The sequence below is a fragment of the Streptomyces siamensis genome, from assembly GCF_039543605.1.
In the GTDB taxonomy this organism is placed as follows: domain Bacteria; phylum Actinomycetota; class Actinomycetes; order Streptomycetales; family Streptomycetaceae; genus Streptomyces; species Streptomyces siamensis.
Genome location: NZ_BAABKB010000010.1, coordinates 1 through 57,237 on the forward strand (window position 1 = coordinate 1; position 57,237 = coordinate 57,237).

Annotated in this window: 46 protein-coding genes, 1 tRNA gene, 3 pseudogenes and 2 riboswitches; of the genes and pseudogenes, 20 read left to right on the plus strand and 30 right to left on the minus strand. The window is 71.8% G+C overall.

What is annotated here, in order from left to right:
- The 3 genes and pseudogenes from ABEB03_RS16600 to ABEB03_RS16610 form a co-directional block, all read left to right on the plus strand.
- A pseudogene (locus tag ABEB03_RS16600) lies at positions 1-505 on the plus strand (glucose-6-phosphate isomerase); the annotation flags it as partial.
- A gap of 6 nt (positions 506-511) precedes the next feature.
- On the plus strand, positions 512-1,390 hold the full coding sequence (gene gnd, locus ABEB03_RS16605; RefSeq protein ID WP_345648756.1) for a phosphogluconate dehydrogenase (NAD(+)-dependent, decarboxylating): 879 nt from the start codon (positions 512-514) through the stop codon (positions 1,388-1,390).
- A 7-nt stretch (positions 1,391-1,397) separates the two neighbouring features.
- Positions 1,398-2,009 carry a histidine phosphatase family protein gene (locus ABEB03_RS16610; protein WP_345648761.1) on the plus strand — a complete coding sequence of 204 codons (612 nt, stop codon included), beginning with the start codon at positions 1,398-1,400 and terminating at the stop codon, positions 2,007-2,009.
- A 97-nt stretch (positions 2,010-2,106) separates the two neighbouring features.
- Here ABEB03_RS16610 and ABEB03_RS16615 read toward each other — a convergent pair whose 3' ends face one another.
- Positions 2,107-3,069, minus strand: a complete 963-nt coding sequence (locus ABEB03_RS16615; RefSeq protein ID WP_345648765.1) for a hypothetical protein — start codon at positions 3,067-3,069, stop codon at positions 2,107-2,109.
- Between the two features lie 10 nt (positions 3,070-3,079).
- Complete coding sequence (locus ABEB03_RS16620) at positions 3,080-4,561, minus strand: APC family permease (protein ID WP_345648768.1); 1,482 nt, start codon at positions 4,559-4,561, stop codon at positions 3,080-3,082.
- Between the two features lie 468 nt (positions 4,562-5,029).
- On the opposite strand from ABEB03_RS16620, the gene ABEB03_RS16625 reads away from it, so the two are divergent.
- Positions 5,030-7,648, plus strand: a complete 2,619-nt coding sequence (locus ABEB03_RS16625; protein WP_345648770.1) for a glycoside hydrolase family 31 protein — start codon at positions 5,030-5,032, stop codon at positions 7,646-7,648.
- Between the two features lie 50 nt (positions 7,649-7,698).
- Here the strand turns inward: ABEB03_RS16625 and ABEB03_RS16630 are convergent, their stop codons facing one another.
- Together ABEB03_RS16630 and ABEB03_RS16635 are read right to left on the minus strand one after the other, a co-directional pair.
- A complete protein-coding gene (locus ABEB03_RS16630; RefSeq protein ID WP_345648772.1) occupies positions 7,699-9,519 on the minus strand; it encodes a bifunctional sugar phosphate isomerase/epimerase/4-hydroxyphenylpyruvate dioxygenase family protein in 1,821 nt (606 codons plus the stop codon).
- A gap of 229 nt (positions 9,520-9,748) precedes the next feature.
- Entirely contained in the window at positions 9,749-10,624 is an 876-nt protein-coding gene (locus ABEB03_RS16635; protein ID WP_345648775.1) for a shikimate dehydrogenase, read from the minus strand.
- Between the two features lie 226 nt (positions 10,625-10,850).
- Here ABEB03_RS16635 and ABEB03_RS16640 point away from each other — a divergent pair, with 226 nt between their 5' ends.
- Both ABEB03_RS16640 and ABEB03_RS16645 read left to right on the plus strand, forming a co-directional pair.
- Positions 10,851-11,516, plus strand: a complete 666-nt coding sequence (locus tag ABEB03_RS16640; protein ID WP_095937744.1) for a TetR/AcrR family transcriptional regulator — start codon at positions 10,851-10,853, stop codon at positions 11,514-11,516.
- Positions 11,517-11,821: 305 nt separating this feature from the next.
- Positions 11,822-13,117, plus strand: coding sequence for an MFS transporter (locus tag ABEB03_RS16645; protein ID WP_345649502.1), 1,296 nt, complete (start codon positions 11,822-11,824; stop codon positions 13,115-13,117).
- Positions 13,118-13,521: 404 nt separating this feature from the next.
- On the opposite strand, the gene ABEB03_RS16650 is transcribed toward ABEB03_RS16645, so the two are convergent.
- Positions 13,522-13,962, minus strand: a complete 441-nt coding sequence (locus tag ABEB03_RS16650) for a PPOX class F420-dependent oxidoreductase (RefSeq protein WP_095937742.1) — start codon at positions 13,960-13,962, stop codon at positions 13,522-13,524.
- 168 nt (positions 13,963-14,130) lie between these two features.
- Between ABEB03_RS16650 and ABEB03_RS16655 the strand changes: the two are divergent.
- The 3 genes and pseudogenes from ABEB03_RS16655 to ABEB03_RS16665 form a co-directional block, all read left to right on the plus strand.
- Positions 14,131-14,721 (plus strand): annotated as a pseudogene (locus tag ABEB03_RS16655) (TetR/AcrR family transcriptional regulator); the annotation flags it as partial.
- Positions 14,722-14,834: 113 nt separating this feature from the next.
- On the plus strand, positions 14,835-16,253 hold the full coding sequence (locus ABEB03_RS16660; RefSeq protein WP_345648787.1) for an MFS transporter: 1,419 nt from the start codon (positions 14,835-14,837) through the stop codon (positions 16,251-16,253).
- Between the two features lie 30 nt (positions 16,254-16,283).
- Positions 16,284-17,510 (plus strand): serine hydrolase domain-containing protein, encoded by a 1,227-nt coding sequence (locus ABEB03_RS16665; RefSeq protein ID WP_345648790.1) that lies wholly within the window; start codon positions 16,284-16,286, stop codon positions 17,508-17,510.
- Between the two features lie 45 nt (positions 17,511-17,555).
- On the opposite strand, the gene ABEB03_RS16670 is transcribed toward ABEB03_RS16665, so the two are convergent.
- From ABEB03_RS16670 to ribA, 3 genes are read right to left on the minus strand one after another with little or no spacing between them, the layout of a single operon-like run.
- A complete protein-coding gene (locus ABEB03_RS16670; protein WP_345648793.1) occupies positions 17,556-18,701 on the minus strand; it encodes an NAD(P)/FAD-dependent oxidoreductase in 1,146 nt (381 codons plus the stop codon).
- The gene (locus tag ABEB03_RS16675; protein ID WP_345648796.1) at positions 18,698-19,702 is read right to left on the minus strand and encodes an ornithine cyclodeaminase family protein; all 1,005 of its coding nucleotides are present in this window, start codon (positions 19,700-19,702) and stop codon (positions 18,698-18,700) included. The genes ABEB03_RS16670 and ABEB03_RS16675 overlap by 4 nt, the downstream gene beginning before the upstream one ends.
- Entirely contained in the window at positions 19,699-20,406 is a 708-nt protein-coding gene (ribA, locus tag ABEB03_RS16680; protein ID WP_095937737.1) for a GTP cyclohydrolase II, read from the minus strand. The genes ABEB03_RS16675 and ribA overlap by 4 nt, the downstream gene beginning before the upstream one ends.
- Before the next feature lie 39 nt (positions 20,407-20,445).
- Here ribA and ABEB03_RS16685 point away from each other — a divergent pair, with 39 nt between their 5' ends.
- A complete protein-coding gene (locus tag ABEB03_RS16685; protein WP_345648802.1) occupies positions 20,446-21,255 on the plus strand; it encodes a creatininase family protein in 810 nt (269 codons plus the stop codon).
- A gap of 161 nt (positions 21,256-21,416) precedes the next feature.
- On the opposite strand, the pseudogene ABEB03_RS16690 reads toward ABEB03_RS16685, so the two are convergent.
- The 5 genes and pseudogenes from ABEB03_RS16690 to ABEB03_RS16710 all read right to left on the minus strand — a co-directional run.
- Positions 21,417-22,478 (minus strand): annotated as a pseudogene (locus ABEB03_RS16690) (lysylphosphatidylglycerol synthase transmembrane domain-containing protein); the annotation flags it as partial.
- A complete protein-coding gene (locus ABEB03_RS16695; RefSeq protein ID WP_345648805.1) occupies positions 22,475-23,416 on the minus strand; it encodes an SAM-dependent methyltransferase in 942 nt (313 codons plus the stop codon). The pseudogene ABEB03_RS16690 and the gene ABEB03_RS16695, both read right to left, overlap by 4 nt.
- Entirely contained in the window at positions 23,413-24,636 is a 1,224-nt protein-coding gene (locus ABEB03_RS16700) for a glycosyltransferase family 4 protein (RefSeq protein WP_425589250.1), read from the minus strand. The genes ABEB03_RS16695 and ABEB03_RS16700 overlap by 4 nt, the downstream gene beginning before the upstream one ends.
- The gene (locus ABEB03_RS16705) at positions 24,633-25,031 is read right to left on the minus strand and encodes a 6-pyruvoyl trahydropterin synthase family protein (RefSeq protein WP_028805644.1); all 399 of its coding nucleotides are present in this window, start codon (positions 25,029-25,031) and stop codon (positions 24,633-24,635) included. The genes ABEB03_RS16700 and ABEB03_RS16705 overlap by 4 nt, the downstream gene beginning before the upstream one ends.
- Before the next feature lie 136 nt (positions 25,032-25,167).
- Positions 25,168-26,148, minus strand: a complete 981-nt coding sequence (locus ABEB03_RS16710; protein WP_345648809.1) for a zinc-dependent alcohol dehydrogenase — start codon at positions 26,146-26,148, stop codon at positions 25,168-25,170.
- 106 nt (positions 26,149-26,254) lie between these two features.
- On the opposite strand from ABEB03_RS16710, the gene ABEB03_RS16715 reads away from it, so the two are divergent.
- Positions 26,255-27,106 carry a CDP-alcohol phosphatidyltransferase family protein gene (locus ABEB03_RS16715; protein ID WP_345648811.1) on the plus strand — a complete coding sequence of 284 codons (852 nt, stop codon included), beginning with the start codon at positions 26,255-26,257 and terminating at the stop codon, positions 27,104-27,106.
- Here the strand turns inward: ABEB03_RS16715 and ABEB03_RS16720 are convergent.
- The 9 genes from ABEB03_RS16720 to ABEB03_RS16755 all read right to left on the minus strand — a co-directional run bounded on the left by ABEB03_RS16720 (position 27,063) and on the right by ABEB03_RS16755 (position 38,395).
- Positions 27,063-27,518: a COG4315 family predicted lipoprotein gene (locus ABEB03_RS16720; protein WP_345648814.1), complete on the minus strand. Its 456-nt coding sequence runs from the start codon at positions 27,516-27,518 to the stop codon at positions 27,063-27,065. The genes ABEB03_RS16715 and ABEB03_RS16720 overlap by 44 nt on opposite strands.
- An 80-nt stretch (positions 27,519-27,598) precedes the next feature.
- The gene (locus tag ABEB03_RS16725; RefSeq protein WP_345648819.1) at positions 27,599-31,438 is read right to left on the minus strand and encodes a choice-of-anchor D domain-containing protein; all 3,840 of its coding nucleotides are present in this window, start codon (positions 31,436-31,438) and stop codon (positions 27,599-27,601) included.
- A 164-nt stretch (positions 31,439-31,602) separates the two neighbouring features.
- Entirely contained in the window at positions 31,603-32,355 is a 753-nt protein-coding gene (locus tag ABEB03_RS16730) for an alpha/beta hydrolase family protein (protein WP_345648822.1), read from the minus strand.
- Positions 32,356-32,503: 148 nt separating this feature from the next.
- On the minus strand, positions 32,504-33,880 hold the full coding sequence (locus ABEB03_RS16735) for an NtaA/DmoA family FMN-dependent monooxygenase (RefSeq protein ID WP_345648825.1): 1,377 nt from the start codon (positions 33,878-33,880) through the stop codon (positions 32,504-32,506).
- A 20-nt stretch (positions 33,881-33,900) separates the two neighbouring features.
- Complete coding sequence (locus tag ABEB03_RS16740) at positions 33,901-35,097, minus strand: LLM class flavin-dependent oxidoreductase (RefSeq protein WP_345649508.1); 1,197 nt, start codon at positions 35,095-35,097, stop codon at positions 33,901-33,903.
- Positions 35,098-35,257: 160 nt separating this feature from the next.
- Positions 35,258-35,425 (minus strand): putative leader peptide, encoded by a 168-nt coding sequence (locus tag ABEB03_RS45345; protein ID WP_425589258.1) that lies wholly within the window; start codon positions 35,423-35,425, stop codon positions 35,258-35,260.
- Between the two features lie 63 nt (positions 35,426-35,488).
- Positions 35,489-36,508 (minus strand): ABC transporter substrate-binding protein, encoded by a 1,020-nt coding sequence (locus ABEB03_RS16745; protein ID WP_345648828.1) that lies wholly within the window; start codon positions 36,506-36,508, stop codon positions 35,489-35,491.
- Positions 36,509-36,629: 121 nt separating this feature from the next.
- Positions 36,630-37,418: an amino acid ABC transporter ATP-binding protein gene (locus tag ABEB03_RS16750; protein WP_345648831.1), complete on the minus strand. Its 789-nt coding sequence runs from the start codon at positions 37,416-37,418 to the stop codon at positions 36,630-36,632.
- Entirely contained in the window at positions 37,415-38,395 is a 981-nt protein-coding gene (locus ABEB03_RS16755) for an amino acid ABC transporter permease (RefSeq protein WP_345648836.1), read from the minus strand. Before ABEB03_RS16755 ends, ABEB03_RS16750 begins: the two co-directional genes overlap by 4 nt.
- A 334-nt stretch (positions 38,396-38,729) precedes the next feature.
- Positions 38,730-38,838: riboswitch (SAM riboswitch) on the minus strand.
- A gap of 128 nt (positions 38,839-38,966) precedes the next feature.
- Positions 38,967-39,112, plus strand: a riboswitch (SAM riboswitch).
- Between the two features lie 36 nt (positions 39,113-39,148).
- On the opposite strand from ABEB03_RS16755, the gene ABEB03_RS45350 reads away from it, so the two are divergent.
- The 5 genes from ABEB03_RS45350 to ABEB03_RS16775 all read left to right on the plus strand — a co-directional run bounded on the left by ABEB03_RS45350 (position 39,149) and on the right by ABEB03_RS16775 (position 42,848).
- The gene (locus ABEB03_RS45350; protein ID WP_425589259.1) at positions 39,149-39,214 is read left to right on the plus strand and encodes a putative leader peptide; all 66 of its coding nucleotides are present in this window, start codon (positions 39,149-39,151) and stop codon (positions 39,212-39,214) included.
- A 234-nt stretch (positions 39,215-39,448) separates the two neighbouring features.
- A complete protein-coding gene (locus ABEB03_RS16760) occupies positions 39,449-40,201 on the plus strand; it encodes a glutathione S-transferase family protein (RefSeq protein WP_345648841.1) in 753 nt (250 codons plus the stop codon).
- A gap of 132 nt (positions 40,202-40,333) precedes the next feature.
- Positions 40,334-41,473 carry an ABC transporter ATP-binding protein gene (locus tag ABEB03_RS16765; protein WP_345648844.1) on the plus strand — a complete coding sequence of 380 codons (1,140 nt, stop codon included), beginning with the start codon at positions 40,334-40,336 and terminating at the stop codon, positions 41,471-41,473.
- Complete coding sequence (locus ABEB03_RS16770; RefSeq protein WP_345648847.1) at positions 41,470-42,177, plus strand: ABC transporter permease; 708 nt, start codon at positions 41,470-41,472, stop codon at positions 42,175-42,177. Before ABEB03_RS16765 ends, ABEB03_RS16770 begins: the two co-directional genes overlap by 4 nt.
- Positions 42,174-42,848 (plus strand): ABC transporter permease, encoded by a 675-nt coding sequence (locus ABEB03_RS16775; protein WP_345648850.1) that lies wholly within the window; start codon positions 42,174-42,176, stop codon positions 42,846-42,848. The genes ABEB03_RS16770 and ABEB03_RS16775 overlap by 4 nt, the downstream gene beginning before the upstream one ends.
- A gap of 118 nt (positions 42,849-42,966) precedes the next feature.
- Here the strand turns inward: ABEB03_RS16775 and ABEB03_RS16780 are convergent, their stop codons facing one another.
- The 4 genes from ABEB03_RS16780 to ABEB03_RS16795 are packed head-to-tail and all read right to left on the minus strand — an operon-like array spanning position 42,967 to position 47,319.
- A complete protein-coding gene (locus ABEB03_RS16780; protein WP_078629515.1) occupies positions 42,967-43,578 on the minus strand; it encodes a GTP-binding protein in 612 nt (203 codons plus the stop codon).
- Positions 43,529-43,957 (minus strand): DUF742 domain-containing protein, encoded by a 429-nt coding sequence (locus tag ABEB03_RS16785; RefSeq protein WP_345648853.1) that lies wholly within the window; start codon positions 43,955-43,957, stop codon positions 43,529-43,531. The genes ABEB03_RS16780 and ABEB03_RS16785 overlap by 50 nt, the downstream gene beginning before the upstream one ends.
- Positions 43,958-44,017: 60 nt before the next feature.
- The gene (locus ABEB03_RS16790; protein WP_051371572.1) at positions 44,018-44,491 is read right to left on the minus strand and encodes a roadblock/LC7 domain-containing protein; all 474 of its coding nucleotides are present in this window, start codon (positions 44,489-44,491) and stop codon (positions 44,018-44,020) included.
- 2 nt (positions 44,492-44,493) lie between these two features.
- Positions 44,494-47,319, minus strand: a complete 2,826-nt coding sequence (locus ABEB03_RS16795; RefSeq protein ID WP_345648858.1) for an ATP-binding protein — start codon at positions 47,317-47,319, stop codon at positions 44,494-44,496.
- A 343-nt stretch (positions 47,320-47,662) separates the two neighbouring features.
- Here ABEB03_RS16795 and ABEB03_RS16800 point away from each other — a divergent pair, with 343 nt between their 5' ends.
- Entirely contained in the window at positions 47,663-48,622 is a 960-nt protein-coding gene (locus ABEB03_RS16800; protein WP_345648861.1) for an ABC transporter substrate-binding protein, read from the plus strand.
- Positions 48,623-48,778: 156 nt separating this feature from the next.
- On the opposite strand, the gene ABEB03_RS16805 is transcribed toward ABEB03_RS16800, so the two are convergent.
- The gene (locus ABEB03_RS16805; RefSeq protein WP_345648866.1) at positions 48,779-50,230 is read right to left on the minus strand and encodes an MFS transporter; all 1,452 of its coding nucleotides are present in this window, start codon (positions 50,228-50,230) and stop codon (positions 48,779-48,781) included.
- Between the two features lie 351 nt (positions 50,231-50,581).
- On the opposite strand from ABEB03_RS16805, the gene ABEB03_RS16810 reads away from it, so the two are divergent.
- Positions 50,582-51,160 carry a TetR/AcrR family transcriptional regulator gene (locus ABEB03_RS16810; protein WP_345648869.1) on the plus strand — a complete coding sequence of 193 codons (579 nt, stop codon included), beginning with the start codon at positions 50,582-50,584 and terminating at the stop codon, positions 51,158-51,160.
- Between the two features lie 3 nt (positions 51,161-51,163).
- Here the strand turns inward: ABEB03_RS16810 and ABEB03_RS16815 are convergent, their stop codons facing one another.
- Positions 51,164-52,006, minus strand: a complete 843-nt coding sequence (locus tag ABEB03_RS16815; RefSeq protein ID WP_345648872.1) for a DUF429 domain-containing protein — start codon at positions 52,004-52,006, stop codon at positions 51,164-51,166.
- A gap of 262 nt (positions 52,007-52,268) precedes the next feature.
- Here ABEB03_RS16815 and ABEB03_RS16820 point away from each other — a divergent pair, with 262 nt between their 5' ends.
- Positions 52,269-53,483, plus strand: coding sequence for a chitinase (locus ABEB03_RS16820; protein WP_345648877.1), 1,215 nt, complete (start codon positions 52,269-52,271; stop codon positions 53,481-53,483).
- A 233-nt stretch (positions 53,484-53,716) separates the two neighbouring features.
- Here ABEB03_RS16820 and ABEB03_RS16825 read toward each other — a convergent pair whose 3' ends face one another.
- Positions 53,717-55,162 carry a gamma-aminobutyraldehyde dehydrogenase gene (locus tag ABEB03_RS16825; RefSeq protein WP_345648881.1) on the minus strand — a complete coding sequence of 482 codons (1,446 nt, stop codon included), beginning with the start codon at positions 55,160-55,162 and terminating at the stop codon, positions 53,717-53,719.
- A gap of 363 nt (positions 55,163-55,525) precedes the next feature.
- On the opposite strand from ABEB03_RS16825, the gene ABEB03_RS16830 reads away from it, so the two are divergent.
- Positions 55,526-56,737, plus strand: a complete 1,212-nt coding sequence (locus ABEB03_RS16830; protein ID WP_345648884.1) for a L,D-transpeptidase — start codon at positions 55,526-55,528, stop codon at positions 56,735-56,737.
- 183 nt (positions 56,738-56,920) lie between these two features.
- Here the strand turns inward: ABEB03_RS16830 and ABEB03_RS16835 are convergent.
- Positions 56,921-57,005: transfer RNA gene (locus ABEB03_RS16835), tRNA-Leu, on the minus strand.
- Between the last annotated feature and the right edge of the window lie 232 nt (positions 57,006-57,237).

Genomic DNA, 57,237 nt, shown 5'->3' on the forward strand with positions numbered 1-57,237 from the left:
CCCCGGCACCAACGGCCAGCACGCCTACTACCAGCTCATCCACCAGGGCACCAAGCTCATCCCCGCCGACTTCATCGGCTTCGTCAACCCCGTCGGCGAACTGGGCGACGAACTCGCCTCCCAGCACGACCTGTTGATGGCGAACTTCTTCGCGCAGACCCAGGCGCTCGCCTTCGGCAAGACCCCCGACGAGGTCCGCGCCGAGGGCGTGCCCGAGGAGTTGGTGCCGCACAAGACGTTCCGCGGCAACCACCCCACCACCACCATCCTCGCGCGGGAACTCACCCCCTCCGTCCTGGGCCAGTTGATCGCCCTCTACGAACACAAGGTGTTCGTCCAGGGCGCCGTCTGGAACATCGACTCCTTCGACCAGTGGGGCGTCGAACTCGGCAAGGTCCTCGCCAAGAGGATCGAACCCGCCCTGACCGAAGGCGCCGACGTCCCCGGTCTCGACCCCTCCACCGCCGCCCTCGTGGCCGCATACCGCACTCTCCGGAAGAAGTGAACTGACATGCAGCTCGGACTCATCGGCCTCGGCAAGATGGGCGGCAACATGCGCGAGCGGATACGCCGCGCGGGCCACACGGTCGTCGGGTACGACCGCAACCCCGACCTGGCCGACGTGAGCAGCCTCGCGGAACTCGTCGGCAAGCTCGAAGGCCCGCGCGTGGTCTGGGTGATGGTGCCCGCGGGTGCACCCACCCAGTCCGTCGTCGACGAACTCGGCGATCTCCTGGAGCCCGGCGACACCGTCGTCGACGGCGGCAACTCCCGTTGGACGGACGACGAGAAGCACGCCGAGGAGCTGGCCGCCAAGGGCATCGGCTTCGTCGACGCGGGTGTCTCCGGCGGTGTGTGGGGCCTGCAGAACGGCTACGCGCTGATGGTGGGCGGCGAGGCCGAGCACATCGCGAAGGTCCAGCCGGTCTTCGACGCGCTCAAGCCCGAGGGCGACTTCGGCTTCGTGCACGCCGGCAAGGTCGGTGCGGGCCACTTCTCGAAGATGGTCCACAACGGCATCGAGTACGCCATGATGCAGGCCTACGCCGAGGGCTGGGAGCTGCTGGAGAAGGTCGACTCCGTCACGGACGTGCGCGAGGTCTTCCGCTCCTGGCAGGAGGGCACCGTCATCCGCTCCTGGCTGCTCGACCTCGCGGTCAACGCCCTGGACGACGACGAGCACCTGGACAAGCTGCGCGGCTACGCGGAGGACTCCGGCGAGGGCCGCTGGACGGTCGAGGCGGCCATCGACAACGCGGTGCCGCTGCCGGCGATCACCGCGTCGCTGTTCGCGCGCTTCGCGTCACGGCAGGACGACTCGCCGCAGATGAAGATGATCGCGGCGCTGCGCAACCAGTTCGGCGGCCACGCCGTCGAGTCGGCGAAGTAGGACCGCCATGGGCGACCTCATACTGGTCCGCCATGGGGAGACCGAGTGGAGTCTGACGGGCCGGCACACCAGCTGGACCGATCTTCCGCTCACCCCGCACGGCGAGGAACAGGCCAAGTCCCTGGCACCGTTCTTCGCCGGGCAGTCCTTCGCCCGTGTACTGACCAGCCCTCTCGGCCGTGCCGTGCGCACGGCCGAACTCGCGGGCCTGACCGGGGCGGTGACCGACCCGGACCTGCACGAGTGGGACTACGGCGGCTACGAGGGCATCACCACCCGTGAGATCCATGGGACCCGGCCGGACTGGGTGCTGTGGACCGATGGGGTGACGCCGGGGCCGGAGGAGCATCCCGGCGAGTCGCCGCGGGAGATCGCAGAGCGCGCCGACCGTGTGCTCACCCGGGTGGACGCGGCGCTCGCCGAGGGTCCGGGTGACGTGGTGCTGGTCGCGCACGCCCACTTCCTACGGGTGCTGACGGCCCGTCGGCTGGGCCTGCCGGCGGAGTCCGGGCGGCTCTTCCAGCTCGCGACCGCGACCGTGAGCCGGCTCTCCACGGAGCACGGCACCCCGGTGATCGCCACCTGGAACCAGCCGGGGGCCTCGCCCGCGGCGTACTAGGTCCCGGACCGCGCTGGCTCCGACGGGGGCCGGCCCGCCCATCAGGGCGGGCCGGCCCCCGTCCGCGTACGCGTTCCGTCCCGCGGTCCCCGGCGGGTCACGCCCCGCGCGACGGCCGCTCGCGCCACCGCACGAACTCCCTCTCCGGGTCGCCGGTGCAGGACCACGGCATACGGCTGGCGCGGCGCCCGATCATCCCGAACAGCGCCTCCGCGATGTCCGCCGCCCCCGCGTAACAGGCGGCGTGCGTCAGATGGTTGAGGTCTCGGACCTCCTCCGGGGCGACCGGTCCGTCCGGGCGTGCCGTGATCCAGCGCTCCCAGGTGCGCCGTACGTCGTTCACGGCGGCGTCGTGGTTCCAGTGCTGGCCGAGCCCCACGACGGCGTCGCGCTGTCCCTTCGCTCCGTCGAGAACGTAGCGGTACTCCTCGACGCGGGCGAACTGCACCAGGACGGGCAGGGCGCAGCCGGGCGGCGCCACACCGGCCGCGTCCCGCGCGAAGTCGTACATCAGACCGTGGGTGCCGTGCCAGCGCGAGGAGTAGTAGTGGAGGATCTGCAGATGCCCCTCCATGCTGTGCGGGTCGCGGGTGTGCAACTCGTCCCACCAGCGCCCCAGTTCGCGGCGGCGCACACCGGCCGGATAGAGGCGGGCGACCGAGATGAGGGAGATCCAGGGTGTGGGGTCCTCCGGGTAGGCCTCGGCGGCCTGGAGGCAGGCGAGCACGGCCCGGTCGATGCGCTGCGGGTCGATGGGCACGCCGCGGCCCGCCGCGATGGCCACGTTGAAGGCCCTGGCCACGTCGGTCGCGGCCCGCAGCACCAGCGCGTCGGCGCTGCGCGGTTCCGCGGCCAGCCAGGACTCCACGGTCGAGTTGCCCGCGCAGGCCGGTGCGAGCAGCCGGACGCGGTGGCCGCGCACGGCCCAGTCGGGGCCGGTGGCCCGCAGGAGCTCCCGCAGTCCCTGCCACCGGCCGATCACGATGTCCTGGCGGGCGGAGGTGAGCGGGGCGTCCCCGAAATCGGGGTCGAAGTCGGGGGTGAAGCGGTCTCCCGCCATCGGGTCCCTCTCAGAAGTCGGTGGGGAGACCCTCGTGGACACGGGACCGTTCGTCCGCCGCGCCGACGTAGCCGTCGGGGACGTACTCGGTCTCGACGACCTGGGTGGCGTCCAGCCGGGCGGGCCGGTAGTAGTCGCTGCCCTGCTTCCAGTACCAGAGCATGGGGACGAGTCCGACGGCGATGCCGCCGATGCCGATGGTGATGGACGCGCCGCTCAGCTCGCCGAGCGACTCGACGAAGATCCAGAACATGAACAGGGCGCCGAGGAACGGCCACAGTCCGCCGAAGAGGAAGTTGGCCGGGGACTTCAGCAGCATCTTGCGGTAGGCGACGACGACCGCGATGCCGGCGAGTCCGTAGTAGACGGCGATCTGGAGCCCGATGGCGGCGATCGCGTCCGCGAGGATGTCGCCGACCGAGCCGAGGGCGTTGGAGGTCACGAACATCAGCAGGGCGACCGCGCCGACCACGACGATCGCGACCCACGGGGTGTTCCACGTGCGGTGGACGCGGCCCAGCGCGGTCGGCATGGTGCGGTCACGGCCCATCGCGAACAGCGAGCGGGTGACCTGGATGAGCGTGGTCTCCAGGGTGGCGATGGTGGACAGCATGACGGCGACGATCAGGAGTTTCCCGCCCCAGCCGGGCCAGATCTCCTCGCCGAGGACGCCCAGTACGTTGGCGTCGTTCTCCTGGATCTGCCGGTCGGTGAGGATGACGTTCACCGCGATGGTGAACACCTCGAAGAGCAGGAAGACGATACCGACGCCGATGAGACCGGCGAGGCCCGTCGTGCGGCGGCTGTCCCTGGTCTCCTCGCTGAGGTTGCTGGTGACGTCCCAGCCCCAGTAGTAGAAGGCGGCGATGAGCGCGCCGGAGGCGAAGCCGCCCAGCCCGTCGAAGTGGCCGAAGCCCAGCCAGGACCACTCGAAGGAGCGGGCGGTGCCGCCGTGCAGCACCGCGCCGACGGCGAAGACGGCCAGGATCGCCAGCTCCACGCCGGACATGATCAGCTGGGCGCGGACGGTGAGGCGCGCGCCGCCCAGCACGACGAGCAGCATGATCAGGAACCAGCCCGCGCCGACGGCGGTGGCCAGTGCCGTGTTGTCGGCGAGCCCCTCGTCGAACAGGGACAGGGTCATCGCGCCCGCGGGCAGCGAGCCCGCGACCATGAAGATGGTCGCCGAGATCACCAGGGCCCAGCCGCTGATGAAGCCGAGGAAGGGGTGGAGCGTGCGGCCGACCCAGGAGTAGCTGGCGCCCGCGTTGACGTCGATCCGGCCGAGATAGCTGAAGGCGAGCGCGATGCCCAGCATGGGTATCGCGCAGTACAGCAGTGCCGCGGGGCTGGCCAGGCCGACCGCCCCGACGAGGACGGCCGTGGTGGCGGCCAGGGAGTACGCGGGGGCACTGCCCGCCACCGCCATGACGACCGTGTCGAACGTGCCGAGGGCGTTGGCCTGGAGCCCTCTGCCCCTGTTGTTGCTCATGCTCGCGCTGCTTTCCGTCCTGCACGGCGCGCAGGCACGCCCGACAACGCCGTGTGAGAAGTGGGGGGTGTGAAGGTCGATGCCGTACAACCGCCGTCATCGGGCAGAGGGTCGCTCCGCGGGTGGTGTGATGATAGCGGTGGTCGTTCCGCTTTCCAGGTCAACTGGCCGGTAATTTAGGGCCGTCGGCGCCCTGACCTCGCGCCGCCCTGCGCCTTCGCCTCCCTCGCGCCCGGCGCGCGCACTTTCGGATCGCCCCTCGGGCGACGAGGCGATCCCGCACGGCACGCGAGGGAGGCCTGCGGGGGCACGCCCGCCCGCACGGAGCCCCTCACCGGCACTTCCCTCCGGATTCATTGACATGAACCTGACTGGACGGGCACCCTTCATGCTTGAACATGCACGATCCGACGCTGTTTCAAACACCTGCGAACACAACGCCGTTGGTTTTGAGTGGAGATGCGTACCGTGCGAAGACTCCGACACCGTTTCTGGGCCATGGCGGGGCTCGCCACCGCCCTGACCGTCACCCTGCTGGGCGCCCCGTCGACACCCGCGCTCGCGGCGACCCCGGCGAGCGCCGTCCTGGACGACACCCACCAGAGCGTCGACTGGCAGAGCCCCGTCTACGCCAAGGGCACCGCGGGCGGCACCGACAGCTGTCCGTCCGCCGCCGACGACCCGGACGGCGCGGTGTGCGACCGGTTCGACCTGAAGGTCTCGGTGCCCGACGGGTACTGGGCCGACAACCCCGAGGGCGGCGTACCGGTCTCGATCGAATGGCAGCACCCCACCGACGACTTCGACCTGTACATCTACGACGACGCGGGCAAGCAGGTCGCCAGCAGCGCCGGCACCGCCGACCCCGAGTCCACCGTGATCCCCGACGCGTCGGGCACCTACCACGTGCTCGTCGTGCCGTACGACGTGCACGACAACGCGTACACGGGGAAGGCCTACCTGCCGAGGACGACGGACGCCGGCGACCTCACGTCCTTCAGCGGCGGCGACGGAAGCTACACCGTCGAAGCCGGACAACTGAAGGCGCGCGCCGACTTCCTGTCCGGGGGCCGGCTGCGCCTGCAGGCCGATCCGTCCGGCACCCTCACCGACCCGGTGGGCACCGCGATCGTCCGCACCCCGCCCGCCCCGCAGCGCCACACCACGTCCTTCGACGCGGGCTCGTACTACGGCATCCGCTCCCCCGACGCGGTGCTGCGCGTCTACAAGAAGCCCCTGCGCTTCGGCCTGTACAAGGCCGACAACCGCACCCCGCTGTGGCAGGAGGACCGCCCCCTGCGCTGGTCCACCTCGGGCATGCGGCAGAGCCTGACGCGCGGCGCAGACGAGCAGTTCTTCGGCGGCGGCGAGCAGAACGGCAGCTTCTCGCACCGCGACCGCACGATGCACGTGGCGAACAACTTCGACTGGAACGAGGGCGGTTACAACAACTCCCAGCCCTTCTACCTCTCCAGCGCCGGCTACGGCGTCTTCCGCAACACCTTCGCACCGGGCGTCTACGACTTCGGCTCACCGGTGCGGACCGGACAGCAGGAACGCCGCCTGGACGCCTACTACTTCATCGGTGACGCGAAGCAGGTGATCGGCAAGTACACGGCACTGGTGGGCAAGCCGTTCATGCCACCGGTGTACGGACTGGAACCGGGCGACTCCGACTGCTACCTCCACAACGCCAACCGCGGCGAGCGCCACACCCTCGACGCCCTGAAGATCGCCGACGGCTACACCTCCCACGACATGCCGCTCGGCTGGATGCTCGTCAACGACGGCTACGGCTGCGGCTACGAGAACCTCCCGCAGACGGCCGAGGGCCTCCAGGACCACCACGCCCAGCTCGGGCTGTGGACCCAGGACGGCATCGACAAGCTCGCCGACCAGGTGAAGGCCGGCCAGCGTGTCGCCAAACTGGACGTCGCCTGGGTCGGCAACGGCTACGGCTTCGCGCTCGACGCCTGCGACCGGGCCAAGGCAGGGATCGAGGACAACAGCGACGCGCGCGGCTTCGTGTGGCTGCCGGTGTCCTGGGCGGGTGCCCAGCGCTGCGGCGTCCTGTGGAGCGGCGACCAGAAGCTGTCCTGGGACTACATCCGCTGGCAGATCCCGACGTACGCCGGGGCCACCATGTCCGGCATCGCGTACAACACGGGCGACGTGGGCTCCATCTACCGTCACGACGCCAAGATGTACACCCGCGACCTCCAGTGGAAGGCGTTCCTGCCGGCCGTCATGACGATGGACGGCTGGGCCTCCGACATCACCACCGGCAAGCCCGCCGACCAGCAACCCTGGCTGGACGGCGAGCCGTACACCTCCATCAACCGCAAGTACCTGCAGCTGAAGGAGCGTCTGCTCCCCTACATGTACACGCTGTCCGCCGAGGCCACGAAGACGGGTGTCGGAGCGGTGCGCCCGCTGTGGCTGGAGTACCCGGACGACCCCGCGGCCCTGGGCCCCGACGCCAAGTACGAGTTCCTCGTCGGCCGCGACTTCCTCGTCGCACCGGTCTACGAGGACTCCGAGACCCGTGACGGCATCCATCTACCCGAAGGCACCTGGACCGACTACTGGACCGGCCGCACCTATCAGGGGCCGACGACGATCGACGGCTACCACGCTCCGCTCGACACCCTCCCGCTCTTCGTGCGCGGCGGCGCCGTCGTGCCCATGTGGCCCAAGGGAACGACGAGTTGGCAGACCCGTGACCGGCACGAGCTGGACTGGGACCTCTACCCGAAGGGCGACAGCAGCTACACGCTGTACGAGGACGACGGGGTGACGCGGCGCTTCGCCGAGGGCGCTTCGGCGACCCAGCGCGTCACCGTGCACGCCACCGCGCGCAGCACGGAGGTCGGCGTCGGTGCGGGCAAGGGGAGTTACGAGGGCAAGCCGTCCGCGCGCGCGTACCGCTTCACCGTGCACGGCGGGTCCGCGCCGCGGCAGGTCCTCATCGACGGACGGCCGCTCGCGCGTGACGCCTGGTCGTACGACACGGGCTCCGGGGTGACGACGATCGTCACCCCGGACCGGCCGCTGGACCGCGCGTTCTCACTGCGGCTCGTGCGGTGACGTCGCGCGGGTCGCGCACCCCCCGTACGGCGCGTGCGCGACCCGCGGGCTCAGCGTCCCGGGCGCGCCGCGTGCTGCGCGGCGAGGCGCACCGGGGCGTTCTGCGCTCCGTACCCCCGGTATCCGCCGTCGCGCTGGACGAGTTCGAAGAAGACGCGGCCGACGGTCTCGGTGTAGCAGTGCCGGAACTCGCCGGACTCGTCACGGTCGTACAGAATGCCGAGCTCGCGGTAGGTGTCCAGCTCACCGTCGCCGAGCTCGAAGCGTGCGGCCAGGTCGTCGTAGTAGTTCGCGGGGACCGGCAGCAGCCGGCCGCCCGCCGCCCGGAAGCGGCGGGCGGCGCCGACCACGTCGTCCGTGGCGAGGGCGATGTGCTGGGTGCGGGCCGCGTCGCCGGAGGGGGCCGGCCCGACACCCAGCGCGATACGGACGCCGCCGTCGGCGCTGGTGACGGCCCGGCTGCGGTGCAGGCCGTAGGGGTCGGCGACGTCGACGCTCTCCTGAGCGCTCAGCCCGAGCACGCTGCGGTGGAAGAGGGCGGCCTCGTCGAACTGGTGCCAGGGCTGGGTGAGGGCGAGATGGTCGATCCGGGTCACATGACCACCGTCCGGCTTGTCGCCGACGGGCTCGAAGTCGCCGGTCCAGTCGAGCGGTTCGGGAGCGTCTCCCTCCTCCTGAGGCGCCCGCGACCCGGGAGTGCCGCAGAAGAAGAGTTCGGTGCCGTCCGGTGCGGCCACCGCGTCCAGCGGCGCGTCCTCTGGCGCGCGCCGCCGCGGCAGGACGGGGGCGAGCAGGGACTCGGCGCGGCGGGCCGCGCCCGCCGGATCCGGTGACTCCAGGCCGACGGCGGCGAGCACCGTGCCGCCGCGCCTGCCCGCGGGGCCCGTGTTGACGAGGACACGGGCCTCGCCCTGCTGCCAGAGGTCCACCGGCTTGCTGCGGTGACGGGCCGTACGGGTGAAGCCGAGGGCGCCGAGGATCCCCGTGACCGGCGCGGCGTCGGGGGTGACCAGTTCGGCGAAGGCCACACCCGTGGGCACCACGGGGGCGGGCGGCCTGGCGAGTCCGGTCGCCTCCTGGAGGACGAGCAGGGAACGCCGGGCGTCCACGGCGGTCTCCCCGGCTTCGGCCTGGCGGAACACGTCGTTGAAGACTTCGAGGGAGAGCGGCCCCCGGTACCCGGTGGCGATCACGTGCCGCAGGAGACCGGCGAGGTCGAACCCGCCCTGGCCGGGGAAGCACCGGTAGTGGCGGCTCCACTGGAGGACGTCCATGGCGATCAGCGGGGCGTCGGCCAGTTGCAGGAAGAAGATCTTCTCGCCGGGGATGTCGGCGATGCCCTTGGGGTCGCCGCCGCGGGCGAGGATGTGGAAGCTGTCCAGGCAGGTGCCGAGCGCGGGGTGGCCGGCCGCCCGCACGATGCTCCAGGCGTGCTCGTAGGTGTTCACATGACGTCCCCAGGCCAGTGCCTCGTACGCGACGCGGATGCCGAAGTCCCGGGCCAGAGCGGCGAGTTCGCCGAGCTGCTCGGCGGCGAGGGCGTCGTCGTCCACGGCGAGCGGGGAGACGCTGGAGCACACCAGGACCGTGTCGGCGCCGAGGCGGCGCATGAGCTCGAACTTGTGCCGCGCCCGGCGCAGATTGCGGGCGAACTCCTCGGGGGGCACGGCCTCGATGTCGCGCATCGGCTGGTACAGGTCGATGGAGAGTCCGAGGTCGGCGGTGCGGGCCCGGATCTCCTCGGGTGCGAGAGGGGTCGCGAGCAGGTCGTTCTCAAAGATCTCGACACCGTCGAAGCCCGCCCGGGCCGCGGCCGTGAGTTTCTCCGTCAGGGGTCCGCTGAGCGAGACGGTGGCGATGGACGTGCGCACGGGATGCTCCTTCGAGGCTGCTTCGGGACGGTGGGCAGGGCGCGGCGGTGTGCCGGCCTCGCGACGCCGTCGGGGTGGCGGACCTCGGCCGGGACCTCGCCCGGACGGGGCGGACGCGACGCGTCCGGACGGGGGCGGACGCACTTCGGTCCGGCGACGCCGGACGCGTCGGGCCGGACGGTCGTGGACGGGCCGCGGTCGGACGGGCGCGGGCATGCTTCGGACGGGGTCAGTGCCGGGCGGGCTCCGCGCCCGCGAGTTCGGCGATGTCGGCGAACATCCGGGCGCTGTCGGGTTCCCGCCCGGTGAAGAGCCGGAACGCGTCGGCTGCCTGGAAGGCGGCCATGCCCCCGCCGTCGAGGGTCGCGCAGCCGAGCGCGCGGGCGGTGCGCAGCAGCTCGGTCTCCAGGGGCCGGTAGACGACTTCCGCGACCCAGAGCCGGGGGTGCAGCAGCGCGGCCGGGAGCGGGAGCCCCGGGTGGGCCGCCATCCCGGTGGGGGTGGCGTGCACGATGCCGTCGGCGTCGGGAAGGAGGCCCGCGAGCGCGTCCGGCGACGCGGCGGCGGCCCGGCCCGCACTGAAGTGGGATTCGAGGGCGGCGGCGAGGACGGCGGCACGGTCGGGCATCGCGTCGACGACGGTGACCTGCCCGGCTCCCAGGGTGAGCACCGCGTGCGCGACGGCCGCGCCGGCGCCGCCCGCGCCCAGTTGCACGACCCGCTCCAGCGAGACGTCGGGCAGACCTCGGGCGAAGGAGGCGGCGAACCCCGTGACGTCGGTGTTGTGCCCGATCGCGCGGCCGTCCTCGAAGACGACGGTGTTGACCGCGCCGAGCGCTCGCGCCTGCGGGGCGAGTTCGTCGAGGTGGTCGATGATCAGCTGCTTGCAGGGATGCGTGATGTTGAGGCCGTCGAAGCCGACGTCGCGTGCGGCGCGGACGAGTTCGCCCACCGCCTCGGGGCCCACGCCGAGCTCGTCGATGTCGATCAGCCGGTACAGACAGCGCAGCCCCTGCCGGTCGCCCTCCCGTTCGTGCAGCGCCGGGCTGAGCGAGGGGCCGATGCCGGCCCCGATGAGGCCGACGAGATACGAGGTCTGGGACACGGCGGAGCCTCCAGGGGCGAGGACGGCGACCGGTCGATGGGCGGTGTCGGCGGACGACCGGCCGGGCGACGGCAGCTCGGGCTAATGTACGAACTGGTTCGTTAGTCATATCAAGCCTCCCGCCCGATGGGAAGGGGCCCGCCGCCGGCACCCGTGACCGGGACGGCGGACCGGCAGGACCTGCTTCTACAATCGCGGGCACCTGCCTCTCGCCCGAAGGAACCCGATGACCAGCGTCGAAGAACCGGCACGACCCAACGGGCGGATCCGCGACGCCGCCCGCACCAAGGCCGAGATCCTCGACGTGGCGACCAAGGAGTTCGCGCGCGCCGGCTACACCGGCGCCCGGGTCGACGAGATCGCGGCCCGCACCCGCACCACGAAGCGGATGATCTACTACTACTTCGGCGGCAAGGAGCAGCTCTTCACCGCGGTCCTGGAGCGCGCGTACTCGGTGATCCGGGAGGCCGAGCAGGAGCTGGACGTCGAGCACCTGGACCCGGTCGCGGCCATCCGCCGGCTCGCCGAGCTGACCTTCGACCACCACGAGGCGCACCCCGACTTCATCCGCCTGGTGAGCATCGAGAACATCCACGAGGCGGAGCACATCACCGCCTCCGAGGAACTGGGCAGGATCGGTTCGCCCGCGCTCGACGTGATCGGCCGCATCCTGGAGACGGGCCGCAGGTCGGGCCTGTTCACGGCCGATGTCGACGCGGTCGACCTGCACGCGATGATCAGCTCGTTCTGCTTCTTCCGGGTCGCGAACCGGCACACGTTCGGGGCGCTGTTCGGCCGCGACCTGGTCGCCCCGGACCAGCGCGAGCACTACCGCACCATGCTCGGCGACATGGTCATCGCCTATCTCACGGCCGACCGCGCGGCGGACTGAGACCCCGCGGACGGCGTCCTTCGGGGCCCGCGGACCGCGGACTCCTCGCGCACACCCTCTTGACACCCGGGAAACGCGGGCGCAGCATCCCTAGCCATCCGCTACTAACTATCCAGTGGGTTAATTAGCCGGGGTGCGTCACATCGGAGAGCACCCACTCGGCACAGCCGACCCGTACACCCCAAGGGCCCCGGCACCTCTCCCCCGCCCGCACTCCCGTCCCCGGAGTTCCCTCGAAGGAGCACCCCGTGTCCGACCCCGCCGCCCCGCTCGACGCGCCTCCCGGCCAGCCCCGCAAGGCGGCCATGGCCGCCTGGATCGGCAGCGCCCTGGAGTACTACGACTTCTTCATCTACGGCAGTGCCGCCGCCCTGATCTTCCCGAAGGTCTTCTTCGACGAGTCCGACCCGGCGACCGCGACCCTGCTGTCGCTGGCCACGTTCGGTGTCGCGTACGCCGCCCGCCCCGTCGGCGCCCTGTTCCTCGGCCACTTCGGCGACCGGCTCGGCCGGAAGAAGATCATGGTCTTCACGCTGATCCTGATGGGACTGTCGACGTTCCTCATCGGCTGTCTGCCCACCCGCGCCCAGGTCGGAGGCCTGGCCCCGGTGCTGCTGGTGCTGTGCCGAGTCCTCCAGGGAATCTCGGCGGCCGGCGAGCAGGCGAGCGCCAACTCGATGACGCTGGAGCACGCGCCGCAGGACCGGCGCGGCTTCTTCACCAGCTTCACCCTCAGCGGCACCCAGGGCGGCCAGCTCCTCGCGACGCTCGTCTTCCTCCCCGTCGCCGCGCTGCCCGAGGACCAGCTGCTCTCCTGGGGCTGGCGCCTCCCGTTCTGGCTGAGCGTCGCGGTCGCCGTCGTCGGCTACGTCATCCGGCGCACCCTCCAGGAGACCCCGGCCTTCACCCGTCAGGCCGCGACCGAGGGCGTGGTCAAGCTGCCCCTCGCCGTCCTGTGCCGAGACCACTGGGCGGACGTCCTGCGGGTGGTGGCGGGCGCCCTGATCGCCTCGGTGAGCACGATCTTCACGGTGTGGGCCCTGGCCTACGGCACCAGCGACGCGGTCGGCCTGTCCCGTACGCAGATGCTGTGGGTGGGCGCGCTCGCCAACATCGTGGCCCTGGGCGCCATCCCCGCCTGGGCCACGCTCTCCGACCGCATCGGCCGGCGCCCGGTCTATCTGGTCGGCGCGGCGGGCAGCGCCGTACTGATGTTCGCCTACCTGTGGGCCATCTCGACGGGCTCGTACCCCTTGGTCCTGCTCTTCGGCGTCCTCGCGTTCGGTGTCGTCTACAGCGCCGCGAACGGTGTCTGGCCGGCCTTCTACGGCGAGATGTTCTCCACCCGCGTGCGGCTGTCCGGCGTGGCGATCGGCACCCAGATCGGCTTCGCCGTCGCCGGGTTCGCCGTCACGTTCGCCGCGCAGATCGCCGGGCCGGACGGTGCGGACTGGTCGTCCGTGGCCCTGTTCACCGCGGCGCTGTGCGTCCCGCCGGTGCTCGCCGCGCTCTCCGCGCGTGAGACGCACCGTGTGCCGACGGAGCGGCTGGGAGAGTCCGTGGCGGGGGAAGCCGCTCGGCACGAGACCGTGACGGTCTGACCCGCGGCCCCGGCGCGGGCCTTCCACGCCACCGCGGGGGGGTGATCCCGCGCGCAAGTCCCCGTCCGCGCACGGCGGTTCGGGGACTTGCGGGTACCCGCCCCGGCAGGGGCACTGTTGACAGGCGACGTCTTCGGCAAGAACATCGGCCGCAACGGGCACGACGTGCCGGTACGGCCGCGTGGCACCACCGCGCGGCGAAGGGGGCGGGCAGGCGACACGGGCACGCCGACGGCGCGCCCGCACGCGAGGGAACCGCTCAGCACACCCCGGCCGGATTCAGGGGCGGCCGGTGTGTGCGGAGTGCCCGTCGCGTGGCGCCGCCCGACCACCCGCCCCGGGGCCTGTCCGACACTTCCCGGCGCCGCCGGGCAGGCGGGAAGTGTCGGACGGGCCCCAGGGGTTCAGCGTCCCCGGGGAATGCCGTACGCCCGCTCGACCCGCAGCCGCAGCACGAGCCGGCGGTCGCGGACCATCGCGGCCCGGTAGTCGTCCCAGTCGGGGTGCTCGCCGAGGACGTCCCGGTAGACGCGGACGAGTTCCTCGACGGTTTCGTCGTGCGGGTCCGCCGCGACGGGCGTCAGGTCCGCCGTGCCCTCGGCGACCGTGTAGGCCCACCGGTCGTCGCTGGTCACGTGGTACGAGGCACGCGGGTCACGGCGCAGGTTGCGGGTCTTGGCGCGGTCGTCGGTGAGGGAGACCCGGATGACCCCCTCGTCGGGGTAGTAGGCGTGGCTGACGTTCGACAGCTGGGGCCGCCCGTCCTTCTTGAGGGTGACGAGCACCCCGCCCTTGTACTCGGAGAGCAGCTTGAGCAGTGCGTCCTGAGGCGCTTCCTGAGTCATGCCCTGATCAACGCCCCGCCCGCGCCCGGCATTCCGGTCCGGGGCCGCCCGCGTCCGCCGTGAACCCGGGCGACGGCCGCTCGGCGCACCCAGGTGACCGGCACTCGCGCTCCTTGCGGCCCCACCCGTGCGTAGACAGTGTCTACGCATGGGTGGTAGACAGTGTCTATGAGCGAGCACGAGAGCACCGGACTGCGCGAGCGGCTGATCGAGGCCGGCGTCGACCTCGTCGCCGAGGAGGGGGCGCAGGCACTGTCACTGCGCGAGATCGCCCGGCGGGCGGGCGTCTCGCACGGCGCTCCCCGCCGCTACTTCCCGACCCATCTGGAACTGCTGTCCGCCATCGCCCGCCGGGGCTTCGCCGATCTGCAGGCCCGCGCGACGGCGGCCGTGGGCTCCCCGGAGGCGGCGGTCGGCGCCGGTGCACACCCCCGGGCCCAACTGGCCACGCTCGCCGGGGTCTACCTCGACTTCGCGCTGACCCGGCGCGGGATGTACGAGCTGATGTTCCGTCACGACCTGTTGGAGAGCGGTCGACTGGGGCTCAGGGAGACGAGCCTGCCGATGTTCGCCACGCTGGTGGACCTGGTCGCGCGGGCCCGCCCGGGAGCCGACGCCCCCGTCGTCGCGGGAGCGCTGTGGGCGAACCTGCACGGCATCGCCCAGCTGTGGGGCTGGGGCAGCCTCCAACTCACCACCGGTACGGGCGACTTCGCGCCCTTGCTGCGGGCGGCACTGGACGCCCACCTGGGGCCGGAGGATCCGGACGCCCCCATGAGCTCGGGCGATCCGGGCGGCCGGCGGAGCCCGCAGGGGCCGGACGCGCGCCTCGGCCCGGCGGATCCGAACGGTCGCTTCGGAAAGGAGGACGCGTGAACCCGTCCGTGTCACCGGGCCGTCGACGGCTCGCGCTCGCCGCCAGTGTCGTAGGCGCCGTGATCGTCGCGCTGGACGGGACCGTGCTGACCGTCGCGCAGCCCGCACTCCAGCGCGACCTGCACGCCTCGTTCGCAGAGGCCCAGTGGACCAGCACCGGCTACCTCGTCGCGGTGGCCGGCCTGCTCGTGTTCGCGGGACGCGTCGGGGACCGTTACGGCCACCAACGGGCCTTCGCCGTCGGCGTCCTGGGCTTCGGCGCCGCGTCGGCGGGCATCGGTGCGGCACCCGGCATCGGCTGGGTGATCGCACTGCGGGTCGTTCAGGGCGTGTTCGGAGCCCTGCTCCAGCCGGCCACGCTCGGGATGCTGCGGGCCGCCTATCCCCCGGACCGGCTGGGCATGCCCATCGCGCTGCGGACGAGCGCCATCGGTCTGTCGGCGGCCGCCGGTCCCGTCGTCGGCGGGGCGCTGGTCACCCAGCTCGGGTGGCGGGCGGTGTTCTTCCTGAACGTGCTGCCCGCGCTCGCGGCGGTCGTCGCGGCGCTCGCCGTCCGCGCCCCGGCCCGGCGCGACGGCACCACCCCGGCCGGCGGTCTGGACGTGCCCGGTGCCTGCCTGCTCGCGGTGGCCCTGGCGGCGCTGGTGCACACGCTGACCGGGTTTCCGGGTTCGGCCCGGCCGGCTGCGACCGCGCTCGGCACGGTCGTGTGCGTGGCGGCGACCGTCGTGTTCGTACGCCATGAACGCCGCGCCACTCATCCGCTGCTGCCGCCCGGCGTCCTCGGTCCGTCGGCCGTCGGCCCGGCGCTCGGCCTGCTGGTCGCCGCGTCGGCGGCCATGCTCGGCTCGCTCTTCGTCGGCAGCTACTTCCTTCAACGCACCCTGGGGCTGGACCCGTTGGAGACGAGTCTGCGGGCACTGCCGGGCGCCGTGGCGATGGTGGCCGGCGCCCCCGTCGCCGCGGTGCTCGCGCGCCGCCTCGGTCCCCGCCCGACGGCCGTCGCCGGGACGGGCGTGCTCACCCTCGGAGTCCTGCTGCTGTCCCGGCTCGACGAGAGGTCGACGGCCCTGACCATCGGCGTCGGCTTCCTCCTGCTCGGTGCCGGCTTCGCCACCGTGATGGTCACCGCCACGGAGGTCGTCGTGCGGCATGCCCCGGCCGAGGCCGCGGGCGTGGCGGGCGGGCTCCAGCAGACGGCGATGAACATAGGTCCCACCTTCGGGATCGCGACGGCCGCCACGCTGATGACGCTCGGCACCGAGGTCGAAGCGGGCCCACCACTGACCGTGCTCGCCGCGGTGTCCGCCGTCGGCGTGCCGCTGGCCCTGCGGTTTCCGGGGCACAAGAGGGACACGACCGCCGATCAGGGTCGGCGCGGGCACCACGCTCCATCGGTGCGTACGAGATCATGAACGCCAACAGCCGCGGCGCAAAGGGGAACGATGGGACACCTGCGACAGGAGGTCGAGCCGGGCGAGGCCGGACTCGACCGCAAGGCGCTGGACCGCCTCGACGACCACTTCGCCGCGCTGGTCGACGAGGGCCGGCTGCCCGGTTGTCTCGTGGCACTGGCCCGGCACGGCCGCGTCGCCCACCTCACCACGTACGGTCTGCGCGACCGTGAGGCGGGGCTTCCGGTGAAGGACGACACCCTGTGGCGGATCTACTCCATGACCAAGCCGGTCACGACGGTGGCCGCGCTGATGCTCCTGGACGAAGGGCGCCTCCGTCTCGACGACCCGGTGGCGGACTTCGTCCCCTCCTTCGCCGACATGCGGGTCTACGTCGACGGGTCCGGCTCCGGCACCCGGACCCGGCCCGCGCGACAACCCGTGCTGCTGCGCCATCTGCTGACCCACACCGCCGGGCTCACCTTCGGCTTCTACCACGCCCACCCCGTCGACGCGCTCTACCGGGACGCCGGACTGACTCCGTCGGTGCCGCCCGGCGCGGACCTGGCCGAGACCGTCGAGGTGTACGCCGGGCTGCCGCTCCAGTTCGAGCCGGGTACCGGGTGGAACTACTCGGTCGCCACCAATGTCGTCGGCCGTGTCGTCGAGGTGGTGTCCGGTGTCGGCCTCGACACCTTCCTCGCCGAACGGATCTTCCGCCCGCTCGGGATGACCGACACGGGCTTCCAGGTCACGAACGAGCAGTCCGGCCGGCTCGCCCAGCTCTACGGGGAGGACGGCGACGGGGGGATCACGCCGGTCCCCGGCCTCCCGCTGCACGGCCGCCCCCGCTTCCTGTCCGGCAGCGGCGGCCTGGTCGCCACGGCGCACGACTACCACCGCTTCATGGAGATGCTGCGCCGCCGCGGCGAACTCGACGGAGTACGGCTGCTCGCCCCCGGGACCGTGGACCTGATGGTCTCCAACCACCTGCCCGGCAACGCCGACCGACGCGCCTTCGGCACCCCCGTCCATCAGGAACCCGGCAACGCGGGCCTCGGCTTCGGGCTCGGTGTCTCGGTCGTGGTGGACCCCGCGATCACCCGGTCCCCGTCCTCCGAGGGCGCGTTCGGCTGGAGCGGGGTGGCCACCACGACGTTCTGGGTGGACCCGCGCCGCGACCTGACGGTGCAGTTCCTGAGCCAGGTCCGCCCGGCGGGCTCGAACCCGGTGTTCCCCGAGCTGAAGCGGCTCGTGCACGAAGCGCTCCTGGACTGACACGTGGTCCGCACGGCCTCGCGAGCGCCCGTACGGGCGGCACGGTCAGACGACGTTGACCTCGCGGCGCGGCGCGTCCGCGGCGAAGCGGTCGGCGCTCAGCGGACCGACGTCGACGAAGGGGGCACGGCCCAGGTAGAGGTCGCGGACGACCTCGCCGACGGCGGGCCCCTGAAGGAAGCCGTGGCCCGAGAACCCGGTCGCGTACAGGAAGCGGGAGAGGGAACGCGCCTCGCCGATCAGCGCGTTGTGGTCCGGCGTGACCTCGTACAGACCTGCCCAGCCGCCCGTCCTGCGGAGGTCGAGCAGGGCCGGAGCCCGGTGCCGCATGGCCTCGTACAGGCGGGGGATCCAGCGGTCGTGCGTCCGGATCGAGAAGCCGGGCGTCTCGTCCGGGTCGGACATGCCGAGGAGGAGGCCGGGGCCCTCCGCGTGGAAGTAGAGACTGCTGGTGAAGTCGATGGTCATGGGCAGGCCGGGGGGCAGGCCGGGGACGGGTTCGGTGACGGCGATCTGACGGCGCAGCGGCTCGACCGGGAGATCCACGCCGGCCATCGCGCCGATGCCCCGTGACCAGGCGCCCGCGGCGCACACCACCGTGTCGGTGGCGATCCGTCCGAGGTCGGTGAGCACGGCGGTGACGGTGTCGCCGTGCGTCTCGATGCCGGTGACCTCGCAGTGCCGCAGCAGGGTCGCGCCGTGGCGGCGGGCCCCGGCCGCGTACCCGTGGACCACCGCCTCGGGTGTGCAGTGCCCGTCGTCCGGCGAGAAGGCCGCGGCCAGCAGCCCGTCGGTGTCGATCAACGGGGACAGTCGGCGCGCCTCCGCCGGGTCGATCATCCGGCTGGGCACGCCGAGCGCGTTCTGCAGCCGCACCCCGGCCCGGAACGCCTCCACCTCCTCGGGCGTGGAGAGCAGGAACAGATAGCCGACGCGGTGCAGTCCGATGTCGTGGCCCGGTTCCTCGGCGAAGCGGGCGAACGCCTCCAGACTGCGGGCGCCGAGCTGGATGTTGAGCTCGTCGGAGAACTGCGCCCGCACCCCGCCGGCCGCGCGCGAGGTCGACCCGGAGGCGAGTTCGTCGCGCTCCACGAGCACCACGTCCGGCACCCCGGCGCGGGCCAGGTGGTAGGCGATGCTCGTGCCGATGACCCCGCCGCCGACGACGACCACACGCGCGGTTCGGTTCACGGCCGTGCCTCCTGGGCCCGGGCGGCCTCGATCACGGCCCAGGCCGCGGCGGCGTCCTGGACGCCGAGTCCGACGCTGTTGTAGAAGACGATGTCGTCGCGCCGGGTGCGTGCCGTCCGCCGGCCGGTGAGGACGGCGCCGAGCGGGACCAGGTCCTCACGGTCGAGCCACCCCTCCCGCAGGGCCCCGATCACCGGCCCGGCGTGTTCCGCCGCGGTGCCGGGATCGTCGACGACGACCGCGGCGGCCCGTCGCAGCACGTCCGCGTCGACCTCGCTGCGGGTGGGTTCGAAGGACCCGACGCTGACGACCGTGCAGCCCGCCGCCAGCCGTGCGCCCCGCACGACCGGCGTGGCGCTGAGGGTGCAGGCCGCCACCATCGGCAACCCGGCGACGGCCTCCTCGGCCGAGTCGACGGCCTCGACGAGGAGGCCCAACTCGGCCGCGAGGCGCCGGGCGGCGGCCTCCCGGCGGCCCGGGTGCGGACTCCACAGCCGTACGGACCGCAGGTCCCTGACCTGCCCGACGGCCCGCGCGTGGGCGAGCGCCTGGGTGCCCGAGCCGAGGATCCCGAGCTCCGTGGCGTCGCGGTGGGCCAGCACGTCGAAGGCGACGGCGGAGGCCGCGGCGGTGCGCAGCGTCGTCACCGCGGTGCCGTCCATGACGGCGACGAGCCGGCCCGTGACCGGATCGAGCACGTTGATCACCGCGTGCACGGTGGGCCGTCCGGCCGCCGCGTTGCCCGGGTTGACGCTGCCGAACTTGGCGACGGCCCCGGTGCCGGCGGACAGCCGGGCCAGGTACGCGAAGACGACGCTGTCGTCGAAGCGACTGGGGTGCATGATCTTGCCGGGCAGCTCCGCGGTGCCGTCACCGAGCGCGGTGAAGGCCGCCCGCTGCGAGGCGATCGCCGCGCCGGGATCCAGCAGCCGGGTCACCCGCGCACGTGACAGATACAGCGGGCCCGCCTCGTCGACGTCGTCCTCGTCGTGTTCGGTCATTCCTCAGTGATAACCGTCTTCGCCGATCCGCAAAAGATCGCGTCCGCCCAGCCGTCCCCGTCCAGGTGGGGCAGATAGTGGTCGAGGCGCTCCCGCTTGGTCAGCAGATAGGCGAGGTTCTCCTCGCACGGCGGGATCAGCAGGGGCACCTGCTCGGCGACCTTGATGCCGTGCCGCACCAGGGCCTCCCGCTTGCGCGGGTTGTTCGACAGCAGGCGCACCGAGCGCACGCCGAGGTCGTGCAGGATGTCCGCCGCCACGCGGTAGTCGCGGGCGTCCACGGGGAAGCCGAGGGCGAGGTTCGCCTCGACGGTGTCCAGCCCCTCGGCCTGGAGCTTCATCGCACGGAGTTTGCCGATCAGGCCTATCCCGCGCCCCTCGTGGCCGCGCAGATAGACGAGGACGCCACGGCCCTCGGCGACGATGGCGCGCAACGCGGCGCCGAGTTGAGGGCCGCACTCACAGTGCGTGGAACCGAAGGCGTCTCCGGTCAGGCACTCCGAGTGGAGCCGCGTCAGCACGTCCCCTTTCTTCAGGGACGCCAAGTCCCCGTACACGAGGGCGACTTGTTCTTCACCGCGGTCGTGGTCGAAGTAGCCGACGGCATGGAAATCGCCGTACTTGGTGGGCAACGGGGCGATCACGGCTCGTTCGACACCTGAGAGAGGGGCATTCCCGTCGAGTACGCCAAAGTTGTCTGTCATGATCTGGTTCCTAAGCAGAGTCGAAAGGGCCGTGGAAATATGAGTGGTTCGGGAACGCGCTCGACGGTATCCGGTCTGTTGCCGCTGGACACCACCCAGGACGTGAAGGAACGGGGGGCCGGTGTCACCCGTCAGGTCGCCGTTCTTCCCGTCGGCAGCTTCGAACAGCACGGCCGGTTCCTGCCGTTGGCCACCGACACGCTCGTCGCGTGCGCCGTGGCGCGGGAGATTGCCGCGGCCTTTCCGGTGCATCTCCTTCCTCCGGTGACGATCTCCTGCTCGCACGAGCACTCCGCCTGGCCGGGGACCGTCAGCATCTCCGCGGTCACCCTGCACGCGGTGGTCCGGGACATCGCCGACTCGCTGCGCCGTTCCGGCGTCGACACCCTGGTACTGGTCAACGGCCACGGCGGGAACTACGTCCTCGGCAATGTCGTCCAGGAATCCGCCGGGACCGGTACCCGCATGGCGCTTTTCCCGGCCGCGGAGGACTGGGAGGCCGCCCGTGAACGGGCCGGTGTGCAGACCTCGTTGCTCAGCGACATGCACGCGGGAGAAATCGAGACCTCCATTCTTCTGCACGCCCATCCGGAATGCGTGGGGGACGGTTACGAATCCTCGGATTTCCTCGCGGACGACCGGCGGCATCTGCTGACCCTCGGGATGTCCGCCTATACCGATTCCGGTGTCATCGGCAGGCCTTCGCTGGCTTGTGCCGAGAAGGGGAAGGAAATACTGGCCGCGCTGACCGACGCGTTCGGAGCGTATTTCTCGCTGCTGACCTCGCCGACGGCCTCCCCCGGCGAACAGGCTCCGGCGGACGGGACTTCGGCGGTCGACGGGCCGTGAGCGGTGGTTGATCGTCGGCATCGGTCGCGCCCTCCTGCGCTCTCCTCCCGGGGGCGCCGGAGGGCGGCGCCCCACCGGACGACCAGGACGACGAGGCCCGGCAGGCTCGCCGCGAAGCTGAGCACTCCGTAGACCACGGCGACGGTCAGGCCCATGCTCGCGCCGAGCCCGGCGGCGCCGAACGCCCACGCGGTGACGCCCTCCCTGGGACCCCAGCCGCCGACGTTCAGCGGCAGTCCCATGGCGAGCAGTGCCAGCAGTGCCAGCGGCACCAGCCGGGCGATGGACGCCCCGGATCCGGCGACCCGGGCGGCCACCACGAACATGGCCACGTGTCCGGCGAGCACGGCGAGGGACGAGAGCAGCACGCCGGGCCAGCTCGCCCGGGCGAGCAGGGCGCCCCGCGCCTCCGCCAGGGTCGCGCGGGCGGCCCGGAACCGCTCCGTGCGACCGGGCGCGCGGCGCCCGCGCACGGCGCCGACGGCGACCGCAGCGCACACGGAGACGATCGCCAGGAGCAGCGCCAGCCGGCGGGTCTGGGTGAGGACCGGTGACGGCTGCGTGGCCAGCACCGCCGCTCCCACGCCCACCAGCACGAGCTGTCCGGCGGTCCGTTCGAGGACGACCGCCCGCACGCCGCGGCCGATGTCCCCGGCGCTCTGCCCGTGCCGTACGGCGCGGTGCACGTCGCCGAGGACTCCGCCGGGCAGCGCCGCGTTCAGGAACAGGGCGCGGTAGTAGTCGGCGACGGCCGTGCCCAGCGGGAGCCGGATGCGCAGCGCGCGGGCCACCACGGACCAGCGCCAGGCGCTCAGCACGGTGGTGAGCAGGCCGATTCCGAGCGCGACGAGCAACGTCGTCGCGTCGATCCGCCGCAGTCCGTCCAGGAAGACGCCGGTCCCGAGCCGCCAGAGCAGCACGGCGAGGATGACGACTCCGGCCGCAGTGCCGAGGTGCGTGCGTATCCGGGGGGAGCCGAGGCGGGCGCGGACGGCGGCGGGAACTCCGCGCCGCCGGGAGGCCCCGTGGCCGCCGTCGCCCGCCGCCTCGTTCGCCGCACCGCCCACCGGGACGTCGACGCCCGCGCGGATCGGGACGACGTCGGCCCCCGTGTGCTCACCGAGCGCCTCGCGACGGGCGCGGATCAGGTCCGCGCGGGCCTCTTTGACGCGGGTCCGGTCGGCTATCGCCTCGATCCCCACCGACTCCAGTCCGGCGCTCACCGCGCACCGCCCGGCAGCGCCAGGAGGTCGCTGTGGTGGACCACAATCCTCAACTCACCTGTCCTGCATGCCTCCAGACGAGACGTCAGATACGACTCCGCCCGGGCCGCCAGCTCGGGACGCTGCTCGACGGCCGCGCCGACCCAGCCGCGCAGCCACTCCTGGGCGAGCTCGGCGTCGTCGGGGCCGAGCCGCCAGGGGCTCGGATGCACCCGTACCGTCGCGCCGTATCGTCCGAAGGCTTCGCAGGCCGTCGTGACGGCGTCCGGGCCGGTCAGTTCGCCGCGGCGCTGGTGCGCGTTGAACGCCTCGGCGATCTCGGCGTCGAGCGGGTCGGCGGGCGTGAGTTCGACACGGCCGACGACGGACAGCGTCAGCAGGGCCGGGACACCGGCGCCGACGCAGGCCGCGGCGAGCCGGTCGATCTCGTCGGCGGTCAGCACGTCCAGCAGGGCGGAGGCCGTCACCAGCGAGGCTCCTTCGAGCCCGTCCGCGGTGAGCCGGCCGATGTCGCCGCGCTGCGTGGTGACCGAGACATGGCTGCCGTCGGCCGCCGCGCGGGGCGCTCCGGCGGTGGCGAAGTGCAGCAGGTACGGGTCACGGTCGTGCAGCACCCAGTGCTGGGCGCCGTCGATCCGGGGAGCGAGCCAGCGGCCCATGGAGCCGGTGCCGCAGCCGAGGTCGTGCACCACCAGCTCGCCGCGGCCCGGCCGGTTCGCGAGCCGGATGCGCAGCGGGTCGAGCAGGTCGTGCGCCCGCGCCGAGGCGTCGGCCCCTTCCCGCAACCGGAGCCACTGCGGTGCGTATCGCGTCACGTCGTCGGCGTCGGCCGTATCCGCACGCTGACCGGGCACAGCGGTCCTCCCCGTCGTCTCCGGCACCCCGGGCACGGCCGTGCCCGGTTCGGGAACCCCCGCGGGGGTCGTCGCCGTGCTCATGCCGCCCTCCGGGGTTCCCGGGGCAGCCGGGACAGCACGCCGGCGAGACTGCGGGCCGTGGCGGCCCAGCCGTCGAGCGCGGCGCGCCGGCTGCGGGCGGCGGCCTTCAGGCGGCGGCGCACATCGGCCTCGCCGAACCAGCCGCGCAGTTCCACGGCGAGCGCCGCAGGGTCCTCCGGCGGTACGAGGATGCCGGGCACCCCGCCGTCGGGTGCGCGTCCGACCGCTTCGGGAAGGCCGCCGACGTCGGTCGCCAGTACGGGGATCCCGCGGGCGAGCGCCTCGGTGACGGCCATGCCGTAGGTCTCCGCGTAGGAGGTGAGGACCATCAGGTCGGCGGCGGCGTAGCTCGCGTCGAGTTCCGCGCCGGCCTGCGGTCCCGCGAGGTGCAGTCGGTCGCCGAGACCGTGCCTCTCGATCAGGGCGCGCAATTGCGCGACGTACGCCGGGTCCTGGGTGAGTCCCCCGACGCAGACGCAGCTCCAGGGCAGGTCGGTGACGGTCGCGAGGGCCTCGATCAGCCGGTGCTGTCCCTTGCGCGGGGTGACGGCGGCGACGCACAGCAGGCGGGAGACGCCGTCGGTGCCGGGGGCGAGCGGCGCGATGTCGGCGCCGGGTGCCGCGACATGGACGCGGTCCGGGGCGAGGCCGTGGTGGGAGACGAGTCGGCGTACGGCCCAGTCGCTGGTGGCGACGACGGCCGGTACGGCCCGCAGCGTCGCGCGTTCGCGGGCGTCGAGCTCGGCGGCGACCGCGGGGGGCAGCCCGGTCTCGTCGCCGAGCGGGAGGTGCACCAGCACCGCGAGGCGCAGCCGTTCGGCCTCGGGCACGACGATCTCGGGGACACCGCAGGCGACCAGGCCGTCCAGCAGGACGACGGTGCCGTCCGGGAACTCGGCCAGTGTCCGGGCGAGTTCGGTGCGGGCGGCTGCCTGGGGCCGGGGCCAGTCGCCCGGGACGGCGTGCCGGTGCACCTGCCAGCCGAAGCCGGGCAGGTCCAGGCAGAGCCGGCGGTCGTAGGCGTTGCCGCCACTGGGTGCGGCCGGGTCGTCGACGCCGCCCGGCATGACGAAGTGCACGGAGCGCAGGGACATGGGGATGATCTCGGCGTTCTTGAGTGCCGGGTGCCGCACGGGCCGGTAGTTCAGGGACATCTGGTCCCTGGGCCCGGACGCCAGGCCCCGGTTCGGGATCGCCTGGTCGAGGGTCGTGTCGGTCACAGGGCACGCTCGTAACTCGCCCAGGCGATGTGCGACTCGTGCAGGGTGACGGTGATGCCGGACAGGCCGTGGGCGCCCTCGCCCAGGGCGCCGGCGTGCACGCGGTCGGCGAGCCGGTCGGCGATGACCTTGGCCAGGAACTCCGTCGAGGTGTTGGTGTCCTTGAAGTCGGCTTCGTTGTCGAGGTTGCGGTAGTTCAGTTCGCTCACGACGGCGCCGAGTTCCTGCGTGGCCAGCCCGATGTCGACGACGATGTTGTCGTCGTCCAGCTCGGCGCGACGGAAGGTGGCGTCCACCAGGAACGTCGCCCCGTGCAGGCGCTGCGCGGGGCCGAAGACCTCGCCACGGAAGCTGTGGGCGATCATCAGGTGATCGCGGACGGTGATGCTGAACAACGGACGACCCTCCAGGTGCGGTGCGTCTGATCCCCTGCCGGGGCACGTCGTGTAGTACGGCTGCCTGGTTCTCCTTGTTCAGCCGCCCGTTCCCCTTTCTTCGGAGTCCTCGGAGGTCAGGCAGCTTGCCGCGGGCTCAAACGTCGTCGTAGACCACGCGGTGGCACAGGCCGGGTATGGATCCGGCGGCGAGCTTCGCCATGACGTCGGGCAGTTCACCGAAGGCGCACTCGCCGGTGACGAGCGCGTCGAACGCCGGCTCGGCGAGCAGTTCCAGGGCGAGCGCGAGCCGGTCGGCGTACGTCCTGCCGGAGCGGCGGGCCGGGGAGACGGAGCCGACCTGGCTGCTGCGGACGACCAGGCGGCGCGAGTGGAAGGCCTCGCCGAGCGGCAGGCTGACGCGCCGGTCGCCGTACCAGCTCAGTTCGAGCACGGTCCCCTCGTCGGTGAGGAGTTCCAGGGACCGGGTGAGCCCGGCCTCGGTGGCGCTGGCGTGCACGACGAGGTCGCATTCGCCGGCGGCGTCACCGGGCAGCGCGAAGTCGACGCCGAGCGCCCGGGCGATGTCCGCCCGCGAGGGGTCGGCGTCGACGAGCTGCACCCGCACGCCGGGGAAGCGGGCGAGCAGCGCGGCGACGGAACAGCCGACCATGCCGCCGCCCACCACGGCGATCCGGTCGCCGACCAGCGGCGCCGCGTCCCACAGCGCGTTCACCGCGGTCTCCACGGTCCCGGCGAGCACGGCGCGCGGGGCGGGCACGGTGTCCGGTACGACCGTCACCGCCTCGATCGGGACGACGTAGTGCGTCTGGTGCGGATACAGGCAGAAGACGGTCCGGCCGAGCAGCGACTCGGGTCCTTCCTCCACCTGGCCGACGCTCAGATAGCCGTACTTGACCGGCGCGGGGAAATTCCCCTCCTGGAACGGTGCACGCATCGAAGCATGCTGGCTTTCCGGAACGCCGCCGCGGAAGACGAGGGTCTCGGTGCCCCGGCTCACCCCGGAGTAGAGCGCGCGCACCCGCACCTGCCCCTCGCGGGGCGCGGGCACGGTGACTTCGCGGATCTCGCCGTGTCCGGGAGAACCGAGCCAGAAGGCCCGGGCTGTGAGTTCCATGAGCGTCCCCCTGAACGATTCAGCAGATCTTCACGTACGGAGCGGTGACAAGCCGCGCACTGTACGCGGCGTTGATCGACTCTGTCATACGGCCGGAGGATGTGCGGTGGCCCTGAACAACACGTACGACGCGAGGCTTCCCCAGCAGGAGACCATCGTGGGAGCCGGTGTGCAGCTCGTGCTGCTGGCTCTGCTGGGCACGGCGATCGGTATGGGGCCCGCGGGCTGGCTCACCGGTCTGGCCTTCGCGATCGCCACCTGGGCGGTGCTGACCCGGGCCCTGCGCCGTTCACAACCGCGCTCCTTCGGTCCGGCCAACCGGGTGACGCTGGGCCGCGCGATCCTGGTGGGCGGGGTCACCGCGCTGGTCGCCGACTCGTTCCAGAGTTCTCCCCCGGTCAGCCTGCTGGTCGGTCTGACGGCGGTCGCGCTGATCCTCGACGGCGTCGACGGCAAGGTGGCCCGGCGCACCGGCACGTCCTCCGCCCTGGGTGCCCGCTTCGACATGGAGGTCGACGCGTTCCTGATCCTGGTGCTGAGCGTGTACGTCGCGATGTCGCTCGGCCCGTGGGTGCTGCTGATCGGCACGATGCGCTACGCGTTCGTGGCGGCGGCCCGGGTGCTGCCCTGGCTGAACGCCGCGCTGCCGCCGAGCATGGCGCGCAAGACGGTCGCCGCCATGCAGGGGATCGTGCTGCTCGTCGCGGGCGCCGGGATCCTGCCGCGCGCGGCGGCCGGGGCGGCGGTGCTGCTGGCCCTGGCGCTGCTCGTGTGGTCGTTCGGCCGGGACGTCGTGTGGCTGTGGCGCCGGGGCGGCCGGACACCCGCGGCGCCGCACCGCGGCGCCGGGGCGGGCCGCGACGACCGGAACGCCGGCGCGGACCGGCCCGCCGCCCGGGTGCTCGCGCTGTCGGTCAGCTCCGCTTCCCGGCCGGTACCGGCGCGTTCCGAGGGTTGATGACGTGCCAGAACAGGTCGACCCCGTTGGTGTCGGCCGGCTGGACGTCGTCGGTGTACCAGTACAGCGGGAAGCCGTCGTACGTCACCTGGTTCCCTCCGTCGGGCCGGGGGACGGTGCCCAGCGTGCCGGCGATGCCGGGCGGCAGGCGGAGTTCGACGCCGGGCGGGCTGAGCAGCGGCTTGCGGGTGTCCGTGCAGGGGCCCACGCAGGTGACGGTTCCGGAGCCCTCCGGGTCGAAGCGGTAGAGCGTACGGCCGTTCGGGTCCGTGAGCACGCGCCCCATCGTGTCGGTCTCGGCGACCATGACGGTCAGCCGGGGCGGCTCGGGAGCCGCCATCGCGGGATAGGGCAGGCCGAAGCAGGACGCGAACGCCACCGCGGCCAGCAAGGGGGTGACCGGTCGACGCATGATGCTCTCCTCGCTCTGTCGCGGCCTCGGGACCTGTCGCACGTGCCGCACGGGCCTCGTCGGGTGTCCCGGCCGGGACCTCAGTAGGTGATCTTGACTCCGTTGACCGTGTGGTTGTCCGTGCGGCCGCCGTTGGCGCCGCCGAACCCGGTCAGCACGTTCTGCGGCAGCTTCACCGCGGTGTCGATGACCTGTGTTCCGTCCACGCTCACCAGCAGGTGCCCGGCGGTCGTGACGCTCACGTCGACGACGTGCCGGCCGGACCGCAGATCGGGGACGGCGGTAGAGGTGGCGGCGTAGGTGAAGGGCGCTCCCGTCCCGCCGGTGGCGACGCCCACGAAGTTGGCCGACGGGTCGCCGGTGTTGCGGAAGGTGTCCAGGGTGACCGCGATGCCCGGCAGTCCCGCGTAGCCGAGGCCGCCCCCGCCGCCGCCCAGCGCCGTGGGCTTCGCCCTGGACGCGTCGAGCAGCATGAAGGCCAGGCCGTCCGCGCCGGTGCCGCCGCCGACGGTCGCGGTGAAGCTCGCCTTCAGCCGCCCAGACGGTACGGCGGTCCCCTGGACCCCGGATCCCTTGGTGTTCTGCGCGGTCTTCGTGAGCACGAGGTCGGTTCCGGACAACGCGGCGGAGCCGTTCAGGGTCCAGCCGTTGGGCCCGGGCGGCGGTACCGCGTAGGAGGTGGCGGTGACCACCGCGTCCCGGACGGTGTGGATGTCGGTCTTCCCGCCGTTGGCGCCGGTGAAGGCCAGCAGGGCTGTCGGCGGCAGCGAGGCGACCGTCGTCGTGAGCAGCCGGACGCCGTCCACGGAGACGGTGAGGGTCTTCCCGGCCACGGAGACGGAGACGGCGTGCGGGCCCGAGCGCAGGTCGGGCACGTTCGTGGCGGTCGCCGCGTAGGTGAGGGTGCCGCCGCTGGTGGCGGCGGTGATGCCGACGAAGTTCGCGGACGGGTCGCCCGGGTTGCGGAAGGTGTCGAAGGTGATGGCCACACCCGGCCTGCCCGCCCAGCCGAGGCCGCCGCCGTCGGTGCCCAGGGCGGTGGGGGTGGCCCTGGCGGGATCGAGCAGGCCGAAGGTGAGGCCGTCGGCGCCGCTGCCGCCGCCGATGACGGTGGTGAACGCCGCCTTGAGTCCGTCGGTGGCCACCGGGACGGGGAAGACCGCCGAGCCCGCCTGGTGGGCGCCGGTCTGGGTGAGTTGCAGGTCGTTGCCCGACAGGCGGGCGGAGCCGTTGAGCCGCCAGCCGCCCGCGCCGGGTGCCGGCACGGTGACCCGGCCGGGCGCGGTGCCCGTGCCCTTGACCGTCTCGTTCTGCGGTCCGCGCCCGTCGTCGGAGGTGATCTGGTACGTGCCGGAGGCCGCCCCGACCGCGGTCGGGGAGAAGGTGACGGACTGGTGGATCACGTCCTCGGGGCCGATCACCTGGCCTTCGCTGAGCGGGTTCGTCACGTGGAACGGTGCCGCGGGTGGCGCCGCCTTGGTGATGGTGAGCGGGATGTTGCCGGTGTTGCTGATGTCGAAGGTCTTGGTGACCGACTTGCCGACCGCGACACTGCCGAAGTCGGTGGACGTCGGAGTGATCGTCAGATGTGCCTGTCCGGTCTCGGCGGAGCCGGTGAGAAGGACGTTCGCGGTGCCGTTCGCGCCGGTGACGGTGAGGCTTCCCGTGTGGTCGCCGGTGGCCGTCGGAGCGTATGTCACCTGGACGGTGACGGACTGCTGGGGTTGTACGACGGTGCCGTCGGCGGGCAGTCCCTCGGCGACGAACGGGCTGTCGGGCGGGCCGGTGCCGGTGATCGTCTCGGGCTCCGTGCCGGTGTTGGTGAAGCTGACGCCGAGGGTCTTGGCCGTTCCGGTGGCCACGGTGCCGAAGGCGAGTTCGGAGGGGGAGGCGGTGAGACCGGGCCGGGTGCCGTAGCCGGTCAGGCCGAGGCCGACCGACCCGGCGTCGGTGGCGAACGTCAGCACGGAACTGTCCGCCCCCGGCGTCGTCGGGGAGAAGGACACCGGCACCGAGTACGTGTCCCCCGCGTGCAGGGTCACCGGCAGCCCGGTGGGTGCGGCGGAGAACTGGCTGCCGGCCGGTGTGTTCACCTCGGTGACGGTCACGTCCTGGGTGGCGGTCACCTTCGCCGTGGCCTGCCCGGTCTCGCCCACGGCGACCTTGCCGAGGTCGACGGGGCCGCCGCTGAGCGCGGTGGTGGACGGCCGCCCGAAGGCGATGACATGGCCGTCGCGGGTGCCGACGTAGACGCGTCCGCCGTCGGTGGCAGGCACGGAGAACTTGGACGCGGTGCCGATGGGGGCGGAGAAGCGCAGGTTCAGCGTTCCCTTGACCGGCACGGCGTCGTACGCGCGGAGCTGGGCGTTGGCTCCGTTGGAGCCGTCCGAGTAGATCGCCCAGACGAGGGCCGATCCCGGTGTGGTGCCGGTGGAGGTGACCACGGGCGAGCCCGAGGTGTACCCGAAGGTGCCGGAGCTGGTGCCGGTGTTGGTCAGTGAGGGCAAGCCGGCGCCGTTGACGCCGTAGGTGAACGCCCGCAGCGGTCCCCGGCTGCCGATCGTGTAGACGAGGCCGCCCTCTCCGCCGTAGGCGGCCGGATGTCCCCAGACGCCCTCGTACGGGCCGAAGGTGCCGAGCACCGCGTCGGTGCCGCCGGGCCCCTGACTGCGCCCGCCGAGGTGGTCGCGGTCGAGGAGGAAGAGCCGGCCGTCCTTGCCGATCTCCACCAGGAGACGGGGATGACCGCCGGTGCCGAAGGCCGGGCCGGGCAGGGCGACCGGGGCGCCCGAGCCGAGGTCGGTGTCGTTCGTGTCGAGGGTCGGTGCGTTGGCGGGGCTGAAGAAGTCCTGCGCGGACATGGTGCCGTCGCTGTTGACGCCGAGACGGACCACGGATTCGGCGAGCTGGCCCGGGGGGTTGGAACCGGGGCCCGGCGCCGGGGAGATGCCGTTCCCGGTGGACAGGAACATCCGTCCGGGACCGTCGGAGACCAGGCCGCCACCGCTCATCCAGATGCCGGCCATGCCGTTGGCGGACGAGTCCTCGCTCGCCCACAGGGTGGTGGCGCGGCTGGTGGTGTCGACGCCCAGCACATAGCCGACGTAGGGGCCGATGTCGCAGTGCGAGGCGAAGGCGGCGTAGACGGAGCCGCCCATCAGGAGCAGGCCGGGGCGCTGGGCGGCGGTGAAGGCGTTGAAGGGGCGGCCGGGGTCGTTGACCGGGGCGCCCTGCACCTTCACCGGCCAGCCGCCGCGTTCGGCGCCGGTCGACGCGTCCAGCGCGTGGACGTACCAGTTGGGGTGGCTGGTGTCGGGGCCGTCGTTGATCTTCGCGGTGAGGTAGACCGTCTGGGTGGCCGGGTCGTACACGGGGGTCGAGGTGACCCCGAAGTTGGGCACCAGGTCGCCGCAGCCGATCGCCGAGGCGGGCCAGGGGTCGCCCAGGGTCTTCGTCCAGTTGATCTTCCCGGTGGTCGAGTCGAGGCCGTACACCTTGGCGTTCTCGGTGGCCGCGACGACCGTGTTCCCGGCCACCAGCGGCTGGGCGTAGACCTGGCCGTCCACGGCGGTGGAGAACCGCCGGCCGAAGTCGGAGGCGGCCACCTCCGAGGGGGCCAGGCCGGGCTCGTCCGGGTCCCAGCCGGTGCGCAGGTTGTCGACCGAGACCGTCGTCGCGTCGGCGGCGCGGGCGCCCACGGTCGCTGCAGGCGCGCGCGTGGTGGCGGGACGGGAGGGTGTGCCGACGGCGGGCGCGGTCGCGGCACGGGAGGGTGCGCCGGCGGCGGGCGTGGGCGGGGTGTCGCCCCGGGCCGGCGCCGCGGCCTGCGCCGGCGAGGGCGCGCCCAGGCCCAGCAGGAGACCGCTCGTCAGCAGGGCGAGCAGCCGGCGTCCGGCCCGTGGTCCGCGCCTGACGCGCATGGCTCCACCTCGGTGCGTGAGTGTCGAGGGCGGAGACCGGCCCGTCCCGCCGGCGATCATCGTCAGCGGGCCGGGCCGATGTTCGTACGATTTCGGGGCGCTCCCCGGTGGTGTTCACCCCGACAGGCCAAGGCAAGGGCATGGGCGGGGGCCGGGCGGCGGGGTCAGCCGTGGCTCTTGATGAAGGTCTTCACCTCGTCCCACACGGACGGCTGTTGCAGCAGGATGTCGCTGCCGTGGGCGGCGCCGGCGACCATCTCCAGCTTTTCGCCGTGCGACTTCTTCGCCAGCTTGTGCAGCGTGCGGGCGTCGTCGGCGAACCGTCCGTCGCCCGAGGCCGCGAGCAGATACACGGGCATGGTCAGCTTCGGCACCGCCTCGGTGGCGTCCATGCCGCCGTACAGGCCCGGGCCAGACAGCGACACCACCGCCGCGACGGCCGGTCTGATCCTGGCGGCGGCGACGAGTGAGGCGGTGCCGCCCTTCGAGGCGCCCATCAGGACGACCTTCCGGGCTCCGTCCTCGCGCAGCCGGGCGGCGGCGCCCTCGATCTCCGGGATCTCGGAGGAGTTGCTGTTGACGGCGAGCACGCGGTAGCCCGCGGCGGCGAGTTCGTCGGCGGACGGGATCCAGGAGCACACATCGTTGTTCGACTGGTGGGACAGGACGATGCCGGTGGTGCCGGTGCCCGTCTCGTAGCCGTCGACCTCGTTGCCCTCGGTGTCCTCGAACGTCGTGGACTTCTTCAGCTGCTTGCCCGCGAGACAGCCGAAGTCGTTCGCCGCCGACTCCGTGGGGCTCGCCGTCGTCCCTCCGGCGTGGGCGTCCTCTCCCCCGTCCCCGCCCCCTCCGCAGGCGCTGAGCGCCAGTACCCCCGCGCACGCGAGTGCCCGGGCAGCCCGGACCGATCCGTTCATGCGTCGCTCCCCCGTCTTCTCGGTGAGGACTTGCCTGGCCCGCATCATGGCAGCTGGTCCAGACAAATGGACCGGAGTGCGCGGAAGTCGATCCATGCACTCCGGTCCCTCGGGTGGGGGCGCCCCGTCAGGAACGGGGCCGGTGGTCTCAGGACGCGACGCGCTGACCCGGCGCCTCCGCGTCGGGGTGGTCGAGACCGAGGTGGTCGCGCAGGGTGGTGCCCTCGTACTCGGTGCGGAAGACCCCGCGTTCCTGGAGCAGCGGGACCACCGTGTCGGCGAAGGCGTCGAGGCCGCCCGGCGTGATGTGCGGGACGAGGATGAAGCCGTCGGCGGCGTCGGCCTGGACGAAGGAGTCGATGGTCTCGGCGACGGTCGCCGGGGTGCCCACGAAGGACTGGCGGCTGCCGGTCTCGATGACCAGGTCTCGGATCGACCAGTTGTTGGCTGCCGCCTTCTCGCGCCATTCACGGGCGGTGGCCAGCGGGTCGCGGTACATCCGTACCTGGGCGCGGCCCCGGGCGACGGTGTGCTCGCCGAGGTCGGGGTCGATGTCGGGCAGCGGGCCGTCCGGGTCGTAGGCGGACAGGTCCCGGTTCCAGACGAACTCCAGGTGCTTGATCGCGGTGGCGCCGCTGACCTGGAGGCGGCGTACCTCCCGGGCCTTCTCCCGCGCCTCCTCGTCGGTGTCACCCAGGACGAAGGTGGCGGCGGGCAGGATCAGCAGCTGGTCGTGGCGGCGGCCGTAGCGGGCGAGCCGGTTCTTGACGTCCGTGTAGAACGCCTGGCCCTCCCGGAGCGTGCTGTAGCGGCTGAAGATGGCGTCGGCGTCGGCCGCGGCGAACTCGCGGCCCTCGTCGGAGTCCCCGGCCTGGAAGATCACCGGGCGGCCCTGGGGGCTGCGCGGGACGTTGAACTGCCCCTCGATGTCGAAGTGCTGTCCCCGGTGCACGAACGCTCCGGCCCGCGCGTCGCGCAGGAAGGTGCCGCTCGCCCGGTCGGCGACGATCTCGTCGCCACGCCAGGAGTCGAAGAGCTCGTGCGCGGTGCTCAGGAACTCCCTCGCCCTGGAGTACCGCTCCTCCTGCGGCAGGAAGCCGCCGCGGCGGAAGTTCTCGCCGGTGAACGCGTCCCAAGAGGTGACGACGTTCCAGGCGGCCCGCCCCTCGGAGAGGTGGTCGAGGCTGGCGAACTGGCGGGCCACCTCGTAGGGCTCGTTGAACGTCGAGTTGATGGTGCCGGTGAGGCCGAGGCGTTCGGTGACGGCGGCGAGCGCGCTGAGCACGGTGAAGGTGTCGGGCCGGCCCACGACGTCCAGGTCGTAGATCTCGCCGCCCTGTTCACGCAGCCGCAGTCCTTCGGCCAGGAACAGGAAGTCGAACTTGGCGCGTTCGGCGGTGCGCGCGAAGTGGGCGAAGGAGCTGAACTCGATGTGGCTTCCGGCGTCCGGGTCGCTCCATACGGTGGTGTTGTTGACGCCGGGGAAGTGGGCGGCCAGGTGGATCTGCTTCAGGGGCTTGCTCATGGTCGTACGGTCCCTCCGGCTCAGACGGTGACGGCGTAGCGGTTGGCGGGGCGGGCGAGGCCCAGCAGTCCGCGCAGGGTGGCGGCCTCGTACTCCTTCCGGAATGCGCCGCGGCGCTGGAGTTCGGGGACCAGGCCCCGGGTGATCGCCGGGAGGTCGTGCCCCGCGACGGCGGGCCGCAGCCGGAACCCGGACAGGCCCGCCTCCCCCAGCTCCTGGAGAAGATCCGCCAGTTGAGCGGGAGTGCCTGTGAAGATGCGGGCGTCGCTCGTGTACGGCTGTCCCGCGAGCGAGTCGAGGCGCTCACGGCGGGCCACCGCGGTGGACTCGTCGTCGTCCAGGAACACCACCAGGTCGCCGAAGAGATGCAGGGGCTGCGCGGCGCGTCCGGCCGCGTCCTGTTCCGCGCGGACCGCGGCGACGACGGCGCGCGCCTGTCCGGCGTCGTGCGGGGTGACGTAGCCGAGATCGGTGGAGCGGCCCAGCAGCCGGAACGGCGCGCCCGTCCCGGTCTCGTGGGCCAGCGCGCTGACCAGAGGCTGGCCCTGCGGCGGACGGGGCGTGATGGACGGGCCCTTGACGCTGAAGTGCCTGCCCTCGAAGTCGATGTAGTGGAGCCGGGCGCGGTCGATGAAGCGGCCGGTCACGGCGTCGCGGATCTCCGCGTCGTCCTCCCAGCTGTCCCACAACCGGCGCACCACCTCGACGTGATCGGCGGCCTCGTCGAAGAGCTCGGTGCTCAGTTCTCTGACGGCCGGGCTCTCCAGGTCTTCGAAGCGGAACGCGGGGAAGGCACGGCGACCGAAGTGTGCGGCCTCGTTCCTGCGCGCGGACACCTGCACCCGCAGGCCGGCGCGGCCGGTGCTCACATAGTCGAGGGTCGCGATCGCCTTGGAGATGTGGAACGGCTCCGTGTGTGTGGCCACCACGGTCGGCACCAGTCCTATGTGGCTGGTCAGGGGTGCGACGCGCGCCGCGGTGAGCACGGCGTCGAGACGGCCGCGGACCTGGTCCGTGCGCGCGTCGGGTTCGGTGAAGCGCGAGGACTGAAGCCCGAGGGCGTCCTCGATGGTCACGAAGTCGAGCAGGCCGCGCTCGGCCTCGGTGACCAGGTCGGCCCAGTACGAGGCGGTGAGCAGGTCGCGCGGGCGGGCCACCGGTTCGCGCCAGGCGGCGGGGTGCCAGCCCGCGCCGTCGAGCGCGACGGCGAGGTGCAGCACCCCGGTGCCTTCGGAGGAGTCGGCGACGGGTGCGGAGAGGGCAGAGGAAGAGGAAGCGGGCAACGAAGACGCTGAGGACACGGAGGGGTGCCTTCCTGATCGACCGTACGAGATCACCGGGCCCGCGGCGGCGCGGGCCCGGCGGCTGGGTGACAGGTCAGGGACGACAGAGCGCGGCGGCCACGCGCTGGAGGTCGATGTGCGGCCGCGAGTGGAGGCGCACGCGGCGGCGCGGGGCGATCACCGGCGTACGGAGACGGGACGTCCCTGGCATCTCCGTCGCCTCCGTCCTGCCGGTCCGGCGGGCCCGGGGCCGCGCCGGCATCGTGTCGTCGCGGTGTTCAACACCGGGATCGCGCCGTCTGTTCCGGAACACGTGAGCCCCTGCTCAGGAGTTGTCGAGGGGCAGTCCGGGCGGGTTGACCTCGGAGGTGGTGACGGCTTCGTTCGAGAGGTTCCAGGCGGACAGCCACTTCGCGTACTGACCGTTCTCGATCAGGTGGTTGACGGCGTCGGCGATCGGCTCGGCCAGGCCGCTGTCCTTCTTCGTCGTCGCGGCGATCAGGCCCTGGAGCGAGGCCCCGGCGCCGGAGAAGGTGCCTGCGCTGCGCGTCGGCGTGGGCGACTTGGCGGTCTGGGTCACGTGGTAGGCGACTCCGGGGTTGGCCGCGAAGTAGGCGTCGATCTTCCCGCCGTTGAGCGCCAGATAGGTGCTGTTCTTGCTCGCGAAGTGCTTGACGGTGAGCTGCTTGCCCTCCTGCTTGAGCTTGGTCTGCCACTCCAGGAGGATCTTCTCCTGGTTGGTGCCGTTGTCGACGGCCACGGTCCTGCCGGCCAGGTTGCGGTAGTCGCCGCCGAAGTTCCACTTGCTCGACTTGAGCACCTCGAAGCCGACGTCGTCCTTGCGGTAGGACGCGAAGTCGTACTTCTTCTTGCGCTCCTCGGTGTCGGTGATGTTGGCGAACGCGACGTCGACCTTGCCGCTGTCGATGCCGACGAACATGTTCTCCCAGGTGGAGTTCTTCAGTTCCGGCTCCAGCCCGAGCACCGCGGCGACCAGACGGCCGAAGTCGGGTTCCGCGCCGGTGAGGGTCTTCTGGTCCGAGCCGACGTAGGCGAGCGGCGGGAAGCCGTCGGGCAGGGCTCCGACGCCGATCGTCAGCCTGCCGCTGCGGCGGACCGACGCGGGCAGCTCCTTGCTGATCGACTTCACCTCGGTGACCTTCAACTCTGCTGTCTTCGCGGCGCCGTTGGACAGCCGGCCCACGGTCACCGTGCCCGCGGCGTCGGTCGTGGTCGCGGCGTCGCTGTCGCCTCCGCAGGCGCTCATGGAGGCGGCCAGGGAGACGACCGCGGTGGCCGCGGTGAGCCCGCGTATCAGGCTGCGTCGGGAGAAGTGCGTAGGCATGGCTGTCCTTGTCGCTGAGTGAGGGTGGGCGTGACGTGACGGTGGGGGGCCTGACGCCGGGTGGTGCGTGGGAGCGGTGGGGCACGCCGGGAGGTGTCAGGGAGTGGTGCGGGGGTGCGGGTCAGAGCACCTTGCTGAGGAAGTCCCGGGTCCGCTCGTGGCGCGGCGCGTCCAGCACCTGGCCGGGCGGCCCCTGTTCGACGATGCGGCCGCCGTCGACGAAGACGACCCGGTCGGCGACCTCGCGGGCGAAGCCGATCTCGTGGGTGACGATCACGAGGGTGGTGCCGCTGGTCGCCAGGTCCTTGATGACGGCCAGGACCTCGCCGACGAGTTCGGGGTCGAGTGCCGAGGTCGGTTCGTCGAACAGGATGATCCCCGGGCGCAGCGCGAGGGCGCGGGCGATCGCCACGCGCTGCTGCTGGCCGCCGGACAGCTGGCGCGGGTAGGCGCCCGCCTTGTCGCCGAGGCCCACCCGGCCGAGGAGTTCGCGTGCGAGTTCCTGGGCCGCGGGCCGGCTCAGCTTCCCGGTGGCGACGGGCGCGGCGGCCACGTTGTCGAGGACGGTCAGATGGGGGAACAGGTTGAAGTTCTGGAAGACGAAGCCGATCCGGCTGCGCTGGGCCAGGATCGCCCGCTCGCCGAGCTCCTTCAGCCGTCGGCCGTGCCGGCGTACGCCGATGAGCTCGCCGTTCACGCTGACGTGTCCGACCTCGGGCTTCTCCAGGTGGTTGATCACCCGCAGCAGCGTCGACTTGCCGGAGCCGGACGGGCCGAGGATCACCGTGACCTCGCCCGGACGGACCGTCAGGTCGATGCCGTCGAGGACCCGTTGGGTGCCGTACCACTTGTGCACGTCGTGCACCTCCAGGGCGGCGGGGCTCGCTTCGAGGGTCGATGCGGTGGTCATACGGCGGCCTCCTTGCGCAGCCGGGCCCGCAGGTCCCCGAGGCCGGCGCGCGCCTTCTGCAGGGGGGTCGGCGGCAGGGTGCGCGTCGCGCCCCGGGCGAAGTACCGCTCGACGTAGAACTGGACGACGGACACGGCGCTCGTCAGGATCAGGTACCAGACCGTGGCGACCAGCAGCAGCGGCACGATGTCGCCGGGGTAGGTGCTGCCCATCGTCTGCACGGAGCCGAACAGGTCGAGCAGCGAGACGTAGAAGACCAGGGACGTGCCCTTGATCAGGCCGATCAGCTGGTTGACGTAGTTCGGGGTGATGGACCGCAGGGCCTGCGGGAACACGATGCGGGTGAACTGGTAGCCCTTCGGCAGGCCGAGCGCGGCGGACGCCTCGTGCTGGCCCTGGTCGACGGAGAGGATGCCGCCGCGGACGACCTCGGAGGCGTACGCGGCCTCGTTGAGGCTGAGTCCGATGACGGCGACCGCCATGTCGGTGGCGAGCCGCGACTCGTCGAAGCTGACGAAGGCAGGGCCGAACGGGACGCCGAGGCTCAACGTCTTGTACAAGGCACTGAAGTTGTAGAGGAAGATCAGCACGACGATCAGCGGCACGGAGCGGAACAGCCACGTGTACAGCCAGCTCACCGCGCGCAGCACCGGGCTGCCGGAGAGCCTGGCCAGGGCGAGCAGGACCCCGCCGAGCAGTCCCAGCACGGCGCTGAGCGCGGCCACTTCGAGGGTGATGACGAGGCCGTCGAGGATCGTGGGGCGCAGGAACCAGTAGCGGAAGCGGTCCCACTGGTAGAAGGGGTTGGTGGCCAGGCCGTGGACGATCTGGGCGAGCAGGACCAGGACGACGGCCGTGCCGATCCAGCGGCCCGGCCTGCGCAGCGGCAGGACCCGCTGGGCCGTGAGCGGTTTCGCCGGGGGGTGGGCGGGCGGTGCCTCGGCGAGAGACACGGCGGCGCCGGGGGGTTCACTCATGGGTGCTCCAGCAAAGAGGGACACCCCGGGGCGGGCGTGCGGGCGCGACGTCGGCGCGGCGCCGTGGGACGGCCGCGGACGACGGACTGCGGGAGGACGCCGGTACCGGGGGCTGGGCGGACAGAGGGCACACCGCTCAGCGGTGCGCGTCAGGGATTCAGAACGCCGTCAGCCTTGACAGCGGGCACAGCCCGGGGCGCTACACAGTGCGCTGTTGACACGGAGCAGGTCGACGCAGCGGTCGGCGCACAGCAGGACGCAGCCGCGGGGCCGCCGTGCGGCCTTCCTCGAAGCTGTGTGCATCGCCGTCTCCATCGCTGTTCCCGCCCGTGGGCGCTCGCGCTTACCGAAGGTCTTCCGGTCCGGTCCTCACCTGGGGCACCCCACCGCGACAGGAGGGTTGCCGGACAGCGAGCCAGGGCTTGTCGCTGACACTCATGACCGATCTGCGGCGTAAGTTAGGCACTTCCGGAAACCGATGTCAACGCCGGGCGGCCAGGATGACCACCTGGTGAGACCCGGTCCACGCCTTCTTGACGGCTCCGGGGAGCCCGCCGAGACTGACGGGGACGGTCACGATTGTCAGCGCCTCGTCACTCGGTTCTTCCGTGCGACGCGGTGATCGGCCCCGGCCCGCTGACAGGCAACCCTTCCACCGCGACGGGGTGCCCCGGGTGACGACCGGGTCCCGCCGGCGTGGTGGGGCAAGCGTGGTCGCGCAGGAGCGCGGACCCTGGAGCGGGACCGGTGGGAATGCCCAGGAACGATCTGACGAGACGTCTGCACATCGATCTGCAGCGGGTCTCCAGCGCCTACTAGACCGGCCGCGTCGAGCCGGTACGCAAGCGCAGTCACTCCGTTCCTCCACGGCCGCCGCCCACGGGCGGGGCCGGGACCTCGTCGTTCCCAGGGAGAGTCATGCCCAAGACATCGTCGCGCGCTTCGGATTCAGGGATCTCCAGTACATGCGGCGGCGCCGCGGCCGACGCGAGCACCTCCAACCCCGGTGCCCCGGCGCCCTGTTGCCCGCTCCCCGGGGACCCGGGCCCGGCCGTGTCCCTGCCCGGCCTCCGTCCCCGGGGCGGGGCGCCGTCGGGGCCGGCCCGCGCACCGCGCATCCGCAGCCGCATCGGAGAGGGAGTCGCCGGAGGTTTCTACCCGGCGCCCCACCGCTACGAGTTGTACCTGTCGCAGGACTGTCCGCGCTCGCTGCGGCTGTCCGTGACCCTGCGCCTGCTGGGCCTGCAGGACTCGGTGGCGACCACGGTCCTGGCGGATCCCGCCGCGACACCCGAGGCGTTCGCCGGGCTGCGCCGCGCCTACGAGGCCACCTGGCACCACTACGAGGGCCCGCTGACCGCCCCTACGCTGTGCGACCGCTGGAGCGGACGCGTCGTCAGCAATCACACCCCCGACATCCTGCGTGATCTCGCGGGCCTCGCGGGCGGGGGCGACGCCGCCTACGTCACCACGCTGCGCCCGGCAGCACTCGCCGCGGACATCGACGCGCTGTCCCGGCTCCTGGACCGTGACGTCACGCCGGCCGCGTCGGCGGACGTCCTGTCCACGGCGCTGGCGCCGCTGGACCGCCGACTGGCCGTGTATCCATATGTTCTGGGCCGTCGGCTGACCGCCGCGGACGTGGATCTGTGGGCGGCGCTCACCCAGACCGGCGCGGCCGGCGTCCCGGCCGACACCCTCGCCCGGCATCCCCGACTCGACGCCTACGCGCGCCGTCTCGGCGAGCACCCCGCCTTCCGGGGTGCCCGGTGTCAGCTCACCCCGCGAACCCGCCGCGACGGGTGACGAAACCCGTCCCGCCCAGCGAATCCTTCACCTGCGGCAATCGCGATCGAACATCAACTGACTAGACTACGCACCCTCGTACACACGATCGCGCCACGTACGAGCGAAGCCGTTCCCGAAGGGTTCCGACTCTTGATAGCCATCGAAGATGTCAGCAAGCGGTACGCCGACGGCACGGTGGCCGTCGACCGCCTCTCCCTCCAGATACCGGACCACTCCATCACCGTTCTCGTCGGACCCTCGGGCTGCGGCAAGACCACCACGTTGCGCATGATCAACCGCATGGTCGAACCCAGCAGCGGAACGATCCGGGTCAACGGCGAGGACATCCGCAGCCGGCCCGTCAACGCGCTGCGGCGGTCCATGGGTTACGTCATCCAGAACGCCGGGCTCTTCCAGCACCGCACGATCCTGGACAACATCGCCACGGTCCCGCGGCTCCTCGGCTGGTCCAAGGAGCGCGCCCGAGCCCGCGCGGCCGAACTCATGGAGCGGGTCGGCCTCGACCCGGGCATGGCCCGCCGTTACCCCTATCAGCTCTCCGGCGGTCAGCAGCAGCGCGTCGGCGTCGCCCGCGCGCTGGCCTCCGACCCGCCGGTCCTGCTCATGGACGAGCCGTTCTCCGCGGTCGACCCGGTCGTCCGGCGCGGCCTTCAGGAGGAGTTGCTCCGCATCCAGGAGGAACTCGGCAAGGCCATCGTGTTCGTCACGCACGACATGGACGAGGCGATCACCGTCGGGGACCGCGTCGCCGTGATGCGCACCGGGGGCAGGCTCGCCCAGTTCGCCTCGCCCGACGAGTTGCTCTCGTCGCCCGCCGACGCGTTCGTGGAGGAGTTCCTCGGCGCCGACCGGGGCATCCGCGGGCTGTCCTTCCTGTCCACCCGTGAGCTCACGCTCGACCGCACGGCGGTCTTCCCGGTGGGTTCCGACTGGCAGGAGATCGCGGGGCGCGCGGACACGCCCGCGCAGGTGCTGGTGACCGACGCCGGCGGCAGGCCGCTGGGCTGGGCCGACCCCACGGCGTGGGGCGGTGAGGTCGAGGCGCTGGAGCCGCACGGGCAGACCTTCGAGGTGGGCCGCGACTCGCTGCGGGTCGCACTGGACCGGGCGGTGCTGTCGCCCACCGGTCAGGCGGTCGCGGTGGACGGCGCGGGACAGGTGCTCGGGGTCGTCGGACAGGAGACCATCGCCGCCGCGATCCGTGCGGCGCGCCGGCGGCGGGCCGCGGACCCCGAGCCGGGCCCGTCCCAGGTCGAGGCCGCGCGATGAACGGCTTCTTCGACATACCGAGCGACCTCCAGCACAGCTATCTCGGCCTGATCTCCTGGCACATGCAGGAGGCCCTGATCCCGGTACTGGTCGGCCTGCTGCTGGCACTGCCGATCGGCCTGCTGTGCGTCCGCTTCAACTGGGTCTACGCGCCGGTGCTGTGGGTCACCACCGTGCTCTACGCGATCCCGTCGCTGGCCTTCTTCGTGGTGCTCATCGACTACACCGGGCTGAGCCGGCTCACGGTGATGATCCCGCTGTCCCTGTACAGCCTGGTGATCCTGGTCCCGTCGGTCGTCGACGGCGTCCGGTCGGTCCCCGAGGAGACGAACGCGGCCGCGGCGGCGATGGGCATCGGCCTCGTACGCCGGTACTTCCAGGTCCAACTGCCCATCGCCGTACCGGCGATCACGGCGGGGCTGCGCGTGGCGACCGCCTCCAGCATCAGCCTGGTCAGCGTCGGCGCGCTGATCGGCAACCAGGGGGCGCTCGGCAATCTGCTCACCACCGCGATGTTCTACCACCGGCCGGTCCTGGCGGTGAACTCGGTGGTCACCACCGCGGTCCTCGCCGTCGTGGCCGATTCCCTGCTGGTACTGCTGCGACGGGTGCTGACGCCCTGGCAGCCGCCGTCCGCGCGCAGGGCGGGCCGCGGCAGGGCCACGACCGCGGGCGCCGCCCGCACCCCGGAGAGCGTCTCGTGAACGTACTCGAATTCATCCGGTCGTTCTTCACCGACGGCTCCCACTGGCACGGCTACGACGGCATCCCGCAGCGCGTCTGGGAGCACGTCCAGTACTCGGCCTCGGCCCTCGCCATCGCCACGGCCATCGGCCTGCCGGTCGGCCTGGTCACCGGGCACACCGGCCGCGGCGGCAACGCGCTGGCCTTCGTGTCCTCCGCGGCCCGCGCGCTGCCGACCTTCGGCCTGCTGGTGCTGATGTTCGTCTGGCTCGGCATCGGCGTCACGCCGGTGATGATCCCGCTCGTGGTGCTGGCGATCCCGCCGGTGCTCATCACCACCTACGAGGCGGTCCGCAACGTGGATCCCTCCCCCGTCGACGCCGCTCGCGGCATGGGTATGCCGGAGGGGAAGATCCTGCTCCAGGTGGAGGTCCCGGCGGCGCTGCCGCTGATCCTCAGCGGTCTGCGCTCGGCGGCGATCCAGATCGTGTCGACGGCGACGATCGCGGCCTATGTGAGCCTCGGCGGGGTGGGCCGCTACATCGTGGACGGCCTGTACCAGCGCAACTACGAGAAGGTGGTCGGCGGCGCCACCCTCACGGCCGTCCTCGCCCTGCTCGTGCTGGTGCTGTTCTGGGCGGTGGCCCGGGTGGCGGTCTCCCCCGGCGTGCGCAGGCGCCGTACGGCCTGAGGCCGCACCGGGCCGCGCCGCACGCGTCAGCGGGGGCGGCCGGAGAGCGCACCTGTGGGGCGGGCCGCGGCCTCGCCCCCCGGGTGTCGGAGGGGACGGGCCTCGGCCCGTCCCCTCGTCACTGTTCCGCGGTGGCCAGCGCGTGTTCGAGGACGACGAGCAGCGCGTCGCGCACCGACCCGCGTTCCCGCGCGTCGAACACGGTGAGCGGCACGTGGTCGGCGACGTCGAGGGCCCACCGCACGTCGTCGAGATCGTGCTCGACCTTGCCGTCGAAGGCGTTGACGGCCACCGCGAAGGGGATCTCGCGGTGCTCGAAGTAGTCGACGGCCGCGTAGCAGTCGTCGAGCCGGCGGGTGTCCACGATGACGAGCCCGCCGAGCGCGCCCTCCACGAGGTCGTCCCACATGAACCCGAACCGCTCCTGGCCGGGCGTCCCGAAGAGGTAGAGCTTCAGGGTGGGGTCCAGCGTGACGCAGCCGAAGTCCATGGCGACGGTCGTCGTCATCTTCTCCGGGGTGTGGGTGAGGTCGTCGACCCCCGCGGCGACCGAGGTGATGGACGCCTCGGTGGTCAGCGGCTCGATCTCGGATATGGCACCGACCGTGGTGGTCTTGCCGACACCGAAGCCGCCCGCGATCACCATCTTCACGGGCAGGGGCGGCTGGGGCCGCTCGCCGTCAGCCCTCACGGATCGCGCCCCTGGAGTCGGGGACAGCTCGGAGACCATCGATAACCCTTCGCAGTACGGTGACATCGCGGTTGGAGTGGGCCGGTGCGTACAAGGCCAGTTGGCCGTCGGCGCGCAGATCGTCGGCGAGGACCCGGATCACGTTCAGGTGCATCCGGAGCTTCGCCGCGATCTCCGCGAGCGACTGCGGCTCCCGGCAGATCGCGATGATGTCGCGGTGCTGCTCGAAGACGAACGCGTCCAGTGCCGCCAGCCCCAGATCGGTCGCGACCACCTGGGTCTCGATCGGGATCGGCGGTACGAGACTGTCGCCTCCGGCGATCCGCCCCGCGGTCAGCAGGAACGGCCGGACGAACGACGCGGGTGGTTCCGCTTCCCACCCGGCGTCGTCGATGGCCGATGGCTCACCAGCCGTCATCACGTCGTCCCCCTTCACCTCTCGGGGCCGTCATCGGTCGGCATGAGGCCCCGTCGGACGTCAGCCGGCCGGCGTGACGCCCACCGTGTTCTTCAGTTCCATGACCAGCTGCGGGCTCAGGACCGCGCCGGCCCGGTTGGCGAACAGGGTCATCTCGTACGCGATGTTGCCGAGCTTCGCCTCCTTCGAGGCGACGACGCCGAGCACCGCCCCGGCGCCGAGCGCCGACACCAGGACGTGGCCTTCCTCCAGGTCGATGATCACCTTGTTCAGTGCGCCGAGGCCGTAGTTGCCCGACGCGCCCATGGCCAGGCTGGTGATGCCGGAGACGATCGCCGCGAGCCGCTCGGAGTCGGCCTGGCCGCGCTGTTGGGACACCGCGATGAGGAGTCCGTCGGAGGAGACGCCGATCACGTCGACGACACCTGCCGTCTCCGTGGCGAAACGATTGAGCAGCCAGTTGAAGTCGGCAGCGGCGGCCTTCACGTCGGTCGCCGGTTCCGCGGTCCGGGGCTCCGGCTCGCCTGTCCACATGGTCACTTGCTCGTGCCTTCCGGGAATGAGGGTCTGCTGTTGTCCGTGCTGGGGTCGTTCGGGGCGCCGGGCCGGTCCGCCGGCCCTGCGCCCGTGCCGAGGTCGTGGGCGGTGGTCTCACGGTGGGCCCGCAGGACGGCGGCCTCGAACTCGTCGATCTCGGATCGTGCCGCCTCCGCGTCCGAGGGCTGCCAGGCGGGCGGGCGCGGGTTCGTGACGGGCGGCCGTTTGGGCAGCCGGCTGGACGCGGTGGTGGCCGACAGGGTCGCGCCGCGCACCCGGCGTCGCAGCGGGCCGGCCTGGCCGGGCCGTGACGGGGAGCCCGTCCCCGGCGCGGGGTCCGCACCGGTTCCGGGGCGCGCGGCGAATCCGCCGTCCGCGCCCGGTGCCGTACCCCGGCCGCCTGGCCTGGACGCCTCCGCGCCCCGGTGCGGTACGCCGGTTCCGGTCGCCCTGGCTCCGGCGTTCGGGACAGGAGCTCCGGGGGCCCTGCCGCGGGCGTTCGGCGCAGGGGTTCCGGGGATACCGGATCCCGTGACCGTCCCGGTGGTTCCGAGGCGCCCGGCTCCCGCGCCCGGCGCCGACGTTCCCTGGCCGCCGGTGCCCGGCCGGGGCCGGGACGTCCCGGTGGCGCTCCCGGGGTGGGCCAGTGCGCCCTCGCCTCCCGTGCCCCCGGCCGGTTCCGCGTGGCGAGCGTGGCCAGGGGCCTCGCCGGGCCGGGGCCGCGCCGGAATCCTGCGCGGCAGTCCCGACGAGCCGGACGGCGTCTCCATGCGGGCGGGGCGCGGTTCGCCCGCGCCGGAACGGCGGGCGGGCGGCAGGATGTGCGCCGCGCCCTGTGCGGGGCCGGCGAGCAGCAGGTGGGACGCGGGGACGGCGACGGTGGCCGTGACACCGCCGCCCGGCGTGCGGGACAGGGCGACTTCGATGCCCCAGCGGCGCGACAGTCCGCCCACCACGAACAGGCCGAGCACCTCCGTGGGTGCCAGGTCGAGCCGTTCACGGCGGATGAGGCGCGCGTTCTCCTCCACCAGCCGCTCGGGGCTCATGCCGAGGCCGTGGTCGATGATCTCGACGAGGGCGCCGCCGGTCCCGTGCCGGGGACGGATGACCACTTCGACGCCGCTGGTCGCCGGGGAGAACATCACGGCGTTCTCCAGCAGTTCGGCGAGCATCAGCGTGAGGTCGCCGATGATGTCGGGCACGACGGTGACATCGCCCTCCGCATGCGGGGTGACCCGCTGGTAGCCCTCGATCTGGCCGAGCGCGGCCCGGACGATGTTGCTGAGCCGCACCGGGTCGGTGTTCTGGCCCGTCTCGCTGATTCCGGCGAGCAGCATGAGGCTGTCCGCGTTGCGCTGGAGACGTACGGCGATGTGGTCGATGCGGTAGAGCCGGTCGAGGACCTCGGGGTCGGTCTCGCCGCGCTCCACCGAGTCGATCAGCGCGAGTTGACGCGCGGTCAGGTTGCTGACGCGGCGGCCGACGTTGCCGAACATCTCGGCGATGTTGCGGCGGCTGACGACCTGGCGCTCCAGCAGGGCGGACGCGGTGATCTGAACCTGGTTGAAGGCCTCGGCGAGTTCACCGATCTCGTCCCGCACGGGCACCGGTACGGCCTCCAGCCGCGGCGGTCCCGCGTCGTCGGCGTCGTCGTCCGCGACCCGGGCGAGCTCGGTCTCGGCGGCGGTCGCCACGTGCTGGGCCGCACCCGTGAGGGTCCGCACCGTCCGCACCACCGAGCGGCGCACCAGCACGGAGAACAGGAGCCAGGCCCCGAAGGCGAACAGCGTGCCGGCGATCAGCCAGGCCACCTGCCACCAGGCCCTGTTCGAGGCGTCCTGGGTGTCGGCGGCGATCTCGTCGATGAGCCCCTGGACGACCTTCAGCCGGTTCTGCGCCTGGCGCTCGTACGTCGGGTCGGCGCGCAGGGCGTCGTCGAGTGCGGCGCGCAGCTGGGTCGCGTTCTCGGCGACCAGGGCGCTGGGGTCGACCTGGAGGGCGGCCCAGTGCTGCGTGATCACGCTCTGGTACGGGCTGTGCTCGATCTCGGCGAGGTCGTTGCTCTGTTCCTGGTCGGCGAACCGGGTGAACCGCTCGGCCTGGTAGGTGTACTGGTCGTAGTCGCCGACGGCGCCGGTGAACTCGATCAGCGCGTTGGGGTCCCGGGTGCGGGCGGCGAAGACGCTGGTCTCGAAGGAGGCGTGGGCGGTGTCGGCGCGCAGCAGCGCGTCGAGCAGATTGCCCGCGGACGAGGACGACTCGCTGCCGGACTGGCCGAGACCGAGGCCGTTGATGAGGCCCTCGATGACGGACCCGTACGCGGGGTCGATGTTGTCCGCGGGGATGGGGCCCTGCTCCACGGTCTTGCGGAGGCTGTCGAGTCCCTCGAGTTCCTTGAGCGCCTGCGCCTCGGCCTCGGGCAGCCGGTCCCCGTAGGCCGACCGGACGGCCGCGATCTGCGCGGCAACCTTCTGCTGCGACTGGAGATAGGCGGCGGTGTCGGGCGCGCTGTCGCCCGTGCGGGCGGCCTCGTGGCGCAGGGAGACGAGGAGCGCCTGGCGGTGCTCGGTCTGCACACCGTCGATGAGCTTGGTCACCTGCACGCTGTCGCGGGCGAGTTGGGCGGTGTCGGCGGCGGAGCGGGCGCGGTCGATCTGCCCGTAGACGACGTAGGAGAGCATGGCGGAGACGACCGCGAGCGGGACGATCACCAGGACGTTGAGTTTCCGGCGGAAGGGCCAGCGGTCGAGGAGGGGCGGCGTCCTGTCCGTGCGGGGAGCCTTCGACGCCTGTGCCGGGGTGACGGCTCGTCTGTGCGCGGGCACCCAACCTCCTTGACTTCGTTCCCCGTGGAAGCCCGTTCGCCAGGGCAGTGTGGATCAACGGTCGCGACGGCATGGTCAGGCCGACAAGTGGAACAAGGCCCTCGACGCGGCCCACACTAGCCGCTGCCGCAAGAGTGCGGCCATGATCAACCAAAAAGTGACATGCGAACGCGCCGGTTTCACACGCATATTGACCGCGTTGCGCACACGGGGCGGAGCCGCTCGGTCCCCTTCGGTGATCTATTCGTGTCTTGACGGTCCGCGAGACGGCTCGATTGGATCGTCTGGACCGTCCACACCCCCGCGCTCCGGCCAAAACCGCCCCACCACATGCCAAGTCTGGATGACCAAAGTGACCATCGCCACAAGCACCAGAAAATCCGCAACGTACGCTGTCTCCCTGCTGGTTGCGGCCTCGGCCGTACTGACGGGCTGCGGTTCCTCCGACGACTCCGGCAAGAGCGACCCGTTGAAGGGTGACACCGCCAAGGGCGGCACGGTCGTCGTCGGTTCGAACAACTTCCCCGAGAGCATCCTGCTCGCCGACATCTACGGCGAGGCTCTCAAGTCCAAGGGGATCAAGGTCAGTTACAAGCTGAACATCGGTAGCCGCGAGACCACCTACGGTCTGATCAAGAACGGCACCATCACGGTCCTGCCCGAGTACAACGGCGCCCTGCTCGCCTACCTCGACGCCAAGGCGACCCCGAAGACGGTCGACGAGACCACGACGGCGATCAACGCCAAGCTGGACTCGAAGCTCACCCTGCTGAAGCCGTCCACGGCCGAGGACAAGGACGCGGTCGCGGTCAACGAGGCGACGGCGAAGAAGTACAGCCTGACGGACAAGTCGACGATCGCCGACCTCGCCGACGTGGCGAAGGACATCGTGATCGGCGGCTCGCCCGAGTTCCAGACCAGGCAGCAGGGGCTGAAGGGTCTGAAGTCCGTGTACGGGCTGGACTTCAAGTCCTTCAAGGCCCTCGACGCGGGTGGCCCGCTGACCGTGGCGGCGCTCAAGGGCAACAACATCCAGGCCGCGGACATCTTCTCGACGGACCCCGGCATCGCCAAGAACAAGTTCGTGGTGCTCCAGGACCCGAAGAGCCTCTTCGGCTTCGAGAACGTGACGCCGCTCGCGTACAAGAGCGGTCTCTCCTCCGAGGGCGTCTCCGCCCTCAACGCCGTCTCGGCGAAGCTCGACACGGAGACCCTGGTCAAGCTCAACGGCCAGGTGCAGAACGACAACAAGGACCCGCTGGACGTGGCGAAGGAGTGGCTGTCCTCGGCCGGCCTGTCCTGACGTCCGTCTGACCGGACGTCCGCCGGACCAGTTGTCCGCCGGACCGGACGTCCGCCGGACCTGGGGCCGGAGCGTACTTTCGCTCCGGCCCCAGGTCCGTCTTCCGCTTCCGCGCGCCGAGCCGGTACTCCGGCTCGGCGCGCCGGCCGTGCCGTCTCAGCTCCGCACGCCGACCGGGGCGGTCTCCGCCTCGGCGCCCGACGTGTCGCCGACGGCACGGGGCGCGCCTGCGATACGGCGGGCACGCTGCGCGGGCACGAGGAGCGCGGCCAGCGCCGCGGCCAGGCACAGCAGCGCGAGCAGGCCGAACCCGTGGGTGTATCCGGCCTCGTAGGGCAGCCCGGACGGCTGGAGTCGGCTGGTCACCAGCACGCCGGTCAGCGCGGCACCGATGGATCCGCCGATGGTCCGGATGTTGGCGTTCATCCCGGTCGCGGCACCGGTCTGCTCGGGCGGGACGCTGCCGACGATCAGATTGGCCATCGAGGCGAAGGCCAGTCCGATCCCGAGGCCGAAGACGCCCGCCGCGAAGGCCACATGCCACTGCTCGTCGTGTTCGAGGGTCAGGAAGCCGCAGGCCACCGCGCCGAGCGCGGCCCCGGCGACGAGCAGCTTCTTCGCCCCCAGGACGGGCTCCAGACGGCCGCTCAGGACACCCGAGCAGAACATCGCGATCAGCATCGGCAGCATGAGCAGTCCGGCACCGGTGACGGTCGTGCCGAAGCCGTACCCGGCGGTGCGGGGCGTCTGCACGAAGCCGGGCAGGAAGGACCAGATCGCGTACATGCCCGCGCCGAAGAGCAGTGCGGCGGCGTTCGTGGTCCACACCGCGGGCAGCCGCATGATGCGCAGGTCGATCAGCGGGCTCTGCGAACGGGCCTCGGCGAACAGCCACAGCGCGAACAGCAGCACGGCGGCCGCGAACAGCCCGATCACCCGGGCGGACCCCCAGCCCCAGTGGGTCGCCTGACTCAGCGGCAGCAGCAGGGCCGCCAGCCAGCCGGACAGCAGGACGGCACCGAGCCAGTTGACGCGGCCCTCCGCACGGCGCGGCGACTCGGGCACGTAGCGCAGTGCGATCAGCGCGGTGAGGGCGACGACGGCGACGGGCAGCCAGAACAGCCAGCGGTAGTCGAGCGCGGTCACGATGGGACCGGCCGCGACGATGCCGACACCGCCGCCCGCGGCGATGACCGCCGACAGGTTGCTGATGCTGCCGCTCACCTCCGCCGGGGCGAATTCGTCACGGATGATGCCGAAGGACAGCGGGAACAGCGCGCCGCCGATGCCCTGGATCACGCGGGCGACGATGAGCACGCCGATCGTCGGCGCGAGCGCGGCCAGCAGACAGCCGGCGAGGACGGCGACGAGGACGGCCACGAGGGTGCGTTTCTTGCCGACGAGGTCGCCGACCCGGCCGAGGATCGGTGTGAAGACCGAGGCGGACAGCAGGTAGGCGGTCATCACCCAGGTGACGGTGGACTGCGAGGTGTGCATCGCGTGCTGGACGGTCGGCAGGGCCGGCGCGATCAGCGACTGCAGCATGGCGAACACGCCCGCACCGGTCGCGAGGACCGTGAAGGTGAGGCGAGTGGATTTTCCGGGCATGAAGAGCCTCTCCGAACAAGCGAACGGGTGCGGCCGGGGTCGTCGGGCCGCGATCGTGGGGACGGGGCACGCCGCGGGGCGGCGCGCTGCACGCCGACGAGCACACGGAGCGGTCCCCTGGAGGACGTGGAGGTGGGTGGTGCGGGCGGCGGACGACTCGGTCGTCGCGGGGCCCGCGCCGGTGGCCGACGTCTCGACACCGGGCCGCGGTACGGGATGCTGTCGCTCCGGGGCGGTGTACGGCCGCACACCGCCGAGGCGAACGCACCCCGCACTGCTAAAGTGGAGGTACGCCTCCACTGTACCGGAGGCACACCTCCGCTTCAACCTGGTCCCTTCAGGGAGGCACCCGTGACGGCACAGCCGTTCCCCGTCAGCGATCTCGTCGCGTCCCGGCGCCCGCACCGCAAGGACGCCGCGCGCAACTACGACGCGCTGCTCGCCGCCGCGCGCGAGGCGTTCGCGGAGAACGGCGCGGAGGCGTCGCTGGAGGACATCGCCCGTCGCGCGGGCGTCGGCATCGGCACGCTGTACCGGAACTTCCCCACCCGCCGCCATCTGTTCGAGAGCGTGTACGCGGACGAGGTGAACGACCTGTGCCGGGTGGCCCAGGAGGTCGCCGGACATGAACCGTGGGAGGCACTGGCCTCGTGGCTGCGCCGCTTCGTGGACTACACGGTCACCAAGCGGGCCATCCGTGAGGCGCTCAACAACGAGTCGGAGATCTTCCTGGCCTGCCGCACGTCCATGTACCAGGCGGGCGGGCCGCTCTTCACCCGCGCACAGGAGGCCGGCGCGGCGCGCACGGACATCGGCTTCGACGACCTGCTCCGCATGGTGGCGGGCATCACCGCCACCAACTTCCTGGACGACGAACAGCGCGACCGCGTGCTGGCGGTCGCCCTGGACGGGGTCCGCACGACGCGCTGACGCTCACCGGTCGTCGCCCGACGACCCCCTGCGCTGTTCGGGCCGGGCGGGCGCGATGATCGTGGCGGCCGTCCCCGGCGCGGCCGGACCGTCGTCACCGAGCACCTGGCAGCGCTCCTGTCCGTGGCGCACCCACAGGGCCGCCGTCCAGGCACACACGAGCGCGTCGATCAGGTCCTCGCGGTGCTTGTACGCGGCCGACGCCAGGGGCGAGGGCTCGTCCACCAGCCGGCGGGACACCGGGTGGGAGGAGATCCGCAGCGGCGGATCGGCCACCGCCAGACCCACCAGGCGCCCGATCAGCCGGTCGCACTCGGCGGCGCGCACCGCCCGCCACTCGGCCGCGGGCACCCCTGCGGGCCTGCGTTTGTACGTGGGGCGCTGCTCGGCGTATCCCCACTCGGACGCCCCGACGAGGGTCGTGTACGGATAGCACTCGGACATGACCCGCCCGGCGCCCGGCGGCCCGCCCCGTCCGTCGTCGTAGGCCCAGCCGGCCGCCCGCAGCCGTTCTCGCAGCACCACTCCGGCGAGGCGGGGCGAGGCCAGATTCGTACTGTTCGCGCTCACCTTCCAGCGGCCGTACCGGCGCCCCACCTCGCGCTCGCACGGGCGCTGTCCCGACGGGTTGTCCACGACCAGGGGCGCGTCGACGAACGCCAGCGCCGGGCCGCCCGCGGCCGCCTCGCCGAGCCAGGCCACGGTCTCGTCGATCCCCCGGGTCCAGCCGCAGTCGAGCACCTCGCCAAAGGCGTCGACGACGGCGACGCCCGTCTCGTTGGGCCCGGACCGGGGGCCGCCCTCGGACCAGGCGAGGTCGATGCCGATGTACCGCTCGATGGCCATGGACGCTGTCCTATCAGAGGCGCGACGGCGTCCGGAGCGGGAGCACGCAGGAGCGGCAGGGCACCGGAGCGGGAGCGCGGAGGGTTGACGGTCCGCGCACGGGCTGGAAGCAGGGGGCGAGCCCGCACCCTCACCCAGGGACGCCCGGGTAAAGGAATTGCATGGTCTAGTCCAAAGTGACGTTTGGTCTAGTCCAACTTATTGACGTGATCGCGACAGCGCCCGGAAGCTGGGGCCCTTCCCCCACTCCCCTGGAGGCACAGTGAGACGTCTTCGCGCATGCCTGGGCGCCGCGGCCGCGGTGAGCCTGGCCGCCGTCGGCACGACCGCACTCGTCGCGGGCAACGCCTCGGGCGCGACCACCGCGCTCAGCAACCGCTGGTACGCCGCCGCCCCGTATCTGATGCCACTGGACAACGACCCGCCGGACGCGGGCGCCATCATGGACGCGACCGGTCTCAAGGCGTTCCAGCTGGCGTTCGTCCTGGCCCCCGACGGCGGTGGCTGTTCGCCGACTTGGGGCGGCACCGCGGCGGTCTCCTCGGACACCGCCGTGCAGTCGGTCGTCAACGCCATCCGCGCCAAGGGCGGCGACGTCTCCGTGTCCATCGGCGGATACGGCGGCACCAAGCTCGGTCAGGCCTGTTCGGACCCGGCGTCCACCGCGGCGGCGTACCAGCAGGTCATCACCAAGTACGGCCTGCACGCCATCGACTTCGACCTGGAGGAGCCGGAGTACGAGAACACGGCGGCCATCAGGAACGAGATCGGCGCCGCCAAGATCCTCCAGCAGAACAACCCGGGCCTCTACGTCTCCGTCACCACGGCGGGGACGGCGGACGGCACCGGCTGGTTCGGCAAGCAGATGCTGCTGGAGGCGAAGTCCCAGGGGTTCACGCCGAACAACTTCTCCATCATGCCGTTCGACGGCGGCTTCAACGGCGCCGCCTCCCAGACGAGCGCGCTCACCAACTTCAACGCGATCCTCCAGTCCACCTTCGGCTGGGACCAGGCCACCGCCTACGCCCACGAGGGCTTCTCCGGCATGAACGGCCGCAGCGACACCGGCGAGTACTTCTCGCAGGCCGACTTCCAGACGGTGCTGGACTACGCCACCAGCCACAACATGGACCGCTTCACCTTCTGGTCCCTCAACCGCGACCGTCAGTGCACCCCCGCCGACAACGGCGGGCGCACATCGGGCACTTGCTCCAGCGTGGCGCAGAGCGCATGGGACTTCGCCAAGTACTCGGTGAAGTTCGCGGGCGTCACCCCGCCCACCGGCACTCCCACGCCGACCCCGACACCGACCCCGCCGAACACCGCGTGCAAGACGGCCTGGAGCTCGACGGCGGTCTACACCGCCGGCAACGAGGTCTCGTACAACAAGCACAACTGGAAGGCCAAGTGGTGGACCCAGAACGAGGCGCCGGGGGCCTCGGAGTGGGGACCCTGGCAGGACGAGGGCGCCTGCTGACGGGGGTCGCAGCGGCGGGAGCCGCGCGAGGCGGAACCGTGCGAGGCGGACCGTCCGGCACGGAGCCGCGCGAGGCGGACCGTCCGGCACGGAGCCGCGCGAGGCGGACCGTCCGGCACTGAGCCGCGCAAGGCAAAACCGTCCGGCACTGAGCCGTCCGGCACGGGGGCCGGGCACCCTGTCCTCCGGGTGTCCGGCCCCGTGCCGTGCCGGGCGACGCACGGCTCAGCCGGTCACAGCGACGTCATCACGTGCTTGATGCGCGTGTAGTCCTCGAAGCCGTACGCCGACAGGTCCTTGCCGTAACCGGACTTCTTGAAGCCGCCGTGCGGCATCTCGGCGACCAGGATCATGTGGGTGTTGATCCACACGCAGCCGAAGTCGAGGCGCTTCGACATGCGCATCGCACGGGCGTGGTCCTTGGTCCACACGGAGGAGGCGAGGGCGTAGTCGACGCCGTTCGCCCACTCGACGGCCTGGTCCTCGTCGGCGAAGGACTGCACGGTGACGACCGGGCCGAAGACCTCGTTCTGGACGATCTCGTCGTCCTGCGCGAGACCGGAGACGACGGTCGGAGCGTAGAAGTACCCCTTCTCACCGACCTGGTGGCCGCCCGTCTCCACCTTGGCGTGCGAGGGAAGCCGGTCGACGAATCCGCTCACCTGGGCCAGCTGGTTGGCGTTGTTGAGGGGGCCGAAGAGCACGCCCTCCTCGTCGACGCCACCGGTCCTGACGTCGGCGGCGGCCTTCGCGAGCGCGGCGACGAACTCGTCGTGGACGGACTCGTGCACCAGCACGCGGGTCGCGGCCGTGCAGTCCTGACCGGCGTTGAAGAAGCCGGCGGTGGTGATGCCCTCGACGGCCTGGGCGAGGTCCGCGTCGTCGAACACGACGACCGGGGCCTTGCCGCCGAGCTCCAGGTGGACGCGCTTGAGGTCCTTGGCGGCGCTCTCGGCGACCTGCACGCCGGCGCGCACCGAACCGGTGATGGCGGCCATGGCCGGCACCGGGTGCTCGACCATCAGCTGCCCGGTGGTGCGGTCGCCGCACACGACGTTGAGCACGCCCGCGGGCAGCCCCAGCTCCTCCAGTACGCCGCCGACGATCTCGGCGAGCAGCACCGTGGAGGCCGGAGTGGTGTCCGAGGGCTTGAGAACAACGGTGTTGCCGGCGGCGATCGCCGGGGCGAACTTCCACACCGCCGTCATCATCGGGTAGTTCCACGGCGCGACCTGCGTGCACACCCCGATGGGTTCCCGGCGGATGATGGAGGTCAGACCCTCCGCGTACTCCCCCGCCGACCTGCCCTCCAGCAGCCGCGCCGCGCCCGCGAAGAAGCGCAGCTGGTCGACCATCGGAACGATCTCCTCGGTCCGGGTCACCGCGCGGGGCTTGCCGGTGTCGCGGCACTCCGCCTCGACGAGTTCCTCGGCACGCGCCTCGACGACGTCGGCGACCCTCAGCAGAAGGCGCTGCCGGGTGCTGGGCGTGGAGTCGCGCCACACGGCGAAGGCCGTCGCCGCGGCCGTCATCGCCGCGTCCACGTCCGCCGCCCCCGACAGCGGTGAACTCGCGTACACCTCGCCGGTGGTGGGGTCGACGACCGGAAGCGTGCGCCCGTCCTCGGCGTCGACGAACCGTCCGTCGATGTAGTTGCGCAGCGTGCGGATCTCGCTCACGACGTTCTGTGCTCCTCGTGGCAGCTCGGGAATCGCGGAACCGCGGGCACGGCCGGTGACCAGGCCCGATCTCCCGCTCCAGGACACCGACGCTAATCAGCGCACGGCGGGGCATGAAGTGGCGGAACCGTCCACTGCGAGGACGCCCCGAGGATGATCTGCACACCTGGTCGGCGCAAGCAGGGTCTCGGCGACGCGCTCGACGGCGCGTGGCATTCACCACAGTTCGCTCTTTTAGGTGCCGATAGACCCATATAAAGAGTTTTATAGCTAGCTGGACTGCCTCGGCATCCAGTTACAGGGATTCAACGACCAGTGACACGGGAGAAGCGTTTGATCACGGCACGTAAAGGGCGCGCCCGGATGGCGGCTGCGGTCGGTGTACTCGGCGGTGTGCTCTCACTCACGGCCCTCGGCGGCACCAGCAACGCTGCGACCAGCGGTAACGACGCCGGGACCTACCCGAAACCGCAGGCGTCGGCGGATCGGGCGGCCACCCCGGAGGCTTCCGACGCCCGAATAGAGATCACGCCCAAGGAAGGCGCCTACGGTGTCGGGATCAATGACTCCGTCAAGGTCACCGTCAGCAACGGCAAGCTCACCAAGGTGACCATGACCGCCGTCGCGACCGGCGCCGAGGTTCCGGGCACCCTGTCCGCCGACGGCACGTCCTGGAAGCCGAACGGCCTCCTGGAGCGGGCCACCCGGTATCAGGTCGCCGCGGAGGCCAAGGACGCCAAGAGCCGCTCCGCCACCGGGAACGCCACGATCACCACGGTCTCCCCGGCGAACAACTTCATCGGGCACCTCTCCCCCGAGGACGGCTCGACCGTCGGCGTGGGCATGCCGGTGACGGTCAACTTCGACAAGGCGATCAGCAACAAGACCGCCGTGGAGTCGAGGATCCAGGTCAGCTCCAGCAGCGGCCAGCAGGTCGTCGGCCACTGGTTGAACGACTACCGCCTGGACTTCCGCCCCGAGAACTACTGGCAGCCCGGCTCCATCGTCGTCGTCACGCTCAACCTCAACGGCAGCCAGAAGGCGGTCTCGTTCAAGATCGGCCGGAGCCAGATCAGTACGGTCGACGCCAAGACGAAGCAGATGACCGTCGTACGGGACGGCAAGACGATCAAGACCATCCCGATCTCGTCCGGCAGCATCGAGCACCCGACCTACAACGGTCAGATGGTCATCTCCGAGAAGTTCCGGCACATTCGCATGAACGGTGCGACCGTCGGGCTCACGAAGAAGGACGGCAAGCCCTCCTACAACATCGAGGCCGTACCGCACGCCATGCGCCTGACCTCCTCGGGCACCTTCATCCACGGCAACTACTGGGGTGGCGACGGGGTCTTCGGCAAGGTCAACACCAGCCACGGCTGCGTGGGCCTGAAGGACGTCAAGGGCGGCGGCGACGGCAAGCAGCCTGCCGCGTGGTTCTTCGACCACTCGATGATCGGTGACGTCGTGATCGTCAAGAACTCCGAGGACAAGACCACGTTGGCCCCCGACAACGGCCTCAGCGACTGGAACATGCCGTGGGGCGAGTGGGTCGCGGGCAGCGCGACCGGCTGACGCCACGTCGCTCCCCGAGCGTCTGAACCTGAATCCCTTCCGCCGGGCGGCGGGCGACACCATGTCGCCCGCCGCCTGCGGCGTCAGGACGCTCGAGCAGCCCTCGCCGCCGGCGGCCACGAACATGCAACTAGGGCCACGACCGTAAGGTCGAGGCCCTCATTTGCATATCGTCAATGGTTGTGTCCGAGGGGGGACTTGAACCCCCACGCCCGATAAAGGGCACTAGCACCTCAAGCTAGCGCGTCTGCCATTCCGCCACCCGGACCAGGTGTCTGCCGCCCGGCCGGGGGTGTTCCCCGCGGCGACATGGACAACAATACCAAGCTTTCGGAGTGCCTTTCACCTGCGTTTCCGCGCCGCCGGAGCCGATGCGCGGGTGCCCGCAGGGGGTATCTCGGTCCTTCACCACGGGTGACGGGCCGGCTACGGGAACAGGCGCGCGGTCGCTGCCGTTCGACCTCCGCCGGCCGGCGACGCGCCGGGCGTCGCGGTCGCCG

Excerpts from the sequence above, each read along its gene's own strand:
- ABEB03_RS16805 (WP_345648866.1), bottom strand. The coding sequence starts at position 50,230 with ATGCCCGGAAAATCCACTCGCCTCACCTTCACGGTCCTCGCGACCGGT.
- ABEB03_RS16665 (WP_345648790.1), top strand. The coding sequence starts at position 16,284 with ATGGGACACCTGCGACAGGAGGTCGAGCCGGGCGAGGCCGGACTCGAC.
- ABEB03_RS16640 (WP_095937744.1), top strand. The coding sequence starts at position 10,851 with ATGACCAGCGTCGAAGAACCGGCACGACCCAACGGGCGGATCCGCGAC.
- ABEB03_RS16685 (WP_345648802.1), top strand. The coding sequence starts at position 20,446 with ATGAGTGGTTCGGGAACGCGCTCGACGGTATCCGGTCTGTTGCCGCTG.
- ABEB03_RS16785 (WP_345648853.1), bottom strand. The coding sequence starts at position 43,957 with ATGACGGCTGGTGAGCCATCGGCCATCGACGACGCCGGGTGGGAAGCG.
- ABEB03_RS16610 (WP_345648761.1), top strand. The coding sequence starts at position 1,398 with ATGGGCGACCTCATACTGGTCCGCCATGGGGAGACCGAGTGGAGTCTG.
- ABEB03_RS16615 (WP_345648765.1), bottom strand. The coding sequence starts at position 3,069 with ATGGCGGGAGACCGCTTCACCCCCGACTTCGACCCCGATTTCGGGGAC.
- ABEB03_RS16750 (WP_345648831.1), bottom strand. The coding sequence starts at position 37,418 with ATGACCACCGCATCGACCCTCGAAGCGAGCCCCGCCGCCCTGGAGGTG.
- ABEB03_RS16755 (WP_345648836.1), bottom strand. The coding sequence starts at position 38,395 with ATGAGTGAACCCCCCGGCGCCGCCGTGTCTCTCGCCGAGGCACCGCCC.
- ABEB03_RS16720 (WP_345648814.1), bottom strand. The coding sequence starts at position 27,518 with ATGCGTCGACCGGTCACCCCCTTGCTGGCCGCGGTGGCGTTCGCGTCC.
- ribA (WP_095937737.1), bottom strand. The coding sequence starts at position 20,406 with ATGACAGACAACTTTGGCGTACTCGACGGGAATGCCCCTCTCTCAGGT.
- ABEB03_RS16675 (WP_345648796.1), bottom strand. The coding sequence starts at position 19,702 with ATGACCGAACACGACGAGGACGACGTCGACGAGGCGGGCCCGCTGTAT.
- ABEB03_RS16790 (WP_051371572.1), bottom strand. The coding sequence starts at position 44,491 with ATGTGGACAGGCGAGCCGGAGCCCCGGACCGCGGAACCGGCGACCGAC.
- ABEB03_RS16800 (WP_345648861.1), top strand. The coding sequence starts at position 47,663 with ATGACCAAAGTGACCATCGCCACAAGCACCAGAAAATCCGCAACGTAC.
- ABEB03_RS16710 (WP_345648809.1), bottom strand. The coding sequence starts at position 26,148 with ATGGAACTCACAGCCCGGGCCTTCTGGCTCGGTTCTCCCGGACACGGC.
- ABEB03_RS16770 (WP_345648847.1), top strand. The coding sequence starts at position 41,470 with ATGAACGGCTTCTTCGACATACCGAGCGACCTCCAGCACAGCTATCTC.
- ABEB03_RS16725 (WP_345648819.1), bottom strand. The coding sequence starts at position 31,438 with ATGCGCGTCAGGCGCGGACCACGGGCCGGACGCCGGCTGCTCGCCCTG.
- ABEB03_RS16645 (WP_345649502.1), top strand. The coding sequence starts at position 11,822 with ATGGCCGCCTGGATCGGCAGCGCCCTGGAGTACTACGACTTCTTCATC.
- ABEB03_RS16735 (WP_345648825.1), bottom strand. The coding sequence starts at position 33,880 with ATGAGCAAGCCCCTGAAGCAGATCCACCTGGCCGCCCACTTCCCCGGC.
- ABEB03_RS16695 (WP_345648805.1), bottom strand. The coding sequence starts at position 23,416 with ATGAGCACGGCGACGACCCCCGCGGGGGTTCCCGAACCGGGCACGGCC.
- ABEB03_RS16780 (WP_078629515.1), bottom strand. The coding sequence starts at position 43,578 with ATGGTCTCCGAGCTGTCCCCGACTCCAGGGGCGCGATCCGTGAGGGCT.
- ABEB03_RS16745 (WP_345648828.1), bottom strand. The coding sequence starts at position 36,508 with ATGCCTACGCACTTCTCCCGACGCAGCCTGATACGCGGGCTCACCGCG.
- ABEB03_RS45345 (WP_425589258.1), bottom strand. The coding sequence starts at position 35,425 with ATGCCGGCGCGGCCCCGGGCCCGCCGGACCGGCAGGACGGAGGCGACG.
- ABEB03_RS16730 (WP_345648822.1), bottom strand. The coding sequence starts at position 32,355 with ATGAACGGATCGGTCCGGGCTGCCCGGGCACTCGCGTGCGCGGGGGTA.
- ABEB03_RS16815 (WP_345648872.1), bottom strand. The coding sequence starts at position 52,006 with ATGGCCATCGAGCGGTACATCGGCATCGACCTCGCCTGGTCCGAGGGC.
- gnd (WP_345648756.1), top strand. The coding sequence starts at position 512 with ATGCAGCTCGGACTCATCGGCCTCGGCAAGATGGGCGGCAACATGCGC.
- ABEB03_RS16650 (WP_095937742.1), bottom strand. The coding sequence starts at position 13,962 with ATGACTCAGGAAGCGCCTCAGGACGCACTGCTCAAGCTGCTCTCCGAG.
- ABEB03_RS16830 (WP_345648884.1), top strand. The coding sequence starts at position 55,526 with ATGGCGGCTGCGGTCGGTGTACTCGGCGGTGTGCTCTCACTCACGGCC.
- ABEB03_RS16620 (WP_345648768.1), bottom strand. The coding sequence starts at position 4,561 with ATGAGCAACAACAGGGGCAGAGGGCTCCAGGCCAACGCCCTCGGCACG.